This window comes from Mycoplasma bradburyae, from assembly GCF_024338845.1.
In the GTDB taxonomy this organism is placed as follows: domain Bacteria; phylum Bacillota_I; class Bacilli_A; order Mycoplasmatales; family Mycoplasmoidaceae; genus Mycoplasmoides; species Mycoplasmoides bradburyae.
In genome coordinates this window covers 749,728-807,398 of sequence record NZ_CP101414.1, presented here as the reverse complement: position 1 = coordinate 807,398, position 57,671 = coordinate 749,728, and the positions used below count along the sequence as shown (strand labels likewise).

The 57,671-nt window shown below is 27.7% G+C and carries 45 protein-coding genes (2 of these 45 only partly in view); 39 read left to right on the top strand and 6 right to left on the bottom strand.

What is annotated here, in order from left to right; translation table 4 throughout:
* Both pta and NMG68_RS03145 read left to right on the top strand, forming a co-directional pair.
* Positions 1–829: the 3' portion of a phosphate acetyltransferase gene (pta, locus tag NMG68_RS03150; protein ID WP_255034518.1), read on the top strand. It extends 155 nt beyond the left edge of the window; only the last 829 of its 984 coding nucleotides appear in the window; its start codon lies beyond the left edge, outside the window; the stop codon is at positions 827–829.
* Positions 830–831: 2 nt separating this feature from the next.
* A complete protein-coding gene (locus NMG68_RS03145) occupies positions 832–1,704 on the top strand; it encodes a Cof-type HAD-IIB family hydrolase (RefSeq protein ID WP_255034517.1) in 873 nt (290 codons plus the stop codon).
* Here NMG68_RS03145 and NMG68_RS03140 read toward each other — a convergent pair.
* Both NMG68_RS03140 and NMG68_RS03135 read right to left on the bottom strand, forming a co-directional pair.
* Entirely contained in the window at positions 1,701–2,069 is a 369-nt protein-coding gene (locus NMG68_RS03140) for an MG296/MPN423 family protein (RefSeq protein ID WP_255034516.1), read from the bottom strand. The genes NMG68_RS03145 and NMG68_RS03140 overlap by 4 nt on opposite strands.
* Positions 2,056–2,898 (bottom strand): alpha/beta fold hydrolase, encoded by an 843-nt coding sequence (locus NMG68_RS03135; protein ID WP_255034515.1) that lies wholly within the window; start codon positions 2,896–2,898, stop codon positions 2,056–2,058. Before NMG68_RS03135 ends, NMG68_RS03140 begins: the two co-directional genes overlap by 14 nt.
* 42 nt (positions 2,899–2,940) lie before the next feature.
* Here NMG68_RS03135 and NMG68_RS03130 point away from each other — a divergent pair, with 42 nt between their 5' ends.
* Complete coding sequence (locus NMG68_RS03130) at positions 2,941–4,329, top strand: nicotinate phosphoribosyltransferase (protein ID WP_255034514.1); 1,389 nt, start codon at positions 2,941–2,943, stop codon at positions 4,327–4,329.
* Here NMG68_RS03130 and asnA read toward each other — a convergent pair.
* Positions 4,326–5,309: an aspartate--ammonia ligase gene (asnA, locus tag NMG68_RS03125; RefSeq protein WP_255034513.1), complete on the bottom strand. Its 984-nt coding sequence runs from the start codon at positions 5,307–5,309 to the stop codon at positions 4,326–4,328. The two genes, NMG68_RS03130 and asnA, sit on opposite strands and share 4 nt — an antisense overlap.
* 202 nt (positions 5,310–5,511) lie before the next feature.
* On the opposite strand from asnA, the gene rpsF reads away from it, so the two are divergent.
* The 21 genes from rpsF to NMG68_RS03020 all read left to right on the top strand — a co-directional run bounded on the left by rpsF (position 5,512) and on the right by NMG68_RS03020 (position 31,373).
* Entirely contained in the window at positions 5,512–6,078 is a 567-nt protein-coding gene (gene rpsF, locus NMG68_RS03120; RefSeq protein ID WP_255034512.1) for a 30S ribosomal protein S6, read from the top strand.
* 18 nt (positions 6,079–6,096) lie between these two features.
* Positions 6,097–6,762, top strand: a complete 666-nt coding sequence (locus NMG68_RS03115) for a single-stranded DNA-binding protein (protein ID WP_255034511.1) — start codon at positions 6,097–6,099, stop codon at positions 6,760–6,762.
* 38 nt (positions 6,763–6,800) lie between these two features.
* Positions 6,801–7,127 (top strand): 30S ribosomal protein S18, encoded by a 327-nt coding sequence (gene rpsR, locus NMG68_RS03110; protein WP_255034510.1) that lies wholly within the window; start codon positions 6,801–6,803, stop codon positions 7,125–7,127.
* 36 nt (positions 7,128–7,163) lie between these two features.
* A complete protein-coding gene (gene rplI, locus NMG68_RS03105; protein ID WP_255034509.1) occupies positions 7,164–7,604 on the top strand; it encodes a 50S ribosomal protein L9 in 441 nt (146 codons plus the stop codon).
* Positions 7,605–7,609: 5 nt separating this feature from the next.
* Positions 7,610–9,256 (top strand): DnaB-like helicase C-terminal domain-containing protein, encoded by a 1,647-nt coding sequence (locus tag NMG68_RS03100; protein WP_255034508.1) that lies wholly within the window; start codon positions 7,610–7,612, stop codon positions 9,254–9,256.
* A 1-nt stretch (position 9,257) separates the two neighbouring features.
* Entirely contained in the window at positions 9,258–10,865 is a 1,608-nt protein-coding gene (locus NMG68_RS03095; protein WP_255034507.1) for a hypothetical protein, read from the top strand.
* 20 nt (positions 10,866–10,885) lie between these two features.
* Entirely contained in the window at positions 10,886–11,569 is a 684-nt protein-coding gene (locus NMG68_RS03090; RefSeq protein ID WP_255034506.1) for a uracil-DNA glycosylase, read from the top strand.
* 43 nt (positions 11,570–11,612) lie between these two features.
* Positions 11,613–12,989 (top strand): Asp-tRNA(Asn)/Glu-tRNA(Gln) amidotransferase subunit GatC, encoded by a 1,377-nt coding sequence (gene gatC, locus NMG68_RS03085; RefSeq protein WP_255034505.1) that lies wholly within the window; start codon positions 11,613–11,615, stop codon positions 12,987–12,989.
* 3 nt (positions 12,990–12,992) lie between these two features.
* Positions 12,993–14,441, top strand: a complete 1,449-nt coding sequence (locus NMG68_RS03080; RefSeq protein WP_255034504.1) for an amidase family protein — start codon at positions 12,993–12,995, stop codon at positions 14,439–14,441.
* A complete protein-coding gene (gene gatB / locus NMG68_RS03075; RefSeq protein WP_255034503.1) occupies positions 14,434–15,858 on the top strand; it encodes an Asp-tRNA(Asn)/Glu-tRNA(Gln) amidotransferase subunit GatB in 1,425 nt (474 codons plus the stop codon). The genes NMG68_RS03080 and gatB overlap by 8 nt, the downstream gene beginning before the upstream one ends.
* A 5-nt stretch (positions 15,859–15,863) precedes the next feature.
* Complete coding sequence (locus tag NMG68_RS03070; RefSeq protein WP_255034502.1) at positions 15,864–17,594, top strand: hypothetical protein; 1,731 nt, start codon at positions 15,864–15,866, stop codon at positions 17,592–17,594.
* Positions 17,595–17,636: 42 nt separating this feature from the next.
* Positions 17,637–18,317, top strand: coding sequence for a Holliday junction branch migration protein RuvA (gene ruvA, locus NMG68_RS03065; protein ID WP_255034501.1), 681 nt, complete (start codon positions 17,637–17,639; stop codon positions 18,315–18,317).
* Positions 18,304–19,224 carry a Holliday junction branch migration DNA helicase RuvB gene (gene ruvB / locus NMG68_RS03060; RefSeq protein WP_255034500.1) on the top strand — a complete coding sequence of 307 codons (921 nt, stop codon included), beginning with the start codon at positions 18,304–18,306 and terminating at the stop codon, positions 19,222–19,224. The genes ruvA and ruvB overlap by 14 nt, the downstream gene beginning before the upstream one ends.
* Before the next feature lie 64 nt (positions 19,225–19,288).
* Positions 19,289–20,731, top strand: a complete 1,443-nt coding sequence (locus NMG68_RS03055) for a hypothetical protein (protein ID WP_255034499.1) — start codon at positions 19,289–19,291, stop codon at positions 20,729–20,731.
* Positions 20,732–21,317: 586 nt separating this feature from the next.
* Positions 21,318–23,750, top strand: coding sequence for a hypothetical protein (locus NMG68_RS03050; RefSeq protein WP_255034498.1), 2,433 nt, complete (start codon positions 21,318–21,320; stop codon positions 23,748–23,750).
* Between the two features lie 27 nt (positions 23,751–23,777).
* Positions 23,778–24,077: an HU family DNA-binding protein gene (locus NMG68_RS03045; RefSeq protein ID WP_255034497.1), complete on the top strand. Its 300-nt coding sequence runs from the start codon at positions 23,778–23,780 to the stop codon at positions 24,075–24,077.
* Positions 24,078–24,147: 70 nt separating this feature from the next.
* Positions 24,148–26,052, top strand: coding sequence for a DNA topoisomerase IV subunit B (gene parE, locus NMG68_RS03040; RefSeq protein ID WP_255034496.1), 1,905 nt, complete (start codon positions 24,148–24,150; stop codon positions 26,050–26,052).
* Positions 26,052–28,442, top strand: coding sequence for a DNA topoisomerase IV subunit A (gene parC / locus NMG68_RS03035; protein WP_255034495.1), 2,391 nt, complete (start codon positions 26,052–26,054; stop codon positions 28,440–28,442). The genes parE and parC overlap by 1 nt, the downstream gene beginning before the upstream one ends.
* On the top strand, positions 28,435–29,532 hold the full coding sequence (locus NMG68_RS03030; RefSeq protein ID WP_255034494.1) for a GTPase: 1,098 nt from the start codon (positions 28,435–28,437) through the stop codon (positions 29,530–29,532). Before parC ends, NMG68_RS03030 begins: the two co-directional genes overlap by 8 nt.
* Before the next feature lie 13 nt (positions 29,533–29,545).
* Positions 29,546–30,640: a nicotinate-nucleotide adenylyltransferase gene (locus NMG68_RS03025; protein WP_255034493.1), complete on the top strand. Its 1,095-nt coding sequence runs from the start codon at positions 29,546–29,548 to the stop codon at positions 30,638–30,640.
* Entirely contained in the window at positions 30,612–31,373 is a 762-nt protein-coding gene (locus NMG68_RS03020) for a 5'-methylthioadenosine/S-adenosylhomocysteine nucleosidase family protein (RefSeq protein ID WP_255034492.1), read from the top strand. The genes NMG68_RS03025 and NMG68_RS03020 overlap by 29 nt, the downstream gene beginning before the upstream one ends.
* 79 nt (positions 31,374–31,452) lie before the next feature.
* Here NMG68_RS03020 and NMG68_RS03900 read toward each other — a convergent pair whose 3' ends face one another.
* Complete coding sequence (locus NMG68_RS03900; RefSeq protein ID WP_316242947.1) at positions 31,453–32,403, bottom strand: dihydrofolate reductase; 951 nt, start codon at positions 32,401–32,403, stop codon at positions 31,453–31,455.
* On the bottom strand, positions 32,403–33,272 hold the full coding sequence (locus tag NMG68_RS03005) for a thymidylate synthase (protein ID WP_255034491.1): 870 nt from the start codon (positions 33,270–33,272) through the stop codon (positions 32,403–32,405). The genes NMG68_RS03900 and NMG68_RS03005 overlap by 1 nt, the downstream gene beginning before the upstream one ends.
* Before the next feature lie 415 nt (positions 33,273–33,687).
* Here NMG68_RS03005 and NMG68_RS03000 point away from each other — a divergent pair, with 415 nt between their 5' ends.
* The 4 genes from NMG68_RS03000 (at position 33,688) to rnmV (ending at position 38,394) form a co-directional block, all read left to right on the top strand.
* Positions 33,688–35,448 (top strand): BMP family lipoprotein, encoded by a 1,761-nt coding sequence (locus NMG68_RS03000; protein ID WP_255034490.1) that lies wholly within the window; start codon positions 33,688–33,690, stop codon positions 35,446–35,448.
* A gap of 220 nt (positions 35,449–35,668) precedes the next feature.
* Positions 35,669–35,884 carry a TM2 domain-containing protein gene (locus tag NMG68_RS02995; RefSeq protein ID WP_255034489.1) on the top strand — a complete coding sequence of 72 codons (216 nt, stop codon included), beginning with the start codon at positions 35,669–35,671 and terminating at the stop codon, positions 35,882–35,884.
* A 975-nt stretch (positions 35,885–36,859) separates the two neighbouring features.
* Positions 36,860–37,882 (top strand): ribose-phosphate diphosphokinase, encoded by a 1,023-nt coding sequence (locus NMG68_RS02990; protein WP_255034488.1) that lies wholly within the window; start codon positions 36,860–36,862, stop codon positions 37,880–37,882.
* Complete coding sequence (rnmV, locus tag NMG68_RS02985) at positions 37,834–38,394, top strand: ribonuclease M5 (RefSeq protein ID WP_255034486.1); 561 nt, start codon at positions 37,834–37,836, stop codon at positions 38,392–38,394. The genes NMG68_RS02990 and rnmV overlap by 49 nt, the downstream gene beginning before the upstream one ends.
* On the opposite strand, the gene NMG68_RS02980 is transcribed toward rnmV, so the two are convergent.
* Positions 38,378–39,574 carry a Y-family DNA polymerase gene (locus tag NMG68_RS02980; protein WP_255034485.1) on the bottom strand — a complete coding sequence of 399 codons (1,197 nt, stop codon included), beginning with the start codon at positions 39,572–39,574 and terminating at the stop codon, positions 38,378–38,380. The two genes, rnmV and NMG68_RS02980, sit on opposite strands and share 17 nt — an antisense overlap.
* 115 nt (positions 39,575–39,689) lie before the next feature.
* On the opposite strand from NMG68_RS02980, the gene NMG68_RS02975 reads away from it, so the two are divergent.
* From NMG68_RS02975 to NMG68_RS02925, 11 genes are all read left to right on the top strand, one after another.
* Entirely contained in the window at positions 39,690–40,688 is a 999-nt protein-coding gene (locus NMG68_RS02975) for a glycosyltransferase family 2 protein (RefSeq protein WP_255034484.1), read from the top strand.
* Between the two features lie 9 nt (positions 40,689–40,697).
* The gene (locus NMG68_RS02970; protein WP_255034483.1) at positions 40,698–42,737 is read left to right on the top strand and encodes a thiamine pyrophosphate-dependent enzyme; all 2,040 of its coding nucleotides are present in this window, start codon (positions 40,698–40,700) and stop codon (positions 42,735–42,737) included.
* A 9-nt stretch (positions 42,738–42,746) separates the two neighbouring features.
* Positions 42,747–42,968, top strand: coding sequence for a YneF family protein (locus tag NMG68_RS02965; protein WP_255034481.1), 222 nt, complete (start codon positions 42,747–42,749; stop codon positions 42,966–42,968).
* Positions 42,969–42,973: 5 nt separating this feature from the next.
* Positions 42,974–43,534 (top strand): ribosome biogenesis GTP-binding protein YihA/YsxC, encoded by a 561-nt coding sequence (yihA, locus tag NMG68_RS02960; protein WP_255034480.1) that lies wholly within the window; start codon positions 42,974–42,976, stop codon positions 43,532–43,534.
* 3 nt (positions 43,535–43,537) lie between these two features.
* A complete protein-coding gene (valS, locus tag NMG68_RS02955) occupies positions 43,538–46,120 on the top strand; it encodes a valine--tRNA ligase (RefSeq protein WP_255034478.1) in 2,583 nt (860 codons plus the stop codon).
* Positions 46,121–46,142: 22 nt separating this feature from the next.
* On the top strand, positions 46,143–47,264 hold the full coding sequence (locus NMG68_RS02950; protein WP_255034477.1) for a ComEC/Rec2 family competence protein: 1,122 nt from the start codon (positions 46,143–46,145) through the stop codon (positions 47,262–47,264).
* Position 47,265: 1 nt separating this feature from the next.
* Positions 47,266–48,183: a DNA polymerase III subunit delta gene (holA, locus tag NMG68_RS02945; RefSeq protein ID WP_255034476.1), complete on the top strand. Its 918-nt coding sequence runs from the start codon at positions 47,266–47,268 to the stop codon at positions 48,181–48,183.
* A 2-nt stretch (positions 48,184–48,185) separates the two neighbouring features.
* Positions 48,186–49,559 carry a hypothetical protein gene (locus NMG68_RS02940; RefSeq protein WP_255034475.1) on the top strand — a complete coding sequence of 458 codons (1,374 nt, stop codon included), beginning with the start codon at positions 48,186–48,188 and terminating at the stop codon, positions 49,557–49,559.
* A gap of 2 nt (positions 49,560–49,561) precedes the next feature.
* Entirely contained in the window at positions 49,562–50,464 is a 903-nt protein-coding gene (locus NMG68_RS02935; RefSeq protein ID WP_255034474.1) for an ECF transporter S component, read from the top strand.
* A gap of 150 nt (positions 50,465–50,614) precedes the next feature.
* Complete coding sequence (locus tag NMG68_RS02930) at positions 50,615–54,004, top strand: DUF3713 domain-containing protein (protein ID WP_255034473.1); 3,390 nt, start codon at positions 50,615–50,617, stop codon at positions 54,002–54,004.
* A 37-nt stretch (positions 54,005–54,041) separates the two neighbouring features.
* Positions 54,042–57,671: the 5' portion of a DUF3713 domain-containing protein gene (locus tag NMG68_RS02925; protein WP_255034472.1), read on the top strand. Its footprint extends 15 nt past the window's final position; 3,630 of the gene's 3,645 nt are visible here — the first part of the coding sequence; the start codon lies at positions 54,042–54,044; its stop codon lies off the right edge, out of view.

Sequence of the window (57,671 nt, the reverse complement as noted above, 5' to 3'; positions counted from 1 at the left end):
AATCGATGAAATACCTGCTGATTTCGATCCTAGAATCAGACGCTACGTAATAGAAAAAATGGATTTATCTAAGTATGCTACATACTTATTTAAATTACGTGAAAAGAAAGGTATGACTCTAGAAGTAGCTCAAGAAGAAGTTAAGAAACCTAATGTTCTAGCTGCTTTATTAGTTAAACTTGAAGAAGTTGATGGTGAAGTTTGTGGTAAAGAATATACTACAAAAGATACATTAAAACCTGCTTTACAAATCATTAAAACTGCTGAAGGTGAAAAGATCGTTGGTTCGGTAATGGTTTTAGAAAAAGGTGAAGAAAGATTAGTGTTCACTGATTGTGCTATTAATCTTTATCCAACATCTGAAGAATTAGCTGAAATTGCTAAATCAACTATTAAGTTTAGTAAGCAAGTATTACAAACTGAAAAAATTAACTTAGCAATGTTAAGTTATTCAACACTTAATTCAGGTGCTGGTGAATCAGTTGATAAAGTTAAAGAAGCTACAAAATTACTAGAAGAATCTGAAATCGGAAAATTAGCTTCAATCTGTGGTCCTATGCAATTTGATGCTGCTTATGTTGAAGAAGTAAGAAAACAAAAAGCTCCTAAATTAGATTGAGAAAAGGGCGCTAACACTTTTGTTTTCCCTAACATTGATGCTGGTAACATTGGTTACAAAATCGCACAACGCCTAGGTGGATATGAAGCGATCGGTCCAATTCTTACAGGATTAGCTAAACCAGTTAATGATTTAAGTCGTGGCGCTAGCGCTAACGAAATTTATTCAGTTGCTATTATAACTGCTAGTCAAGCTGTAGCTAATAAATAATAATGAAAAACAATATTGAGTGAGTAATTAGTGACCTAGATGGTACACTTATCCGTTACGAAAACAACGAACATATTGTTGATCCTGAAGCTATTAGAGCTATAGAAAAATTACCAGGTAAAAATATATCATTCACGATTGCTACTGGTCGTAAACAATCCGATGTAGTTAATCTATTAAAAAAATATGATCTTTCTTCACAAACGCGTTATATTATAGCTTGTAATGGCGCTATCATTTACGACTTAGTTGAAGATAAGATTATTAAGAATAATTATTTAACTAAAAAAGTAAAAACAACTGTAATGGAATTCATGGATGAATTTAAAAACATTACAGATGATTGTCTTGTATTATCATACGATTTAAATAATAATATTTATGTCTATGATAAGAATAAAAAACATAATAAGAAACTTATAGAAGAATTAACAGCTTATGAAGGATCATTTACAGATAATAATTACATCGAAACCGATGATTTAAATGCTCACGATGATTTAATTAAGTTAATCTTCTTTTACGGTAAAAAAGCGATTAAAGAAGATATTACAGAATATTTAGCGAAGTTTCTTAACCTAACAAAACTTGAAGCTAGTGATTGCGTAATTGTTTCGCCAATGGCTTTTGAATTAAACTCTGAAAACACTTCAAAGGGAAACGCAATTCTAGAGTTAAATAAAATATTAAAAAAAGATCTTAAAAACACTTTAAGTATTGGTGATTCATTTAATGATATTTCGATGTTCAAAGTTACAGGGCTTAGTGTAACGCTTGAATCATCCCACAAAGAAGTGCAAAATAACGCAACAAATATTCTTGATGTTAAAGCATCTCAAGTCGTTGCGGATGCAATCGAATTGTTTGTACTTTAATATTCTTCGTTTAATAATTTATTTAAGCGTTTAAAACTAATGTTTTTAGTTAGCGCTATTGCTTGAGTCAGATTATAAAAATGATCATGTAATAGCGCTAATTTTTTTTCGTCACTAAACTTAGTTTTAAGAATATCCTGAATATATTCGTCAACCTCTTGAATTAACTTAGTTTTTATAAATTCAATCTCACCCTCGATTTGCTTTTCAAAAAAATCGATTTCTGCATATTCATCATCGTCATACATGATTCTAGTATGCATTGATTTATCCATAATTTTGTTATAGTTATTAATTAATTTTTCAAGATCAATATTAGATAATAAATCCTTTAATTTTTCAATATAGGTTTTAAGATTTTGCATTTTGAATAATTTCCTTTAATATTTCAATATAAGTGTCTTTGTGTTCTAGAATGAATGCATGCCCACCATTTTTTATTTCAATATGTTTAGCATCTTTAAAAAAATTCTTTATATAATGTCTGATCATTGTGAATGGTACTAAACGATCTTTATCAGCAGTTATAAAAGTAAAGTTTTCATATTTCTTTTCTGAATGATAAGCGCTGATTATCCTTCTTATCATATCAGGATTAAGTAAAGTTAATGCTAATTTTTTTTGCTCTGTTTGATGTTTTTTGTAAAAATCTAAATCAAACCATTGATTAAATTCTTTTAGATATTTCTTAGGATCATAAAATAAATCTTTAAAAAATTTTTCGATACCAACATCGTTTATTTTATTGGCATCACTAGTAAAGTATTTTGTGAAATGTAGCGCAGTAAGTAAAGTGTTGATTGTTAATGGAGCGTTTAAAACAATCTTCTTGATACGTTCTTTTTCGTTTTTAGTTAGATGTTTAAGAGCGAAAACAATAACGGCACAACCCAATGAATGACCGACTAAAATAATGTTTTTTAAATCAGGATTTTGTTTAATAAAAATAGCTAAAAGTTTTGAAAAATAATCAACGTTTAACTCCTTCATTGTAAATTTAAAATCTGTATCAATATGACCAGGAAAACCCAAGTCATAATGATTAACATTACTTAGTTCTTTAACGATTTTATAATGCATGCCAGGTTCTGTAGCTAAACCATGACAGAATATCAAATCGACCTTCGCTCCTTTGTTGATGTTTTTAATAACCTTTAAATGGTTAATGTCAACGTTCTTAAATGCTCTATTCATAATTTAAAGTTATTATAATAATAATAGAAGATAAAAATCAATATGTTAAAACACGAAAAAAACGTGTTAGTTTCAGACGAAATAAACGAGCATTTAGTTAATTTAATACCTGTCGATGCTTATAAGTTATGTCATAGATTAATGTATCCTAAAAATACAACTAATCTATTTTCAACACTAACAGCAAGAAAAACATCATTAAAAAATATTACAACTCACGCATGAAATGCTGAATTAACAACTAAAGTTGTGTGTGATATCATCGATCGTTTCGTATATTCATTAATTGAAATGTATAACGAAAAAGATGACGAAATTAAAAACTTAATAAGAAATAAATTATATAGCGTTTTTAGTAACAAAGAATTCAGCGATGATTTTACAAAAGCGTTAATAGATGTATCGAAATACGCAAACGAACACAAAAGACTACCAATAATTATTTCGGTAAGAAAATCTGATCAATATATTAACTTTAACGAACCATTATTGACGATATGCGGCGAAGAAGGTATTAATAAAAAATATGTTTGATTAATTAATTATTTTGAAACTATTATTTTGCAAAATATATGACAATACCAAACATCGTTAACAATTGCAAGAGAATTTTATGATTTATGTTCAAAATATGCGGTAAAAACAGCAGATTTTGATGATTTTGTTAAATATCAATGTCACGATTTTTCAATGCGTGGAATGAGTTCTTTTAAATCATCTATTTATTCAGCTAATGCTCACTTACAATACTTTAATGGAAGTGATTCAATTCTTGGTGGTAACAATGCTGAATCTGTTATAGCTTCTGAACATAGCGTTATGTGTGCTGATGGTGAAGAACAAGAAGCTCAAACATACGAACGATTATTAGATATATTTAAGGACGGTATTTTATCTTTAGTTGTCGATTCTTGAGATATCTGAAATGTTTTAGATAACATATTGCCAAATTATAAAGAAAAAATCTTATCAAGAAAAGGAAAATTAGTTGTAAGACCAGATAGCGGAGATCCTATCGAAGTTATTTGTGGTAAAAATTACGATCCTAACGACAAATCTACTTGAGGGACAATTCATTATTTAGATCACCACTTTGGAAGCAAGATTAATTCAAAAGGATACAGAGAACTTAATGAAAAAGTTGGTATTATTTATGGCGACGCTATTACATTAGCTAGAAGCGAAATGATTTTACAAGAACTTGAAAAACAAAAATACTCATCTAACAATATAGTTTTCGGTGTAGGCGCTACAACTTATCAATCATCTACTAGAGATACCCTTGGTTTTGTGATTAAACTTACAGCAATAGAAAAAGAAATTAACGGTAAAACCGAATGATTTAATATAAAAAAAGCTCCTAAGACCGATCAGTCTAAGGAGTCTTTAACTGGTAGATTTTTTAACGAAAATTTAGTAAGAATTTACTAAAGTAATTCAATCCCTTTTCTCTTAGCTTCTTCTAATACATCATCAGATCATTGTGAAGCTTGCACTTCTCCAATGTGATCTTTTTGCAAGAAGAAATAACATAATCTAGATTGACCAATCCCTCCGCCTACAGTTTGGTGTAATTCGCCGTTGATAAGCTTTTTATGAAACATTAGTTCTAATCTTTCTGTTTGTTTAGATTCTTCTAGCTGTTTAATTAATACTTCTTTATTTACACGAATACCCATTGAAGAAAGTTCTAGTGATTTTTTAGATTTAGGGTTGTAAACTAAAATATCACCGTTTAATGATCAATCATCATAATCAGGTGAACGACCATCATGAATATCGTTATTTGAAAGTTTTTTACCAACTTGCATAATAAAAACTGCTTTTTCTTTTTCGCAAATTAGCTGCTCTCTTTCAGATGGAGTTTTATCGGGATATAAATCTAATAATTCTTGTGTGGTTATAAAATAAATAGATTCTGGTAATAAGTCTTTTTCGCTAAAAATACCGTATTTTTCATTAATTTTTAATTGACATTCCTTAATTACACTATAAATTTTATTAACGGTCGATTTTAAAAATTCAATGTTACGATCATTTTCATCTATTCTTAATTCTCAATCTCATTGATCGACATACATTGAATGAGTTTCATCTAAAACTTCATCCATTCTAATCGCATTCATATCAGTGTACAAACCTTGATGTAAAGGAATGTTGTATTTAGCTATTGAATATCTCTTTCATTTTGCTAAAGATTGCACAATCTGACAATTAACGCCATTAGTTTTAGATTTAAACGATACTGGTGATTCCCATCCATTTAAATTGTCATTTAATCCTGAATCAGAAGATACAATTAATGGAGCGCTTACTCTTACTAAATTCAATTTATTTGCTAAAGCATTTTGAAATAAATCTTTAATATATTTAATCGCTAGTTCTGTTTCTAGCAGCGTTAACTTTTTCATTTTTATACTTTTTTCTATATTTTTATTATTTGTGTTGCAGGTAAATTATATAAAACAAGAATTTTAAGCTTCAAAAAACAGAACAAAATGGTAAAATATACAAGACATATTTGCTTTATCTAATCTAATTAAAATTCAAAATTAATTAATCAGAAAATAAATAAGTCAATTTTCATACCCAAGGATTAAAAAAAATATACAAATGGCAAAATATGAAATTATGTTATTGGTAAGCGGAAAGCTTAACCAAACTCAAGCGCAAGCTGTTAATAACGAATTAAAATCAGTATTCGGTGACATAGAAATAAAAGAAGAATACTTAGGGCAAAAAACTCTAGAATATCCTATTAATAAGGAAGTAACTGCTCATTACTACAACTTATTCTTAAACAGTGATGCTCAAAAAGTTCACGAGTACAAACGTGTATCTAGCATTAGAACTGATGTGTTAAGAACTTTAATTATTAACACTGAAAAAGACTTTGGTTACAGAGCTACACAAAATGAAAAGAAAGTAGCTATTGCTAAACAAAAACAAGCTAGATATGAAGAAATCATGAAGCAAGTTCAAGAAAACGGATTTTTCCAAATCAAAGGAAGTAAGAGAAATTCTAAAGTTGAAAAAGCTTCAGCAAAAGAAACTTGAATTTTAAGAGAAAAATTCGGTGAAGATTTACCAGAACAAAAAATTCCAGTACTTAGAAAAGTTAATTTAACAAAGAAAACAACTGCTAAAACTACTGAAAACAAATCTAAAGCAGAAAAATAAGTTTTAAAGTAAGGTAATATGAACAAAGTAATACTTATTGGAATGTTATCTGAAGATCCCAAAGCTTTTGAATATAAAGGTCTAAAAGGCTGTGAATTGAAAATTGTTGTTCAACAAAACGATTTGCAACAAAATAATTACCCAAGAGATCCTTATATTTTTCAAGTGAATCTTTGAAACAAAAACTTAGATTATGCAATGGATTTTCTAAGAAAAAATGATTTAGTTTCGATAGAAGGTTATTTAAAATCAGAAATTCAGCAATCTACGAATGGTAAAGAATATTTAAGATTATCTATTTCAACTGAAAAAATTAGAAAAATTCCTTTATCGTTTAACAAGAGCGGAAACAGATCATTGCCTAATGAATATAAATTCAATCGCATGGATCAAACTTTATACAACAGTTTTAATAAGTCGAATTATGATTCATATTCTAATGATAACAATCGTTTTTCTAATGAAGACTACTTTGAACCGCCTGCAACAACTGAAATTAAAGACTATCGCGAATCGCACGATATAGAAGATATCAAAAAAATAGAGCCTCAAGAGTTTGCTAAATTCAAAACCCCATCTAATTTCAACCCTAAAAGAAATTTAATAGATGATGAGGATGATAACGATTCAGATAGTGATGATGGTTTTATGAGTATAGATGATTGAATGAACGATAAAAAATAAATACTAATAATAATTAATAAATATTAAGGATAAATACAATGAGCGACATTACAAAACAACCAGCTAACAACATTAGCGAAGACAAAAAAACGCCTACACAAAAAAGCAATCAAAAATCTAATTTTGAAAACAACAAAAAGAAATTTTTCTATAAAAATAAATCAAGAAAACTTTGTCACTTCTGTGCTAAAGGTATCTTAAAAGTTGATTATAAAGATGTAGCTACTTTAAGAAAAAACATCAACTCATACGCTAAGATTGTTTCTAGAAGACAATCAGGTAACTGTAACCTTCACCAAAGACATGTATCTAACGCAATTAAGAGAGCTAGAATTGTAGCCCTACTTCCATTCGTTAAAGAATAATTTATTTAATTAAAATAAAACTACGAGGTTTCGTTTATGAAAGTTATCTTAATTAAAAACGTTCCAAACTTAGGTAAAGCTGACACCGTAGTTAATGTATCAAATGGTTATGCCAAAAATTATTTGTTTAAAAATAATTTAGCTGTTCCTCTAACAAACGAAAGTCAAAAACAATTAGATTTAAGAAATACAAAACGTTCAGAAGATCATGACTTACTTTTGTTAGAAGCTAAAAATTTAAAAAAACAATTAGAAGGTGTTAACCTAGAATATTCCGTTAAAACAAACCAAGAAAATAAAGCTTTCGGGACGATTGGTTTTAAAAACATCATTGATGATTTAAATAAAAAACATATCCCTGTTACTAAAGACATGCTTGATACTAAGATGAAACTTGATATCGGCGAACATAAAGTTAATATCAAAATCTTCGAACAAGTACATGCAACTATTTTAGTTAAAGTATCAAAAGCATAATATACATGTTAATTAATCAATTTAATAACCCAACAGACGATTTTTACGACGAGAACAATTCTGATGAATTAGATAATAATTCTGTTTCAGATCAGTTTGAAAGTGAAGAAATGGTTATTGCTGAGATAGAAGCGTATAATGATATTTACAATAAAAATATCGTTTCCTTTGATCCGGCTCAAAACGAACTTTTTAAAAAAAACCCACTTTTTTTATATAAATGCTATCGTTTAGAATTAATTGTTTTAAGCTGTCTTGTTCATAAAATTCCCGGTTATGAAATTGCTAGAAGAATATTAAACAAAGAAGATTTTACTGGAATTAATAGATATATCTTCCAATGTTTAACTAACGATTTATATGTTAATCAAACCGATGGTTCAATTGATAATATTCAAACTTGAATCAATGAAAATTTTTCATTAGATAATAGCCAACAAGATTCGTTAACAGAAGTATGTTCATATATTAGAGCTCATACGAATATTAGTGCTGATAATTTTGCGAAATTTTTGAACAACCTGATCGAACATAGTAAGTTTAGATCTGTTTATTACCTTACATACAACTTTTTTAATGACGCAAATTTTGATAACAAAAATATTAATGGCCCTTTAATTCCACTTGATCGTTTTGAAAAACAAATAAATGAAATCGTTAACCGTTCAATTCAAACAGATCTTGATTCAATTGATAAAATAGCTGATGATTTTTTAACTAAAATCAATAATTTAATTAATGCTAAAAAAAACAATATTTACTCAACTGGTTATGCTGGTTTAGATAAATATTTAAGTGGTTTAGTGCCAGGTAATTTAGTCGTAATAGCTGCTCGTCCTGGACGAGGTAAAACTGCTTTTGCTTTAAATATTTTATATAACATAGCAAACGAATTAAATGAATATAAAAAAGCAGTAAAAGATGATCTAGATAACTATAATTTAGATGATGAATTAAATGAAGATAATGACATTTGTCTTTTTTATTCAATCGAAATGAACTCGGATGAAATTTTAGCTAGATTAGGAAGTTTACATTCTAATGTAAGTTTTAAACTTTCAACTGCTACACAAATTTATTCAAGTAAAACCAGTTCATACCAAAAGTTTGCTAATGGTATTAAAGTTTTAAAAGATTTGCCGATCTATATTAATTCATCGCCGCAAACGTCGATTAAAACGATTTATAATGACTTGCACTATTTAGCAAGTATTAATAAAATACCTAAAATCATCATTGTTGACTACTTGCAACTAATTAATACACATGATTTAGATGCTGTTAAAAATAGATCAAGACACGAAGCAATAGGTTTTATTTCAGGTAGTTTAAAAAGAATTGCTAAGCAATATAATGTTCCAGTAATCGCTTTAGCTCAATTATCTAGACGTATCGAAGAAAGAAAAGGAGCTGACGCTGTTCCTATCTTGTCTGATTTAAGAGAAAGTGGAAGTATTGAGCAAGATGCTGATATCGTAATGTTTATTCATTCTTCAACTCCTAATAAAAAAGGGCAAGATGTGGATACTTACGAAATGGAAAAGAAATTAGATGTAGTAATGCATATTGCTAAAAATCGTTCAGGACCAACAGGACAAGTTAAATTTATCTTTGATAAAGAACATTCAAAATTCGAAGAGGATAAAGATTAGAATGAAGAAAAAATATCTATCAATACCAACATTAGTATTAGCTAGTTCGATGGCATTAAGCTCTTGTTCTACCGCTATTTTTAAGCGTAACAATCAAACATATTCTAAATTTACTGAAATTCTAAAAGATCCGCAAAATCCAGATACTTCAGCTAAACAGGTTGTCTATATGTCATGAAAACAAAATGATATTAGACAAGCAGCAGCTGCTTTAGATGCTAAAAAAAATAATACTCAACAACCATACCAAAATTTCTTTAGCTATGCATATGGGGATTATGGAACAAACAATACTCCAATGTTAAATAACGATGCTGATCTATTGTTTAGATTATTCTATGAACAAACTTTTATTTCTGTATTAGGTTCAATCGTAATGCCTTCAATTCAATATTCAAGTAATTTATCAAATTATCTTGAACATAATAAAAAAGAAGATTGAACAAGTAAATTATTTGGTGTTGAAACTGATAAAATAGCTTCACAAAAAGCTTTTTACCAAGCTTTTTCTAATACTTTATTAACCGGTAACCAAGAAAACAATTATATTTTTACGCCGATTGATTTCAAATTTCATTTTGAAAAATTAACTCCTCAATTAGTTAGTGATAATAAGATCTATGATGTTCGAGCTTATAATAATAAATATAAGTTAAATGCTGCTGAAATCCAAGATGCAAATATTTTTAAAACATCTAATTATTTAACTAAGTTATATGCTATTAAAGATATCAACATTACCTTTGGTTTTTACTCTGTGGGACTAGATAATACAGTAGCTCCTGATCGTAGTGCTTATATTACTTCTAAAGAAGATGCTAGATTTACTGCGCTTGCTAATAAGTTTAATGAAGTTTATAAAAATAAATTAGAAGCTCCAGTATTCAATTTAAAGCTTAAAGATCTTGGATTAATTGTTAGATACAATATAGTTAAAAAAACAACTAGCAGCAATAACGAATCTAATAATGCAACCGCAAGCAGTAATACTACAACAGTTAATCCAACAGATTATTTAATTCAACCTTCTTCAATTGATAGCATTATCCCGTTAAGTTTATTATCTAGTAATGATCTTGTATATAAATCTGGTGATTTAAAAGATCAAAAAGTTGGTTTCAAAAAAGAATGAACTGACAAACTAGTTGATTTAACCAAAATTTTATCGCCTGAAGAATACAACGATAATACTAAGAATACTAATAACTTTGTAAATCAATCTAATAATATTAAAGCGGCTACTGGTTCGTTCTTTAATTTAATTAGCAAAACCCATTTTAATGTTATTGATCAAGATTACGTAATTGATAACAACTATTTAGGTGCTAATTTATTTAATTACTATTCTTGATATTTTGATAAGTTATCTTTATTAGATAAATACACAAAGATCGATTTAACGATTCCAAAAAATGACAAAGAGATTTTAGATCTTTCTAAATCTAAAGAAAACAGTTCTAGTGATATGGATAATAATTCTTCAACAAATAATATGATGAATTCTGATATGATGACTGATGCTTCAAATGATTCTGGTGTTATGACTGATTCAATGAATTCAAATCAACCCGCAAATGATTCATCGTCAAGCACGCCTGCAGCGATGTAAGTTTAACTTAATCCTTAAATATGCTTAATCAATTAATTAGCGAAATTAAAACTGATTGAAAAAACTTAATTACCGAATTTTTTGATGAAAATAAAAAGATTTTTAACAGATTAGATGAGTTAATTAACACAAGACTTGAAAGTAATAAATTAATTCCTAAAAAGGAATTAATTTTTAATGCATTTAACTATTTTGATTATCAAAAAACTAAGGTCGTAATCATTGGTCAAGATCCTTATCCTAGTGTTGATAAAGCTAATGGCTTATGTTTTGGCGTTAATACTAATAAAATACCACCTTCATTAAGAAATATTGTTAAAGAAATGAAGAATAATCTTAATTTATCTGATCAAGATCTAAATAAATTTGATTACTCTTTAAGTCATTGAGCTAAACAAGGTGTGTTATTAATTAATACGATTCTTACAGTAAAACAAAAATCAGCTTTAAGTGATATAAATTTAGGATGAGAAGAATTAATTAAATTCTTGATCATTAAATTGCTATATTTAAAGCCACAACCAGTATTTGTTTTATGAGGGAATAAAGCAAGCAGTTTTTTAAAAGAATTAGATATTAAGTTTGCATTAAATTCAGCCCATCCCAGTTTTTTTAGCCAAGAAAAGTTTTTTAATAATAATCACTTTAATTTGGTTAATGAAATTTTAAAAAAGAATGGTATTAAGCCTATAGATTGGCTTTAATAATATTTATGTAATTTATAATTACAACTAGAAATAAAGCTTTATGAAAGAATCATTTATCCAGCCAACGAGTTCGTTTGCTATAACTGTTTTTGCGATTATCATAGGGTTAGTAATTCTTTTAGCTCTAGCTAAAAAAACCTACTATTTCTTGTTTCAAAAAAAACGGTATTACACAATTCCTAGATTCTCAGTGATAGGTATGACGAATGTGGCGATGGTGATAGCGATAGCTGTTGCAATCATCCTATTAATTAGCGCTATAACAGGTGGATTAGCATCCATATTATTTAGGGTCTATCCGGGTACTAGAGTTTCAATTGAAACAATTCTAGTGAAAATTTCAGGATTATTATTTGGTCCTATTATCGGGATGATATCAGGGATTATTATTGATCTCTTAGCAGTCACATTATCAGCTGGATTTTTTCATTACGGATATTTTGTTGTTGCGATATTAACAGGAATGTTATCTGGAATGATTCGATCGTTATTGACAACATCTAAATATTCTAAATATCGAAATTTTTCGTTATCAATATATTTAAGTTTATTAGTTATTTTATCGTTTTTAGTAACCACTTTCCTAATCTCAAGTATGCCTGAGATTAGTGTTAATAAAGGATTTGATTTATCGATTCCAGGAATTTCTCAAACGAAGCTTTCGTCAGTTGCTTTTACTTGAATTATTCTAGGTTTTGGAATTGGAATTATTGCTTTTGTTTGAATTACTTTTTTAATATATAAGCTAACTTCACTTAATAATGTTAATGCTTTAAGTGGTTTTACTCATAAAAGAGAAATTCATTGTAATCACAAACATATTATTACAATAGATGCCAGAAAGAATTGGTATTCATCATTAATTTCATTAGTCTGTTTAGCGGGTGTTAATGCTGTTCTAGTTAATCTTTTCTTTTTACCTATCTTTGATAAAGAAATTACTGGTCAGCCTTATCCATTCTGAATTTCGATCAGATTAATCGCTAATCCAGCGCTGTTTTTAATTGATATTATAGTAATCTATCCTGTTATTATGATCATTCAACCAATAATGAAATATAACTATGAGGATGAATTAACAGAAGATTTAAATACACCATTGTTTATTAAAAATTGAACAAGTAGAAAAAAAGGTTCTAATATGAAAATAAATAAAGAAGATTTAAAAAAACTTTCAAAGCTAGTTAAGTTTGAATTAGATGAAGAACAAATTGAAAAGTTGCAAATGGAGTTTGATGATATTTTAAGTAACTTCAAGGAAGTTGAAAAACTAGATACAAGTAAGATAAAATCAATGAACTATCCTATTAGTAATAGTTCTAATCAATTAAGAGATGATGATGTTGTGTATCTAACTGATAAAGAAATCATTCAAAAAACTGCTAAGGAAACTTTAGGAGATTTTGTTAAGGTATAGCTTATGAAATCAGAAATTTTAAAACTTAATAATCAATTAAGAAAAAAAGAAGTTACGCCTGAACAATTAATTAAAAATTCATTAAAATTAATTCATAAGTACTCATGAACTAATGCTTATTTATATGTAAATGAAGATTTATTAAGTTCTAGTTCAAATAGCTTCAATCCAGATAATCTTAATAGCTCTTTATTAGCTTATATTCCTTACAGTTTAAAAGATAATATTTCGACAAAGAACATTAGGACGACTGGAGGATCAAGATTTTTGGGGTCTTATAAACCACCATACGATGCAACAGTTTATAAGATTCTAGAAAATATGAATGCTTCTATGATGGCTAAAACCAATATGGACGAATTTGGATTAGGTGGTACCGGTCTAGATTCTGGTTTTGGTTATACGCATCACCCGATATCTAAAAAATATGCTCCAGGAGGATCTTCTTCTGGTAGTGCTATTAGTGTTGCGAATAACTCTGTTGTTTTTAGTATCGGAACTGATACTGGTGACTCTGTTAGAAGACCAGCTAGTTTGGTAGGTGTTGTAGGTTTTAAACCTACATATGGTTTGATTTCGCGTTATGGTGTATTTCCTTACGCACCATCACTTGACCATGTAGGGATTTTTGCTAGATCAGTTATTGATGTGGCTATTGTAGCTGATGCTTTAACTCAATACGATTCAAAAGATTTTACATCACAAAAAACAACTAATAAATTACTTAATAATTTATTAGAATCTGATTCATTTAATAAAAAGATTCGCTTAGGTTACTATAAGAATTTAGAGCCTTATATGTATGAAGATGTACTAACGGCTTGAAAACAAGTAATTGATTTCTTAAGAAAAACCAACAAGTTTGAGATTGTTGAACTTGAGTTTGACATCAATTTATTAAAAGCGACAATTCCAACTTACCAAATGTTAAGTTTCCCAGAGGCTAATAGTTGTTATGCTAATCTGACTGGTATTCCATTTGGTGAAAAAGTGGAAGGTGATAATTATGATGAGAAGGTAATTAATGCTAGAACTAAATTATTAGGAAATCAGATCAAAAGAAGATTCACAATCGGAGCTTATATTACTTTAGCTAATAATTACGAACCGCTATTCAAAAAAGCGCAAAAAGCGCGAAGATTAATTGTTGAAGAGTTTGAACGTTCAAAAAAATCTGTCGATGTTGTTTTCTCATTAGGTGCAAGTAGTTTTGCGCAAACAATTGATGATATTAAAGAAGGAATAGCAAGTTCTAACTTAATCGATGATTTCTTAAGTATTGCTAATTTTGGTGGACATCCATCCATTACTATTCCAATGATTAAAAATCGCGAAAATCTTACAATCGGTTTAAATTTAGTATCAGATCAATTTAAAGATGAATTAGTTGTAAAAACAGCTCATATAATCGAAACAGAATTAGATAACTATGGAGGGAATATAAATGCATAATTTCCAACCGACAATAGGTATAGAAGTGCACGTAGCTGTAAATTCGAAGACAAAGATGTTTTCTCCATCAGCTAATTCGCACACAGATAATCCAAACAGCAATGTTCACCCGATCGATTTAGGATTACCAGGAACAATGCCTGAGCCTAATGCTTTGGTAGTTAAAAAAGCTTTAGTATTAGCTAAAGCTTTAAACATGAAAAATGTTGATCACCACGTAAGATTTGATCGTAAAAATTATTTTTATCAAGACCTACCTAAGGGATATCAAATTACCCAACAACATCACCCAATAGCTACGAATGGTTATGTTGAAATCTCTAATAAAAAAATACCAATTCAGCGTTTTCATATTGAAGAAGATACTGCCAAACAATTAAATCAAGATAACAAAATTTTATTAGATTATAACCGAGCAGGTTCTCCATTAATTGAGATTGTTACTGATCCAGTGTTTGAAAGCGGACAAGAAGTTAAAGAATATTTAACAAATCTAAGAAGAATCCTAATTTTTAATGATATCAGCGACGCTAAGTTAGAAGAAGGTTCTATGCGTGTCGATGTTAATGTTTCGATTCGTCCATATGGCGTGAAAAAATACGGAACAAGAGTTGAAATCAAAAATATTAATTCGATTAATAATGTTGAAAAAGCGATTAATTACGAAATTAATCGACAACAAGAAATGCTTTTATCAAACCAAGGTTTGATTCAAGCCACTATGCGTTATGATGATCAATTAAATCAAACTGTATTTATGCGTGAAAAGACTGATGCAGTTGATTATCGTTATATGTTTGAACCGAATATTATAGGTATCCAACTTGATCAAGAATTTTTAGAACAAACTAATCAGATGCCAGTTTTTGATATTAAGAAACTTGAATCAGAATTATTAGTTCAAGGGCTTGATAAACAATTTGTAGATCTGTTATTAGATAATATCTTTTTATACAGAAAATTAAATGAAATTAACAGTAAAATTGATGATTTAAGCTTGGTGTCAAAATGATTATTAATCGAATTAATTGGTCGTGTTAATAAATTAAAATTAAAACTAGAATTAATTAACCCAAAATGATTTGATGGTTTAAGTGATTTGCTTGTAATGATTAAAAATGAAGATTTAAACCAAAAGCAAGCAAAAGTAGTTTTAGATGAAATAATTAAATCAGATGAAACAGTTGCTCAGATAGTTGAAAGACTAAATATGAAGCAAATCAAAGAACCTGGTGAAATCAAAGCATTGCTTGAACCGATTTTATTAGAAAACATTAATGTTTTAAATGATTACGATACACGCAAAGAACGTGTAGAGAAATTATTAATAGGTTTATTGATGAAAAAAACTAATGGTCAAGCAAACCCTAATGTTAGTATCAAAGTATTAGATGAATTAATTCAAAAACACAGATAGATAAAATGAACGCTAATAATACATCATATATGAGTATCCAATCAATTCTAATTATTCTTTTAGCAGTAATTGCTTTTGTTGTAGTTGTATTATATAGCGTTTATTTTGTTATATTTATCCGCGTTCGTAGATCAATTAATAAGAATTATAAGTTTAGAGAAAAGTATAATCTTTTATCTGCTAAAAATTACAAACAAACAATTTTGCAAATAACAAAATTATCTAATAAACGATCACAACTTGCGCATGTTGTTGAGTTTATTAATAAGTTTAATGATTTTTATCGAGAGCAAATTGATGCTGTTTATGAACCAATTAAAGAATTGAGTAATTTTGACTATCATTTTGATTTTCAATACACAAAGAAAGCTTCAAAACAAATTTCTTTATATCTAGATAAGGCTCAGAGTTTGGATGAATCATTTAACAATATTAAAGGTGATATCTCAGCATACAAAAATAATTCATCTGCCTTAGTAGTTAATTTTAAGGAATTGTTTGATGATTTAGTTAAGTTTTTAGAAAGATATATATTACCTTCATTTGATAATAGTGAGCTATTAAAAATGACTAATTCTTTTTCATCTTGTTTAGCTAAGTTAGAAGATGCTTCAACGATGTTAATGAATAAGAATTTAGCAGCTTTTATCGAACATTTTCTAAAAACTTGTCCAACTCTTATTAATACTTGCAAAACATATTTCGTTCTTAATAAGTGAAGAATAAGACTAAAATATTTATTGGAAGAAATGCAATGTTCTTACAATCAATTATCTAAAGAACAAAACTTTCCTTACGAATCTAAACAACGCGTTCAGACGATTATTAAATATACAAACAAAGAATTAAATGATGTGTATGATGCTTTAATTAATCGTAATTTTCATTACGCTGAAAAAGTAATGAAGGATAAGTTTGAATTGATTTATCGAACTAAAAACGAATTAGATTTAGAAATCAAATCAATGAGCACGATTTCTGTAATTTATGAATCGTTTCAAAGATGAATTGAACATTACATAAGTAATTTTGAGAAATTAAAAAACAAACTTGATACCTTTATTCTTAACTTCAAAAAAGATCATATGTTAATTGAGCAGATTAAAGAAATTAATTACAAATCAGCTCAATTAAAAACATTGGTTAATGAAATTAATGATGATAATAAGAAATCTTATAGCCATAAAGAATATCTAGTTTTAATTAGCAGTATTGCAGATAACGCTATTAAATTAAATGATATGATCGAACATTTAATTAAAACAATAGCTGATAATATTGCTGTTTATGAAAACTTTTTATTTAATACAAATAACTTAAGATTGCAATTTGGAATGATTAGAAATTATTTCATAAAAAATGATATCAAGAATGATAAATTGTATAAGTTGATTGCTGACAATACCAATGAATTAAATATAATGGAAAGTAATTTAAATAAAAATTACAAAGAAAACATTGTTAAATTCGATGGTTTGCATAGAAAGATGGAGCGTCACTTTCTTGAAGCGTTAGCTATATCAATTAAAGAAGTTGAATTAAAAGAACTATGTCAATATGCATTTATGTTCTTGAATAAATATATCTACGAATCGCAAGATATTAATAACTATGTTACTGATTTCAGAAGAAGATTATTTGCGAACGGATCTTATGAAGAGTGTTTAATAAACCTAATAACCTTATTAGAAAAAATGAAACGTGCAGCAAAAGATAATCAAATTAATCTTTTTTAATTCTTTTTAAAAAAATTGACATATCTTGAACAGGAGTAGAATATGATAACTTCTGTATATGCAAAAATAGAATATGTTACAAGCACGAAAATGTTGTTTGTTGCCAATAACTGAGGTTATTGGGTTAATGTAAAACCAAATAGCGGTTTTAGTAGATCTGATACAAATGTATTAATCTTTTTACATGAATTAGCTTTTGTTACGCAAAATAACTCTTTAAGTAAAGAATTTTATGCTTTCAAGAGTTTAAAAGAAAAAGAATGATTTAAATCGTTGTTGACAGTTAATGGAATTGGACCTAAAACAGCAATTAATATTATGGCTAACAATCAAGATGATGTTTTGTCGTTAATTAAAAATAATGACCTAGAAGGATTATTAAAACTAGAGAATATGAATAAGAAAATTGCTACGATCCTTCTAGCGTCTGATATTGCTAATAAAGGTTTCTTAAGAAGTCAAATTCTGAATGATAAAGAAAATGAAGAAGAGTCTAAAAGCAAAAAGCAAGAAACCAACCAATTCCAAGCTGATATAGATGAAGTGCTATCAGATTTAGTTATTGAGGCGATAGATTGTTTAATAAATTTAGGATATAAACAAGAACAAATTCAGAGTGCGTTGTGTGAAATTGATTTCAAAAAAGAAACAATTAATGACTCAGCTGATTTAGTTGCAGTTGTTATTAAACAAATAGGTTTAAGAACAAGTGAAATTAACTAGACCAACAAATTTCAATGAATTTATAGGTAAGAATGAATTAAAAGAAAAACTTTTAACATTCATAAATGCATCAATTAGTCAAAACAAATCTTTAGACCATGTCTTATTTTATGGACCACCAGGTGTTGGCAAAACATCACTGGCCCAAATAATAGCAAATGAATTAAAATCAAAAATTAAAATTCTGCAAGCATCACAAATTCAAAAACCATCTGATTTACTAAATGCTTTTTCGTTATTATCAAAAAATGACGTGTTGTTTATCGATGAAATCCATTCATTAAATCCTGCCATTATGGAACTATTATTTCCTGTAATGGAAGATTATGTTATTGATATTTTAATAGGCAAAGATTTTAATTCTAAATTTACAAGAATGAAATTACCACCCTTTACTTTAATAGGTGCGACAACAATGTATGGAAGAATAATTGATCCATTAGAAGAACGATTTGGTATTTTATTAAAACTCGATTATTATCAAGACGAAGAAATTTTTGAAATCATTAAGACGGCTAATGCTAAGGATAAAATTAAATTATCGGATGACGAAATACAAAGCATAGCATTGAATTCCAAAGGAACGCCAAGAAATGCGTTAAGAATTTATAAACGGGTTATGGATTTTAAGTTATTCAATAAAAAAGAGAATATTCATCAGATACTAGAAAAACTTAATATCCACAAATTTGGCTTATCCAATCTAGATCTAGAATATTTAAAAGTTTTTGAAAATAACCCAAAACAATATCTTGGTTTGAAATCGCTTTCATTAATTAGTGGAATTGACGGATTTACAATTGAATCAAAGATTGAACCATATTTAATTAAACTATGTTTAATTAAAAAGACTTCTAAAGGTCGTCAAATAACCCAAAAAGCAATCGAATATTTTAAAGATAATTAGGTTCCTAATTGTCTTATTTTTTAAATTTATTAAAATTACCAAGATATTATTGTTCAAAAAACATATGAATCAAAAACCTAATCCAGCAATAGACAAGAATAACAATTTGCAGCAAGTCATAAGACCTTCTGTTAATATCGCTAGCAAACAACAACCAAGACCTAATGCTAATATTTATCAAGCGCAAGCTCAAATTGTTAATGCTCAGACAAAGAAAGATGGATTAGATAGTCCTAATAAAATACAACAAAGACCAAATCCTAATCTAAACCAAAATAATCAACCTAACAATATTGCTCTCGGATTAAATCCTAGACCTAATTTAAATGCACAACAAAGACCTAATCCACAACTTAATTTAAGTCAAAATCCTAATAATTTAAATGGTAATTTAAATCGACCAAATCCTAATTTAAATAACCAACAATTAAATAATAGAACAATTAATTCTAATCAACCTGGCACTCTTAATATATTAAATAAGTTACAACAAAACCCTAACAAACCAAACGAAAATATTAAATCAGATGCTCAAGGATTAAATAAAAGACCGGCTAGTTCGCTTAGAGATTTTGTTGCTCAAGATGAAACAAATTCAGTTGATGATGAAGGTGAGATAGAGGCGCCAATTACTTCATTAAAAAGTAATGAACCACAACAAGCAATCTTAAAAGATTTCAATCAAAACCAAAAAGTTGAACAATCAAAACCAGTTGAAAAACCTCAACCGATTAATAAAGCACAATCAATTCAACCAACACAACAGCCTCAACCAGTTCAACAAATCCAAGAATCACCAAACCCTGCCCCTGAAGAAACAGCAGAAGAATTAAAGACTACAACTCCTCAAGCGCCTACTCCAACTCCTGCCCCTGCGCCATCAGCTAAACAACCATCAACACATCCATCTGGAATGACGCTTGAAGATTTCATGCGCAAAAAACTAGAAACTAATCTAGTTGTTGTTGATGAAGAAACTTTAAGAAAACAGCAAGAAGAGAAAGATTCTAAAGCAGTTGCAGTTGTTAATGAAAATCAAGCTGCTCCAGAAGAAGAATATCAACAACCCGAAACTTCTAGCTTTGATCTTCAATATGATGTTTGAACATTAGATCGACTTAAAAAATTCAGTTTAGCATCAATATTTATGGGGATTTTTTCATCTCTTTTAGGGATTGGTGTTTTAGCTCTTTCGATTTTATATATCCTAAATTCTTTAGAGACATTAAATGTTTCAAAAGCATTAAATCTAAAATCTGAAACACTAAATGCGATTTTAGTGGCTATCTCAATTGTGTATGTAGTGATTAGTTCAATATATCGTGCTCTCGCATTAGTTTGTGTTTTATCAAGCAATCAAATAAGTAGTCAGAAGAACTTCTACAGTTATGACTTTGATTCGTTAAAAGCACCATTGTCATTCAGTGTATTCTTCGAAATAACAAGTTTAATATCTTACCCAATGTTGCTTTCTAAGATATCTAAAACAGTTAATCTTCTAAAATAATTAGATAAATGAACATTAAATCGGTTGGTTTAATGTTCATTTTATATTTATCTTTTATGAAACTGATTTCAGACATTTTATTCTTGAGAAATAAATAAAAAAACAAAAATGTTAATAAATAAGCCTCTAAGATTGAAAATAATAAAAGTAGTATAAATTACTAGGTTACTTAATAAAAACGCTACAAGGGCTATTTATTAGCGTTTAAGGGCTATGTTTAGAAAGATTAAAAACAATTTATCTTAATAGCTAACTCATATTTTATTGTCAATAATAATTTTTATTAAGGAAGAAATAGGTATATCTTAGATAATTGATTCAAGAAAAACTTATTTTTTTAAATTTTTCAAATTTGCTTGTTTAACCCTTATTTAAAGGTAAATTTACTTCCTTATTATATATGAAGGGTTTTGCTATATAAAAACTAACCAAAATCATTACATTTTTAAAGCTTAAAATCAACATAAACAGATTGCAAAAACTTAATAATATAAATAATATTATTAACAAAAATTGATGTAACAAACCTCTTGAAAACAACTTTTTAGATCATTAAAATATTCACACAAAGCCAAGTGCATTCAGTATGAAAAATCAACGCATTAATAAAATCTTTTTTTTAAGCTGCTTGTCATTATTACCAACAGTAGGTGTTACTGCTGGTTTAATCGGCAATTCTTACAGCACTAATTCATTCAAATCATCTCAAATTAATCAATCTGCTACATTAGTAGAAGAAGAAAATCAAAAACAACTTCAAAGATGAGATAACGACTTATCTAAATACAAATACATTGACAATGACAAAACATTATTCTTAGGAAAAAATTTCCTTAGACTTAATAACGCTGTTGTATTTGATAAAGAACAAAGAAAATTAATTCAACAAACAACAATTGGTGTTTATGATGAATTAAACAACCAATTACAATCTATTGTTTTATCTAACGATTACAAACAACTTTATTTTGTAGATGATAACGATCCAACAAAAGGCTTTGTTGTATCAGATGATTTAAATAATGCGATTTATTATCCTATTGATTTAGATACTGGTTTAATTGATCAAACAAATGCTTGAGCTATAGCAACTCAAGAAAAAGCTAGCAACGTTGCCGCTTACTTATCAACTCAAGTTGATGAACGAAATGATTTAATAAAGAATGCTAGAATTGTTAGCTTCAGCGTTAATGACAATCAATTAAAAGTTGTTGTTTATAACCAAAATGGTAGTTTTGAAGTAGAAAACATTCCAGCAATTAACAAAGCATTTACATCAATTAAAATTGTTAAATCATTTTCAATCAACAACGCTTTATTTACTGGTATCAACTTTTTTGATGATGAAAATAATTTAGTCGGTTCACAAATTATCAATATTAAAAATGGAGCATATGTTCCAGGTGGTGCTAGCTTTGATATTAACCGACAAATCAATGCAATGGTTTATGATGCTGATCACAATGCGATTTATGCTCAATACCATTTCACTAACGACAACACTACAAGAATGTGATATTACTCGATTTCTCCAATCGATCAATTTGGACAAATCGGAACAATGCCAAATGAGAATTACTTTTCAGATTTAATTTTTATTAAAGGTGAAGGTATCGTTGGGGTTAATAAACAAAAAAATAACTTAATACTATATCCTTTTGAAAGAGAAAGAATTTTAGCTGCACCTACTTTTAAAGATGTTGCTTCAAGTTATACAAACGACTTTTTCAAACTTAATTCTGATAAAATAACAAACATTATTTACGATCAAAAGAATCAAAAGTTTAATGTTTTTTATAACAGTAATATCTATGTTGACGGATTAGTAAGTTTTAATTTAGCAGACTTTAAAAAGAAATCTGATATATATTCAAATATTGTTCCAATCTACATCGATGAAGCTAAATTAATCGATGAAATGAACAAACAAGAATATCAAGAAAGCTTTGCTTCAGTTTATGCTAAGAATGAAATGAGAAATGATTTTAATAAGTTTTTAGTAATACCTGAGTTTTATAAAAATTTAGAAAATCAATCAAAAATCGCACAAGATAAGAGTTGAAGTTTAATTTATAATTCAGATGAAAATCTTGGATTAATTAACATCAAAATAAAGTTAAAATACGGCGAAAAACAATTAAATCTACTTGATCGTGATATTTTTGGTTTTGAAGCAGTTAATGTAAATGATATTAAAACTCATTACAATAAAAATTCACCATTACTTGATAAAACGCCAACAGAAATTAGACGCTTACTTGATGACGAAAAAACTGTAACTGAAACAAAACGAGCAATTTTTGATCTTTACGGTTTTGATGCTAAATATAAACAATTACCATTTGATGTAAAAATCAAAGATAGTTCAGTATTAGGTGATATTAGCTTTATCTTTAGCTTTTTAACAATAAAAGATAATAAAATTCAAGCTAACTTTAAAAAAGAACAACCTAAAGATAGCTTAGTAAAACAGGATGCAACAATCGATTCAAATACGGGATTATTAACATTTGATAATAACTTCAAATTATCGATTGAACGCTGATTTATTCCGGTTGTAGTTATTGCAGCGATCCTTCTAATGATGGGTATAACAACATTAACTTATTTCTTATTAATTCAAAGAAAATACCCTAAATTATTAGCGAGTATTAAACAAAGAATTAATTCAACTCCGAATAATGAAGACGAAGCAGAAAATATTGAAATTAACGGTAAAATTAATATAAATCAAATTAAGAAAAATCAAGATGAATATGTTGATTTATATCAACAAAGTGAGGTTAAAAAGAAAGAAAGAATAACAGAAAATCTTAAGCTAGTTACAATTGAAAAAAGAGTAGATGAAAATACAACTAGAGAATTAACAAGCGAACAAACTAGTTCAACTAAAAAAAGTCAATACAATGACTTCTACAGAAATAAAAAAGCAGCTACTATTGACATCTTTCATCAAAAGATGGCACAAGATCAATTAAGTTGAAACCCAGAAATAAAATTAACAAAACAAATCGGATAATCTAAAATTTAATAAAATATATATACTATGGCAAAGATCAAAACATTAAGTGCAGCTGAATATCTTAAAGAAATTGCTGACGATACTAATCTAAGAGTTCAAGACATTCGTTTAGTAATTACTTCTTTACAAAAAGTTTTAGCTAAAGAATTAGCTACTACTGGTGAAGTAAGACTATTTGATATTGGTAAATTCAAAGTTCAAATAACTAAACCTAGAATGGGAATTAATCCTAAAACTAAAGAAAAGATTCAAATTCCTGAAGGTAAAAAAATCAAAGTAACAATATCTAAAATCTTAAATGATGAAGTTATAGGTTCTAAATAATCAAAATGAATCTTTTGTAATACTTTTAATGACTAGATCATTAAAAGTATTTGTTTTATATAGTACATTTATGGCATCGAATTATAATGAGACGAATATTAAGGTTCTAAAAGGATTAGAACCAGTTAGAAAAAGACCAGGGATGTATATCGGATCAACTGATATTAGAGGGTTGCATCACTTGGTGTGAGAATTATTTGATAATGCTGTAGATGAAGCATTAAATGGTTCAGCTAACAAAATCGAAGTTGTTCATAAAAAGGATGGTTCGATTATTGTTACTGATAATGGTAGAGGAATACCTGTTGGTAAAAACCCAAGCACAAACTTATCAACTGTTGATACAGTTTATACAGTATTACATGCAGGTGGTAAGTTTGACGATCAAGCTTATAAAGTGTCAGGCGGTCTGCATGGGGTTGGGGCTTCAGTTGTCAATGCATTATCATCAAAATTAATAGTTACAGTTCATCGTGATGGTGGAATGTATGAATCAATTTATGAAAACGGAGGAAAGATTGTTCAACCGTTAAAGAAAATTGCATCATCAACAAAACACGGAACTATCGTGCAATTTTGACCTGATAAAACAATCTTTAAAAACACTCAGTTCAATTCTTCAATCATCAAAGAAAGATTACATGAATCAGCGTTTTTATTTAAAGGCTTAAAAATTGTTTTTGTAGATGAAAACAAGCCTGAATTATCTGAAACATTTATTGCTAAAGATGGTATTTTAGAATATATAAAATACATTAATGAAAATAAGAAAGCGATTTCCAAACTAATTGCTTTTAAAGGTGATTACGAAAAAATCGAAGTCGATGGTTGTTTTCAATACACAGATAATGAATCTGAAATAATCGTTTCATTTGCTAACTCAGTAAAAACGATCGAGGGAGGAAGTCATGAAAATGGTTTCAAGCAAGCAATGCTAGAAACAATAAATGACTACTCTAAAAAATACAAACTAATTAATCAAAAAGATAAAGGTTTTGATTGAACAGATATAAAAGAAGGTTTAAGTGTAGTTTTAAGTGTTAAAGTTCCTGAGAAAATTATTGCATACGAAGGGCAGACAAAGAATAAACTATTTACTCAAGAAGCAAAAAATGCTGTTCAAAAAATCTTAAGTCAACAGTTGTTTTATTTTTTAGAAGAAAACAAAACTGATGCTAAACAATTAATTGATCGTTTTAAATTAATTAAAGAAGCAAGAGATGCCGCTAAAAAAGCTAAAGAAAATACCAAGAAGCTTAAAAGTGCTAAAACTGAAAGAGTTTTATACGGTAAACTAACTCCAGCTCAACTAAAAAAACCAGAACTAAACGAAATTTTTTTAGTTGAGGGTGATTCAGCTGGAGGAACAGCCAAATCAGGACGCGACAAGCGTTTTCAAGCTATTTTACCGCTTAGAGGTAAAGTTGTTAATGTCGAAAAGTCACGCTTACAAGATCTTTTAAAAAACGAAGAAATCTTATCGATTATTACTTGTTTAGGTTGCGGTATCGGAAATAATTTCAACATTAAAAATCTTAAATACCATAAGATCGTGATTATGACAGATGCTGATACCGACGGAGCTCATATTCAAGTTTTATTGCTTACTTTCTTTTATCGTTATATGCGTCAATTGATTGAACAAGGAAAGATCTATATCGCCTTAGCTCCACTATATAAAATTAGCGCTAAAAATTCGTCTAAATCAGCCTTTGCTTGAGATGAATATCAACTTGAAGAACTTAAAGAAAAATATGGTTCATCATATGAAGTTCAACGATATAAAGGTTTAGGTGAAATGAATTCTGAACAATTATGAGAAACTACAATGGATCCGGCAAAGCGACAATTGATTCAAGTATCAATTGCTAACGCAGTTCAAGCAGAAAGAAAAGTTGCTATCCTTATGGGTGATGATGCTGCTATCAGAAAAAATTGAATAAACGAAAATGTTGATTTTAGTGTTGAAGAATAATGGATAAAAAAAAGATATTTAAAAAAGACTTGGATGATATCATGTCACTTAGCTTTGGCAGATATGCTAAGTACATTATCCAAGAAAGAGCCTTACCCGATATTCGGGATGGTTTAAAACCAGTTCAAAGAAGAGTATTATACGGGATGTATAATCTTGGTTTGTTTTATAACAAACCATACCGAAAATCAGCAGCTACTGTAGGTGAAGTTATTGGGAAATTTCATCCTCATGGTGATTCATCAATTTACGAAGCGTTAGTAAGAATGACGCAAAGTTGAAAAAATAATATACCATCAATCGATATGCAAGGAAACAACGGATCGATTGATGGGGATAATGCTGCTGCTATGAGATATACTGAAGCTAGATTATCTCAATATGGCAATCTAATGCTTGATAACATTCATAAAGATACCGTTAGCTTTATGAATAATTTCGATGATAGCGAAGTTGAACCAACTATTTTACCTACTTTGTTACCTAATTTGTTGGTTAATGGCTCTACTGGTATTGCGGCTGGTTATGCAACTAACATTCCGCCATTCAACTTAAAAGAATTAATTGATGTAATCATTTTAAGAATTGATTCACCTAACTGTAAGTTAGATTCAATTCTTAAAATTATGCCTGGACCAGATTTTCCTACAGGGGGAATTATTTTAGATGACGATGGTATTAGAAACGCTTATCTAACTGGTAAAGGAAAGATTGCGATTAGAGCTAATATCATTAATGAAAATAAAAACTTGGTAATTACTGATATCCCTTTTGAAACAAACAAATCAAGCATTATTCGTTCAATCGAAGAAATTATTGAGGCTAATAAATTACCTCAACTAGTTGAGGTGAGAGATGAATCTGATCGCTTTGGAATCAGAATCTTATTACAAACTAACACAAAAGATGATAAAGTTTTAGACATCATTAAAAATTACTTATATAAATATACGCAATTACAAATTAATTACAATTTTAATAATATCGTAATTGATAATAAAAAACCAATTCAAATGTCGATATTTAACTATTTAGATAGTTATTTAAGTCATGCTTATACAGTTTTAAGAAATGGGATTGGTTTTGATCTTAAAAAAGATCTTAAGCGCGTTGAAGTAATTGATGGTTTGATTAAGGCTACTAGTATTATTGATGAGATTGTAGCTATTATTAAAAAATCAAAAGACAAACAGGATGCTATTAATAATTTAGTGGCTAAATATAAATTTAGCATTATTCAAGCAGAAGCGATCGTTTCATTGCGTTTATACCGCTTAACTAATACTGATGTTGTTCTATTAAAAGAAGAAAAACAAACTTTAGATGAAAGAATTAAACAACACCAAATATTGTTAAATAATCAAGATGCATTAAATCAACATCTAAAAGATATTTTAAGAGGTTATAAGAAATTATTTAACACTAAAAGACGATCTGTTATTGGCGGAAATATTGAAAAGATTGTGATCGATGAATCAGAGATTATCGAGAAAAAAGAATTATATCTATTAAGTTCTGCTGATGGCTTAATTAAAGCTTTAAATGTTGATAACTACAAAAATTTAAACTTATCAACATTTAAGATAAAACAAGATGATGATCTAAGCGATCTAATTAAAGTTAGTTCATTAAGCAAAGTAGCTTTTATTACCAACTATGGTAATGTTGTTGTGCTTAATGCTCATAAGATTAAGGAAGCTAAACCACGCGAAATCGGGATGGATATTAACGAATTAACTACGATTAAAGATAATGAAAAAATCATTAAATTAATCGAGATAAAAGATAATAACGATCATGTTGTTTTATTATCTAAATTCGGAATGATTAAGCAAATTGCATTATCTGATCTTGATCAGATAAAATCAACCAAGCCGACAACTTGCATGAGCTTGAAGGATAATGATGAATTGGTGTGTGCTAATTTATTAAGTGATCAAAAAGCTGAAATTGTTTTGGTTACTAAAAATGCTTACGCGTTAAGATTCTTTGCAAATGAAGTTAATCCGACAGGGTTAAAATCAATGGGTGTAAGAGCTATCAAACTAAAAAATGATGACTATATTGTAGGTTTTGATGTAATCAATTCATCAATTGATCAATTAGTTTTAGTTAAAAACAACCAATTAAAAAAACTAAAAGTTTCTTTAATTGATAATCAAGCAAGAGCGACTCAAGGAAAAAATCTAGGATTATCTAAAAATAAAACTCCACTAGTAAAAGCGTTCTTGCTAAACACAGAAAAATCAAGCTTATACGGCTTAAATAATGATTATGAATTAGTTAATCTAGAATTAAATAAGATAATTCTAGGAAATTTATCTTCAGAATATCTTGATTTAAAACAAGAATTTAAAAACTATTTCTTAAATAAAATAATTTATGAATAAGAAGTGTCAGGGGTGTGGTAATTATCTTTCGGATAACGTTAATGATTTAGGTTATTGTGTTGATATCAATCGTTTTGAATTATGTAAACGTTGTTTTCAGTTCAAACATTATAAAAAAGTTGATGAAAAAAAGATTGTTGTTAAACAAGATATTGATGACTACCTAAAAACATTAGAACTAAAAAATTATTGTGTTTTTTATCTAGTTGATCCAACTAATTTTATCTTTGATCTAGAAACAATAAAACGCTTAATTAATTCTTATCGTTTTTATCTTATATTTAATAAGATTGATTATTTAGCTAAAAAAAATAATCTTGAACAAATTAAAGAAAAGATTATAAATAATCTCAAACACAATGGAATTGAATTACAGTATAGTCAAATTTTATTTAATTCTATCTATCTTTCTTATGATTTAAGAAAGATAGATGAACTAGTAAAAAAAGCGCATATTAACCGTAAAAAAGCGGTATTTTTAGGTCAATCAAATGTTGGTAAATCATCGTTAATAAATAAATTATTAAAGCTAAATGATATTGATAAAAAGGAATTCTTAACAACTTCACCTTATTTAAATACAACACTAAAAATAAACCAGATTAAAAAGCGTGGTTTGTGTTTGTTGGATACCCCTGGTTATTTAGATGAATCTAATGGACTTTATGAATTAGATTCTAAGCGCATTAAAAGATTGATATCTCATCAATGAAAAAATCCTATAACATTCCAAATCAGTTCTAATCAAATTTTTTATTGCGAAGACTTTATTAAATTAAAAGTTTATTTAGATGAAAATATTGATAAAACATCGATTACTTTTTATTGTCCAACTGCACTTAGAATTCATCGAACATCAGTTAATAACGAACAAACAATTGATAAAAAAATCAATAATATATTCAGTGATTTAACAGAATTTAATTATCTGACTAACGATAACTTTAGTTCTTATGATTTAAATAATTCCCAAAATAATTTACTAATTAATGGAGTTTGTTTAATTAAATTAAATAAGGGAATCAAGAAGATTGAAGTTTATAAGAAAGATAAAATAAGAGATTGTTTATTAATTAGTAATTTGATTTAATAGGTATAGAAAAATGAAAAAAATAATAATTTTTGGTGGTAGTTTTAATCCGATTCATAATGGACATGTTCACATAGCAACAAAAGCATTAGAACAATTAAATGCTGATCGAATTTATTTTGTTCCAACCTATAAATCAACTTTTAAAGAGGCTTTTAAAATTAGTGACATTCATCGTAAAAGAATGATTCAAAATATCGTTAAAAAGAACGATAAATTTCACTTTAATTGATATGAATTGAACATTCAAAATGAGAAATCATATTTAACAGTTAAATATTTCAAAGAAAAATTTCAAGATGCTCAAATTTATTTTTTAATCGGTAGTGATAATCTAGAAAAATTTCACTTATGAGATGAAGCTGAAACAATGGCAAAAGATTGTCAAATGCTTTATTATTTAAGAAATAATGAATTCAAAGATCATGAAAATATTAAAAAATTTAATTTTTTAAAAATCGATGGCGAAAATTTAGATATTTCATCAACTAATATTAGAAACGGAACACAAGTAATTAATTGTATAGATGAAACAAATCTTGATTATATAAATGATAATGGTCTATATATTACTGATCGATTAGAACATTTTTTAAAATCTTCAACAAGATACGAACACTGCCTTAGGGTCGGTAATTTAGCCAGAAGATTTGCTCATTTTAATTATCCAAATTTAAGTCAAAAAGCATATATTGCTGGCTGTTATCATGATTTAGCTAAAGAATTAGATGAAAAAACTATGCTATATTATCGTGATAAATTCGATAAAAATATTAATCCTGAACCTTATGAAAACGATTCTGACCACAGAGTCCTACATGGATATGTAGCAGCTTGAATTTTAAAAAATCAATTTGGATATCAAGATGAAGAATTACTTAATTCGATTTATTATCACACAATAATAAATACAGAAGAACCCACTCCATTGGAAAAAATTGTTTATTTAGCTGATAAATTAGAATCTCATAGAGTGAAACAAGATATTAATCGTTACTTTAAAATTAATAAAGCTAAAGCTTTAGCTTATAAAAATATTCATCAAGCATTTCAATTAACTCATGATCAAATTAGGAAATATGTTCAAATGAAAAACGAACAAAAATAACCCAAACAAAAAATATATAATTATAGCCGCAATGTTCGATGAAGTTGATTTAATATTCAAACAATACGACTATAAAAAGAATAGTAATTCTAATTTCATTTACAGTTCTGAAAAAATTGGTGATGTAGATATTGCTATTTCTGGTATCGGTAAAACAAACGCAGCAAGTTGCACTCAGCATATAATTGATCTGGATTGTTATAAAAATATTATTAATATTGGAATTTCTGGATCAATAAATCATCAATTAAAACCAGCTGAATTAATTGAAATAAATAAATTGGTTTATGGCGATGTAGATGTTACTTATTTTAATTACGAGTTTGGACAAATACCAAAACTACCAGCATCATACGAATTAAAAAACGGAAGTTATACTTGTTTAACAACCGATAGTTTTATAAATCGTTTTAACTACGAAGCAATAATTTCGAAACTTAATATACCTATTGATGTATTAGAAATGGAAGCTTGTGCAATAGCTCAAGTGTGTCATATCAACAACTTTAAAAATTTAAAAATTTACAAAGTCATATCAGACTATGTAAAGTTAAATGAATTGAATAAAAAGTTAGATGATCAATTATCAGATCATGTTTTAGATAAAGTGGATTATCGTTTTAAAGTATTTGATAAGAAAAATAATAAAGAATTAATTCTTAATAAAGAAGAATTAATAAATCATTCATATCAAGTAATACTAGAATGATTTGAAAATGAATTTTCTAAATAAATCTATTATTGTTTTAATATATTAATTTTTGAAAAAATAGCTATTTTACCGCGTATTTTTAAAAAAATATTAAACAAAACTAACTATTTTCTTTAATTATTTTATGACTGGTCTTATGTTGCCTTAATTTAATTCCAGCGCTTTCCAAAATGAATGTTGATATCTTATTATCAGGCAAGTGTTCGTATTTATTATCTTCATAAACAACTTCAATAATTCCACTCTGAACAATAGTTTTTGCGCAATTAGAACAAGGAAACAAGTTTGTATAAAGAGTGCAATCTTTAATAATAGTACTAGTATTTAAAATAGCGTTTATTTCAGCATGAATTACATAAGGGTATTTAGTCTTTGAAGGGTCTTCATCTTCCCTTTTTCAAGGAAAGATGTTATCTAAACCTTTAGGCATTCCGTTATACCCTAAGCCTATTACGTATTTTTTATCATTAACCACACATGCACCAACTTGAGTTGATGGATCTTTTGAACGCATTGCTGATGTTTTAGCTAACATCATAAAATATTCATCTCAAGAAATAGCATTAGGATTTAAGTTATTATTGGAAGAATTTTTATTTCAATATTCGACGGTGAATTCGTTAAAATCTATCGTTTTTATTAATCGGTAATTACTTAGATCTAAATTAAGATAAACATCTCCTTTATATGAATTTTTAATTCTAGATATTATGATCTCGTCAGCGTACATATAATATTTTTCATAAACTGATTTACCGCCTGCTATAAAGAGAATTTTTTCGCTATCTTTATATTCGTTAAATAAATCTAACAATTCCTTATCATTATGGATTGTATGATCAGCCATAGGTTGATCAACGTTACTTAAAACATAAATTTTGCGATTTTTAAGTTTTGACTTTAAACCCAATAAAGTTCTCTTACCGAATAATAATGCATGATGAATAGTTGTATTTCTAAAATGAACAAATTCTTCTTTAATATGCCATGGCATTTTATCTTTATCGCCAATAAGGTTATTTTGATCAACAGCTACAATTAATTTAATCATTAGACGGCCACCTTAGCTTTAATTGCTTCATCGTATTCATAGTCTTCTAAAGTGATATCTTCAAACGTAAATTTGAAGATATCTTTTATTTCAGGATTCAAAATAACTTTAGGTGATTTTTTTGGTTGTCTTTTTAATTGAATATTTACCTGATCAATATGATTTAAATAAATATGAGTATCGCCAATTGTATGAATAAATTCACCGACTTTTAAATCGCTTACTTGAGCTACCATTAAGAGTAACAAACTATACGAAGCTATATTAAAAGGGACGCCTAGAAACATATCACCACTTCTTTGGTATAGTTGAAGTGATAATTCCCTTTTTTCATTCACGAAAAATTGAAAAAAACTATGACAAGGGGGTAATGCCATATCTTTAATTTCTGCTGGATTTCAAGCGCTTACAATTAATCTTCTTGAAAACGGATTTTTCTTAATTTCATCAACAACTCATTTTATTTGATCAATACCAAAAAAATCGCGTCATTGTTTTCCATAAACCGGACCCAATTTTCCGTATTTTTCAGCAAATTTACCGTCGTTTTTTATTTTTTCTACAAATTCTTTTAAGCTTTCTTGATTATAATCATTAGATTTTTTAAAAATCTCGTAAGGTCATTCATTTCAGATATTAACATTGCGATCAACTAAGTATTTAATATTCGTATCACCTTTAAGAAATCACAACAATTCATGGCAAATAGCTTTTCAAGCCATCTTTTTTGTTGTTAGCAATGGAAACCCTTCTCTTAAATCATACCTAGCTTGTGTACCAAAGTAAGAGATAGTGCCAGTATCAGTTCGATCTTTTTTAATTTCACCTTCGTTTTTTACTTTTTCTAATAAATTTAAATAAGTTTTCATAGCTCAATGATCTAGTTGTGTTTATTAACTATGTAATAGTTATAATTGAAAAATATCTAAATTTAGAAATGATCTTATTTTTTTAATTCTGATCTTACTATTAGATCTATATATCTCGCATTTAAAAAGAAAGAAAAACACATTTATTGAAATTAAAAACTATTTTATTTAATTAAATTGATATTCAAATTTCTTTATTAATAAAGCATATTAGATATTATTTTGTCTCAATCTAAATTAACAATAAAACTAGATATATAATTTGTGATTATGCCAAAGTATTCAAAGAAAATTATTGGATTATATTAGTAATAAATAACCAATATTTAATGTTTTTAAAAAAGTTTTGGTTAATTTATCGCATTAATATATATAATAAGATTAAGTAAATATTTGAAGGTACATACGATAATTTATGAAAAATAAAACTAAAGTTAAAAAAATAACAACTGCTTTAGGGATCGCAGGTGCTGCTTCAATCGCAGGAGCTACTCTAGCATCTTGTGGAGCTTCACTTTCTTATAAATCTTCAGTTCAGTTGGTAGTATCTAATGATTCATCAACTTTAGCTGACCAATCATTCTCTGAAAGTTCTTTTAATGGAATTAGAGATTTCTATAAAAAAGAATTAATGATTGACATTCCACAAGCTAATAGTAGTAGTATTTCAGTAAACGATGGTTTATGAAAGAGACCTGGTGATACTGATGATAAGAGAATCAACACTTACAGACAAATTAAAAATGAAGGTTCTTTAGTTGCTGTAGCTACTGGGTTTAATCAAGAATCTGCTTTAAATAAGATTCTAGATAACACTGCTTATTACAATGAATTTAAAGACTTTGGATTTATTTTCGTTGATGGTGTTATTTCTAAAACAAACGGTACTAATATTTCAGCTATAACTTTCCAAACTGAAAGCGCTGCTTTCTTAACTGGTATTGCTGCTGGAGTTTTAGTAAATAAAAATTCTGGTTTCTTCAAAACTGTAATGGTAGATGGAAAAGAAACATATGGAATTGGTTCATTTGTTGGATTAGCTCTTCCTTCTACAGTTAGTTTCTTAAATGGATTTAGATTAGGTGCTATATTCTTTAATGAATACGTTCAACCAAAAGTTAAAGGATTTAAAAAATTATCTTGAATAAGTTCTAATAAAACACAAAATGATGGAGCTCGTGATAGTTTAGCTGCTGATGTATCAGGATCATTCAGTAACACTGAACAAAAAGCTACAACAATTACTGATGGTTTATTAGATAACGGTGCTTCATTAGTTTATCCAGTTGCTGGTCCTCAAACAGCTTTAAGTCAATCAGCTATTTTATCTAAAAAAGAACAACACAAAGCTCAATTAATCGGTGTTGATACTGCTCAAGAAAATTTAGCAACTACTCAAGCTTTACAAGGCGCTCCTGGAGGAAAAACCATCGCTTTCTCAACTGTTAAAGCGTTAGATGTTGCTGTATATTCAACTTTAAAAGCTATTAAAGATGGTAAGGTGTATAATGGATTCTATGGATACGGTTGAAATAACCTAGCTTCATTAGCTAACAACGGTGTTTCATTATCAAACGCAGGATTAGCATATTTACCAGATTTAGCTGATTTATTTAAAAAAACTAAGTCAACAGCTGAAGCAGATGCTAGTGCTTCTGTATCAACTGGCGCAGATGTAAACAATGTCAATATGATGGGTATGGAATCAATGACTCCTGCTTCTAGAGCTTCAACATTAAGAGCGGATCCTGCAGCTGCAGGTGAAGCTGGTGCAGGTGGTGCTGGAGTAACAACAATGTCAGGTGATTCAGGAACTAGCGCAGAAGCAACTGCTACTGCAACTGCATCAAATGAACCTAAGCAAATTGAATCATCTGCATTAGTTACAGTGACTGATACCAATAAACAATCTATCTTAGATCAATACGTTAAAATTTTAGCTGGTACTTCTACTTTATTAGATTCTAAAGATAGATGAGTAATTAAAGGTAACGAATTAACAACTTTTAAAACTAAAATCGATGCTGATGCTAAATTATTACCTGTATTAACTATTGAAGGAAATAATAACGCTTTAAGTCACGCTAGCGCATTATTAGCTTCTTCTAAAAAACAAGCAACAGGCGAATTATTAAATCAATCTAAGAAAACATTTGTATTCTCTAAACTAAGATAATTAAGAGAATCAAAAATCTAAATAAAAGGTACACTAAGGTGTACCTTTTTTATTAAAATAATCGAGCATTTTTGCTTAAAATCGATCTTATGACTTGCAATTATATATATATATATATATATAATTTGTGTGTGTTAAAGAAATTAACATATTTATTTAATTTAGATTTATCTGAATCCAAATTAATAAGAATTTAATTATTTATTGGAGAAAATAATTTATGAGTCAAAAAAGTAGACTTGTTTTATCTTTATTATCGTTTTTTCTAGGAGGGCTAGGCGTTGATAGATTCTATGCTGGACGTATCGGTTTAGGTATAGCTAAATTATTAACCGCAGGTGGATTAGGAATTTGAGCAATGATTGATTTTGTCTTAGCTATATGCGGAAAAATGAAAGATGAAAATGGTCAATTAATATCTGATTGAAAAGCATAATTTAACTTTTATTAAATTTGCAATCAATTAAAAAGATTTAAATAAAACTTTTTAAAAAGTCAGACTAAAAATTTAGCGTCAAGTTGCATATCAATTCTGATATGTATGATCATTTCAACGTTGATAGAATTAATATATATTGTATTAATACTTGTTAAAGTAGTTGTATTTAATGGTGATTCTCTGAAATCTACAGATTCTACTAAAGATACTTATCTTATATCCATGATTATAATAGCTGTAACAATATTTACTATTTTCATAGTTTCATAAATTTATGTAATGCCTATAGCTATAAAAAATGGTTCATTAAATACAAATTAGATATGAATAGTCATTTCTTAATATTAGAAAATATCGGCATGCTAAGAGGGATTGCGATTTTAGCTGCAGTTTTAGTAGTTTCTTATTCCTTTGGTTCGCGGCATTTTATCATTGATAATAATGGTAATGAGTATAGCAATAGGGAATTCTATCTTTAAGAAAATAGATATGAATATCCTTTCATAAATTCGTTTAATTAGCGACAATAAGACAATTATTCATATAGAAATTAATAATAGTTTCTGTTCGATTTAAAGTTGAAGATAACTAATTGAAGAAAAGTAATTAAGAAGAAAACTTAAATCATAGAAAATAAGATTAAATAAATGTTTAAAACAAAACCCATTAATTCAAATTAATGGGTTTTTAAATGATATTTAATTAGATTTAAAATATATCTTTGTCAAAGATATATATTTTTATATTTAATTTATTTTACAAGGTCTTATATTTAGTTGTTAAATAACTAATAATTTTTATAAAAACTAATGTTAAAAAATTAAAAATCTTCTAAAATATTTAATCAAAAAATAAACACCGCTTTTTTTTTTAAATTTCAGTAAATGACTAAATAAAAATCTTTATTTTTACTTGCAATTTGGTTAACTAGATATATTAATTAATATAAAATTGTTATATTAATAATTAACAATGCATATAAAATCAAATCATATAATCTTTGGCTTATCTGCCTCTAAAAAATTAACAGAATCTGTTTGTTCTAGATTAGGTATTGAGCCTGGTGACATTACGATTCAAAGATTTGCTGATGGAGAAATTTTTGTTAGACCAGATTGCACCTTAAGAAATAAAGATGTGATTTTTATACAATCAACTAACTCTCCAGTGAATGATAACTTAATGGAACTATTAGTTGCTATTGATTCTGCTAAACGCGCTTCAGCTAAATCAATAACAGCATTAATGCCTTATTATGGTTACGCTAGACAAGATCGTAAATCAGCGGGTAGAGAACCGATAACTTCTAAATTGGTAGCTGATTTAATAACTAAGGCTGGAGCTGATAGAGTTACATTGACTGATATTCATAGCGATCAAACGCAAGGTTTCTTTGATATTCCGGTTGATACCTTAAAAGCTTCATTTGTTTTGTTGTGCCACGTTTTGGTTAATAATAAAATTGATGATTTAGTTGTGGTTTCACCTGATTATGGTGGTGTTAAAAGAGCTAGAAAAATAGCTGAATCAATTAACGTTCCTTTAGCTATTATTGATAAAAGAAGACCTAAACCAAATGTTGCTGAATCAATTAATATTTTAGGTGAAGTTTCTAACAAATGTTGTATTTTAGTTGACGATATGATCGACACAGGTGGAACGATTATGTCTGCAGCTAAATTACTTCATAAAAACGGAGCTAAAAAAGTTTTAGTAATGGCAACTCATGGATTGTTAAATAAAAATGCAATTGAATTATTTGATGAATGTTATAAAAACAAAGAAATCGATGAGATTTATATAACTGATACAATTGATCAATCGGCAAAAAATCTTAAAGATAAAAAACAATTTAAAGTTGTTAAATTAGACCACTTTTATAGCTTAGTATTGGAAGCTTATATGAATGGTGGTTCAATTAGTGATGTTTATACACTTTATCAAGAATGAGCGAAATCACCAGATTTAAAGAAAATTCTAGAAAACCTAGAATAAATGAAATAATCATTGTAGAAGGTAAAACTGATACCGTTAAACTTAAAGGTATTTTTGATTGCGAAACGATAGAGACAAATGGATCCGAAATATCTAATGAAAAAATTAATTTGATTAAGGAATTAAGTTTAACTAAAGGTGTTATTTTATTTTTAGACCCAGATTATCAAGGTAAAAAAATCCGATCTAGACTTATTAAAGAGTTAAAAAAATATAAAGAAGCTTTTATCGATATAAATGAACTAAAAGATTCAAAAAAGAAAGGAATTGCTGAAGCTAGTAATGAATCTATCTTAAAAGCGTTTAATAATTTAATAAGTTCTGATTTAGATAATACGAAAACTATATCTTGGATAGAATATTTATCTTTAAATCTAGATACAAAAATAAAAAGAATTAAGTTGTGTAAAAAACTTGGAATTCCTTATGGAAACAACAAAAGTTTATTTAGATATTTATCTCTTTTAAAAAAAGATTTATCTGAAATAAAAGAACTTATTTCTGATATTTAAAATAGTCAAAATCTTCGGCAATATTAAGCAATTCTTTATTAGTTTCATTGTTAATATCGCTGACGATTTTTTTTAATATGGTTAAGTCTTTTTGTTCTTTGGAAAGTTCTTGATAAATATTTATATTAGGGATGTATTTATACTTCTTTTTAATGTTGTTAAAACTTATACCGATATTAGAAACTATTTCGTCATTATGAAGTCTATCAAGCAACTCAACAGCTTTATTATAAAGAGACGATCTCTTATCTATGAATTGCTTAAATGAATAAGATAATGAGATTGTTTTATTATTCTTTAATGAAACAGATACATTTTTAGTCAAAAGATTTTGATTTTTTAATCGTTGATAAATTTCATCAAACAAGTCATCAAAAATATCTAAAATAGAGTCATAGTTTCTAACCATATATCTTATATTTCTTGAAACTGAAACGGATTTCCTTGAACTATTTTCATAATTTACAAAATCATCCCCCTTACCATTAGCATGATTGTAGTGAGTTCAGTACATATTCTTAAAGATGCTTATTAATTTTTCTCTATCTTTAAATTGCGCGAAATTACCGATGTTTTTAATATTTAGTTCATTTAAAACAGGTATTTTTTTTGAACCAATTAAATACATTTTACTAATGTTAATAGGTCATAATTTTTCTTTAATTTCTTCAGGCCAGATTTCATAAACACCATTAGGTTTGTTTTGATCTGTTGCCATTTTAGCTAAAAATAAATTTGAACTAATTCCGATAGATACAGTTAAATTAGTTAATTCCAAAATTTGTCTTTGAATCATTTTTGCTAATTCAACAGCGCTTAAGTTTCTATTTTTTTCTAATATATCTGTAACATCTAAATAACATTCATCAATTGAAGCTACTTCTATTTTCTTAGTTATAAAATCTCTTAAGTAAGTAAATACATAAGCAGATACTTTTTCATATTTCGAAAAATCTACTTCAGCAATAATTAATGAAGGACAAAGTTTTTTGGCTTGAAAAATTGGCATTGCCGAACGAACCCCGAAATTCCTAGCAACATAATTAGCGCTAGAAACAATAGAACCATGCGATTTAGATCCAACCACTAATGGTTTATTAATATATTCTGGATTGGATTTTTCTTCAACTGAAGCAAAAAATGCATCAAAATCAATATGAAAAATAGTTTTTCTAGCCATTAAAAACAATAATTTAAATAATATTAAATTATTAGAAAAAATATTTAAATCAAGCTATTTAAAGTAATAAAAATGCTTTTATAATTAAACAATAATACAGCAACCAATTTGTGTTATGAATGAAACTAATTCACGCTCTTCCGAATTTTATCATGTAAAAAACCCCTTAGTTTCTATTCTTATACCTGTATATAATAATGCCAAAACGATAGAAACCACAGTAAGTTCTGCGTTATTTCAAAGTTATAAGAATATAGAAATTATTTGTATTGACGATAGTTCATCGGATAATTCATATCAAGTTTTAAAGAGATTTGAAACATTCGAACAAAATGTAAGAATATATAAAAATCAAACCCAAAAAGGGAGAGGTTTTGTTTATGATCAATTAGTTAAATATGCTTCAGGTCATTTCTTTTTATTTTTAGAACCACCAAACACTCTTAATCAAGATGCTATTAAGCATATGATTTCAGTTAATGAACAATTTACTGAGATTATTGTAGGGAGAAATATGGTTGCTACAACATCTAACCCTATGAAAGGGGTTTATGATATTCCTACGAATGATAAAAAACTATCTGACCGTAATTCAATTGATTACATCTTTGCTAACTCATTTAATACTCAAGGAATATTAATTAAAAAGAATTTCTTTGAAGCTCTTGATATGAAGTTTGGTAAAAATCCGTACATTCCCGATTTTTATTTGAAATACGATTTATTAGCTAACTGTGATTTTTTCAGAGTAGTTTGAAAACCGACCATTAACTTTATTGAAAGCGAAGGTTTTTATGATGAGAATCGTTTAAAGTTTTTAGTTGCTAAATATCGTTATGTTTTTCATGAATATCCTAAGATGATTGATTGGTTTAATAATTATGTTCCAATCAAAGACCGAATAAACGATTTTAAATCTAGTATAATTACCAGTATAATAGATCAGGTAAGAATTGAATATCGTAGTACTGTGGATGCGATTAAAAAGACATTCGAAGAGCAAATCCTAACACTATTAAAGAATCAATATTTATCTTCTAATTACATCTTTAAGGTACCTAATAACCTTCGAGAAAAACTAAAAACTAACGAAAATAAAAGATTATTTAAATAATTAGAAAACATGGTTATTAAGTCGATTTATCAAAATAAGCCTTTCCCTAAAAACTCACATACAATCGTTAATAACTTTAGATTCTTAATGTTTGATAGTGTCAATAATAGTTTTATAGGGAAAGCTGCATATGGATTTGGTTCAGCGAGTTATCTTTATGTCTTGTTCCGCAACTATTTTGTTATGGATGTTAATGATATAGATGCAAGCTATAATGATAAACTTGTTGTTTCAAAACAATTAGGTGGATCTAATATTAGGGCTTGTTTTTACTTATTAAAACATCCTGATATAAAAGTTGATGATCTAATTGATTTTTCTTATGAAAAAAAGATTAGAAATCTTTACGATTTTTCGAATAAGCAACCAGGTTATAATCTTGCTTATGCTGTAGGTTTAGCAATAGATTCTAAGTTAATACAAAAAGCTTCTCATTACACAAAAACTAATAAAATCTATTGTATTGTTAGTAGTGCTGATTTGAATTCTAATTATGGTTTATCAGCTCTTAAAACTGCTATTAATCAAAAATTAGATAACTTAGTTATTATTTATGATAATAATTCTTTTGAAGAACGCGGAGCTAATGATGATTATTTAATAACTGACTTTTCAACAATTGTTAAGAAGATGGGTTATAAATACATCAGTGTATTGAATGCTAACAATGTTGATAAAGTTGATGTAGCGTTCCAATATGCAGTCAATGCTAATCGTCCTGCTTTTGTTGATATCAACACTGTTGTTGGGCATGGTTCAGAAATTGCTGGTACTAGTCAAGTATTAAGAACTCAACTAGATCAAGAAGAATTAAACAAATTAATCAAGCGTTTTGAATACTATGGTGAAGAATTTAAGGTTTTATATGAAACTGCAAATGATATTTACCCGACCCAACAAACACGTGTTAATAAATTAAAAGATTTAATAAATAATCAACTAGATGAATTAAAAAGACGAAATATTGTTTTAGATGACTATTTAACAAATTATAAGGATTGGGAATTCAACTCAGATAAGATTGATAGTAATCAATCATTAGCTAAATTAAAAGCAGTTATTTTTAAAGAACAACCTAACTCTGTTTTATTAGAAGTTAACGATAATGATTATGAGTTGGAAAATGAACTAAATCAAATCAATTCTGATCGTTTAATATTATTAGGGCAATGAATTGAACTGGCTAAAGTTATTGCTTGCGCTATAGCGCACAACAAAGTTCATTTACCAGTAATTAATACTGATATCAACCTAATATCATCGATTATAACTGATCCAAACTTACAACAATGCAACAATAAATTCTTATATTTAGTAAATACTCCTAAGGGTTTATCTTTTAATTATTTAAATTCAATTTGTAATTCAATCGCATACCAAAACAACACATTGTTATTACAACCAGGAACATACGAAGAATTAAAATATTCAATATGTGAATTTAATAAACAAAACAAAAAAGATACCTTTATTGTTTTGCCACATGTTTCGGATTTAGTTAATATTATGGTGGATGGCATTAATTTAGCTGGCTATGAATTAAACACGCATAATTATGCTACTGTTAACATTATTGCTTGTGGTGCAGATTTAATAAAAGCATTAAGTTTTCGCGAAGAATTATTAAAAAATGGGATAATGCCTAGAATCATTTCGGTATTATCATTAGAACATTTTGATAACATGGATTCTGTAGCAAAATCTGTTTTGCTAAACAACTTCCCAAGTTATTATATGGACAGAATGGAAGAAGTTGCATGAGGTAATGTTTTATCTAAAAACCCACTTGAACTAAACTCAATTGATCAAATGAAAGAACATACTGTTCATTTCAAAAAATCTAAGCGTTCACAAAAAACTAATAATAATAAAATAAAATCATTAGATTCAAGAACTAATACAACTGAATTTGATAATGATCAAGATCAATATGGTCATTATCTATTGAGTGGTAAAATCGATATTAATAAAAATAATGGCGCTGATATCTTAAAGCGCAATAGCGATATCAATAACGACCAAGATAAGAAAAATAAGGATAGTAATTAGGAGACAAAAATGGAATTAGCATTATCACTAGGTTTGAGTATACCTTTATGCTTAATAGCTGGAGCTATTTTAGGTTACATCATTGCAATTAAAGTCTTTAAGCGTCAGATGCGTAAAAACCCACCGATAACAGAAGCACAAATTCGCAGTTTATATGCTCAAATGGGACGTAAACCATCTGAAGCTCAAATAAAACAAATGATGCGTGCATATTCTAAGGAAATGAAATAACCATAATGAATCGTTTTATTAAAAGCGCTACTAGCTTAAAAGAGTGCATTAACGATTCAAAAAAAGAAGTGTGCTTAATAGGTCGTTCAAATGTTGGAAAATCAACAATTATTAACGGTCTAGCAAACGCTAAGATAGCTCATACATCAAAAACCCCAGGTCGAACGGTTACTATGAATTTTTATGAGATTAGTAATCAGAGAATCGTCGATTTACCTGGATATGGTTATGCAAGAATCAAGAAATCTCAAAAAGAAGAAATATCAGCTTTTTTAACTGATTATTTGAATCATAGAGAAAATTTAGCTGGCATTTTTTTAGTTCTTGATCTTGGTGTAATAACTCAACAAGATATGGAAATAACCAAGCTGTTATCAACTCTTGGAATTGATTATTATATTGTCTTTAACAAGATTGATAAATACCCTAAATCAGCTTATCCTAACAATAAACATAAGATCTTAAATGCTCTTAAGGTTAATGAAGAAAAAATCATTCTAATAAGCGCTAAAAACAAGCAAAATTTAAATAACTTAATGTTAAGAATTATAGATGTTAATTCGTAAATTATGAAACAATTAAAAAAACTGGATTTAAACCAAAAATACGATCATAAATACATAAGTGAAGGTGTTGTAGATTTTTGATTAGATACTGATTATGCTAATCAAAAATCTGATTTTTGTTTATCTGACACAAAACCGTTTAGTGTGATTATGCCTCCACCTAATTTAACGGGTAAATTACATATTGGTCACGCTTGAAATTTATCGATTCAAGACTTAATTGTTCGTTATAAAAAGTTAGTAACTGGAAATATTAATTGAATTCCTGGTACTGATCATGCAGGGATTGCTACGCAAACAAAATTCGAATCAATTCAAAGAAGCAATAATATTGATTACAAAAAAGACGATCGCCAAACCCACTTTAATAACATCTATAAATGAGCACAAGAATCATCTAAAACAATTAAGAATCAAGCTAAATCGTTAGGTTTAGCGCTTAATTGAAAAAAAGAAAAATTTACTTTATCAGAACAGTCAAATAAATATGTTTTAGATGTTTTTGTAAAACTTTATGAACAAGGATATATAACTAAGAAATATACACTTGTAAACTGAGACACTAAACTAAATACTGCTATATCAAATATTGAAGTAATCAATAAGGAAAAAACGCAAAAATTACATTATATTAAGTATTATCTAGAAGATAGCGAAGATTATCTTGAAATAGCTACAACTAGACCTGAAACAATCTATGCTGATGTGGCTGTTTTTGTTAATCCTAATGACGAAAGATATTTAAAATATCACGATAAAAAATTGATTAATCCATTGAACAATCAATTAATTCCGATTTTAGTCGATGAATACATTGACATCGACTTTGGTAGTGCGGTTATGAAATGTACCCCAGGGCATGATCATAATGACTATGCATTATCTAAAAAACATAATTTACCAGAATTAAGCTGTATTAACTTTGACGGAACACTTAATGAACTAGCTTTAGAATTTGAAGGTGTTGATGTTTATCAAGCTAGAGAACTAATTGTTGATAAATTAATTAAAGAAAATAAATACGTTAAGTTTGAAGAAATAGTAAGCAATATCGGTTATTCTGATCGTTCTAATACAATTATTCAACCGTTATTATCGAAGCAATGATTCTTGATTACAACTAAATTTGTTGATGAGATTAAAAAATTAGTTAACAATCCTGATAATATCAAAATTTATCCTAAACGTTTCTTAGATACGATTAATAATTGATTGGATTCTAATCAAGACTGATGTATTTCAAGACAACTTGTATGAGGTCATCAAATACCAGCTTGATATAATAAGAATAATTCTGAAGATATTAAAGTGAGTATAACTTCACCAGGTGAAGATTACATAAGAGATCCGGATGTTTTGGATACTTGATTCTCATCAGCATTGTGACCTTTAATATGTTTTAATGAAGGAATTGATGATAAAGAGTTTGCTGATAATTTTCCTAATTCATTGTTAGTTACTGCTTATGATATTGTATTCTTTTGAGTGTTAAGAATGGTGATCATGTCTTGATTGCTTAAAAAATCAATTCCATTCAAAGACTTATTATTGCATGGTTTGATATTAGATGATCAAAACCGCAAGATGTCGAAGTCACTTAATAATGGAATTGATCCAATTCAGGTAATTGATGAATATGGTTCAGATGCTTTAAGATTATTCTTAACATCAAATACTTCACCAGGTGAAGATGTTTCGTATAATACCGAAAAAATGAATGCAGCAGCTTCATTTTTAAATAAACTATGAAATTTAGCTAGATATATTAGCTTAATTGATGTAACTAAATTAACTGATGAAGGGTTAGATAGTTTAGATTATTGAATTATTAACCGTTTTAACGATGTTAATGAAGGTGTTCAAGATAAATTAAAGGAATACCGTTTCGCTCTGTCAAACAAACAATTAAGTGATTTCATTTGAGATGATTTTGCTAATGTTTATATTGAATTCAATAAGAAAAACGGATGATCTAAAGCTAAATATGATCTAGCTAATAAAATGTTTAGGAATTTATTAGTTATGCTTCATCCCTCTGTTCCATTTATTACTGAACAACTATACAATGTGTTTGAATTTAGTAATAAAAAACCTTCGATCATTCTTGAAAAATGACCAAGCTTAATTGATATTAAACAAAAAACGTCTAACTTTGATAATATTTTAGGAATAGTTATTAAGATTAGAAATTTCAAACAAAGTTTCGAATTGAAATCTAAAACAGAGTTAAACGTTCTTTACAAGAATGATGTAAGTTATATTGAAGACTTAACTAAATATTTAAAAACAGAAAACATAAATCTTATTAAGATAAGTGACCAAAAACTTGACGATTTATTCTTGATAGCATCAGATGATAATGAATTCTATGTTGTTTATGAGAATGATAAGTCAAAAATTATTGATAAATTAAAAGCTGAAATAGTAAAACTTCAAAAAGAAGTTGAAAGAAGTTTAAATATAGTTAATAATGAAAACTTCAAGAATAAAGCTCCAAAAGAAAAATACGAGGCTGAAGTTAAAAAATTAAATAACTATCAAGAAGAGTTAAAACTAAAAGAAGATAAATTAAATTCTTTAAAATAAGATTTTTTTCCATATCTTGTATATGGAATTAAAAAGAAGAATAAACATAAAAGAAAACTACGGACTAGCATTGATGTTCTGTTTAGTTTCCATTTGATTGTTGGGTTATACATTTAATAAACAACAATGGATACTGATAGGAATCCTAGGCGTAGTTTTTTTTATTGTTTCATTCTTTTTGTTTAATTGCAAAATAGCAATTTTTATTTGCGTATTATTTGTTTTATTTTTAGGGTATTATCTTATTTATTATTTTCTTGATATTAAAGGGGTTAGTTTTAAAGAGTTGTTAGATAGGATACCAGAAGAATATGATCTTAGAAAAATAATTTTGAAATATCTTAATACAAACGAAAGAAAACAATCAAGAGGATTTTTATTATTAATGATATTTAATATTAGAAACAATGATAATAGAGTTATATATAACCAGATATTAAACTTATCAATAGCGCATTTATTAGTTGTTAGTGGGTTGCATTTATCTTTAATAAATATAACTATTCAAAAAATATTTAAAAAATCAAAAATCATCGGTAATTTTGTGTCATTTCCGGTATTAATTTTTTATTGTTACTTATTGAGTTTTAGTTATGGAGTAACACGAATATTACTATGTTTATTTATTAATCTTATTCTTAAGAAAATTATAAAAGAAAAGGATATAAGTTTTTTAGTTTTAGCGATTTCTGGACTAGTATTATTGTTATTTAATCCATATGCTTTTCTGAGCTATTCCTATATGCTAAGCTATTTAAGTGTATCTGTAATAACTGCAATTTATCAAATTGAAAAAATAAATAATTTTGCTAAATCAATAATTTCGAGTGTGCTTATCAATATAGTGTTAGGCGGTTTGATTATTAATGGTTATGGGAAGATAAATTTATTGACAATATTTTGATCAATAATTTTGAGTCCTATTATTATGAGTATCTATTTTTTAAATCTTTTTCTATTCCCATTTAATGTTATTTGACCGTATTTAGAAATCTTGCATAATGTCTTTTTTATCATTATAGAAACTTTTCAAATAAATTATTTCGTTATAAATTTATCTGAATTAGCTAATTGAACACCTTATTACTATTTATTAATTTATTATTTATTTATCAGTAATATGTGGGTGATGAGGTTAATCTAAAGTGTCTTATTTAGTGATTTGTGACGATTTATATTTAGCTCAAATAAATTTAAGAGAGAAAAATAAGAATAAAAATATTGTTTGAGTTAACTATGATGAAAATACTAATTTATCTCAATACTTAAGTACTGGGTTATTCAACAATAATTCGAATGAAATTATAGCAATTATTAATCCTGCATTTTTATATAAAGAATTTGATTTAAATAGTAGTAAAGCGTTAATAAATACTATTAATAATTCATCTAAACAAGTTTTTTTAATAGTTGATAGTAAATATGATTATAAAAAAACAGATTTATTAAAAATTGACGGTAAAAATGAGATAAAAAGCTTAGATAGTAAAAATAATTCTAAGTTTAATTTCATAACAAAAGAGTTAGATAAGTTAAATAAAAATTATCCAAATTGACTTCCTTATTTTATTGATAAAAATACTAATAACGATGCAAGACTAATATGCAGTGAAATTAAAAAATTGGAATTTGTTGATGAAGAAAGCTTAAACAACCGTGAAGAGATAGATAAAATAATAATTGATCATTCGGATACATTAATCTACAACTTAGCTAAAGAGATTATCAATAATAATGTTCAAGAAATATTAAATATATATCAGGATCTAATTGATAATAAGAGGCAACCAAGCGAAATTATTTCTACTCTGATTACGATGCTTAGTAAAATATATTTCTTATTGCTTGGTAAAAAAATGAAATTATCTGATGAAGATATAGCTAAAAAAATGGGCGTTAATATTTATTGGTTAAAATATACATATAGAGATATTTATGTAAAATCTGATAAAGTAATAAAGGATTTTATTGTTGATTTGTTAAAATTAGATATTAATAATAAAAGAAGTTTGGCTGATCCTTACCAATCTCTTAAATATTTCATCATAAGAGGTATTGATTAAATATGTCGATAGAACTTAATTCAACTATAGATAAAATTAAATACAAACTTAACACAATTTTAAATAGTGAAAAGTTTGAAACTGAATTAAAGAACAATGAGGCGTTTAGAGCTGTTTTATTTAAACAGATTGCTATTTATAAATTTTTGGCTAGTAAAACTGAAAATGCTTCTGATAACTTGGAATATGTTGAATTTGCTTTAAATAAACTTAACAAGTTTACAACTAGCAAATATACTAGCGATAAATTGGTTTCTTACGACTCATTTGATGATGCTAATGATGATATCAATTATCTTGATATTTTCATTCTTAATACTTTTAATAAATCATTTGATGAAATAATTGACAAACCTAAAGTCAATGAAAAAGAAAAAAATGTAGTTGAAAGTAATGATGAAGAAATAAATAATAATAAGAATGATATTAATTCATCACCAACAGTATCTGATATCGAGGATGAAGAAGAATTAAATAAAAAAACTTCTTTTAGTGTTCCATTAGGTTCCTCTATTGATTTGAAAGAAAATTTAGAAAAAATCATTTCTTCAATCAGTCAACCTGATTACAAACAATTTGCTTCGATCGTTGTTAAATCTGAATCTGATATTGGTAAATTTTTCTTATTTAAAGAAAAATCTAAATTAATGATTATATTGAACTACTTAGCTTCTGTAATATGTTTAATATTCGCTGTTTTTGGGTTAGGGTTATTAGCTTGATACTTCGTTTTATATCAAAATCAAGAAATACCAACATTTGTATCTGCTATAGATAATAAAAATTATCCAATACTATCTCCGATAAATACTACCTCTACGTTATTATTAGTTGCTGTAAATATTATTTGCGCTTATACATACATAACTTCAGCAATAGGTAAAACATCGCTTAAAAAATCTCAAAACGCTATCGCTTTAATTTCTACATACACTAATAAAGAAGTAAAACCTCCTCATATTAATGACAACTTAAGATATAGTTTTAGAATTAAACCATTAATTTATCTATTATTATTCATAGTGTTTTATTCTTTTTCGCCATTCTTTAGTCCTTATTCTGGAGGTTCATTACTTGATGGAATTAAACACTTGTATTCAGTTCCTTCGAAAATTTTCTTTTCAAAAGAGGCTGTAGTGATTCCTGCTGATACAGTCTATGAAGTTACTAAAATTATTTGAATAGGATTAATTTCAATACCTTTGGCAATTATATTTTTAATTGTGATTTCAATGTTCTTCAAACCAAAAATTGATAAAGAAAAAATTGATGAAGCTGTTGATAAATATGCAGAAGAAATCAAAAAAGCAGCTAACGAAATAACTTCTATTTTCGAAAGAAATAATTCTAGCGATTCATCTAATAAGGTATTCTAATATTGCAAAAAATAGCTATTAAAAATCAGTTTGATGTTGCTAAAAAACCGATAAATAAATTAGCAATCATTAGGTTTTTTTTACCGTTCTGACCACTTAAATTAAGGTATAACATTTACCTTATTTCTTTTTTATCTATGTTTATAGCTTTAAAAGTTGTTTTAGGTTTTTTTGTTATAAAGATAGGTCCCACGATAAGTTTAGGAATCTCTTGAGTAGGATTAGCTTTAATTGGTTGAATTTTCGGTCCAGTTACTGCTATACCAATAGGTTTTTTAACTGATACACTTTCATTTATTTTAGGTAAAGGTGGTGTATGGTATTGACTTTATGCTATTCAAGAACCGATGATTGTATTTACTGCTTCTCTGTTTGGTTCGATTTATCGAATTAGAAAACAATACAGTTCTAATTCCTTAGATTTTTTATTTCAACAAGTTTTAATTATTGGATTCTGTGTTTCGGGGTTCATCTTTTTATCTTTATACAACAATACAGACACAGAAAAAATATTGATAAGAAACAATTCGTTTGGATCAACACTAAGTTTCGTATTTATTGGTTTATTTTTTATTTTTTCAGAAATCATAAGTTGATTGCTATACTTAAGAAATAAAAAAACTAAAGAATCGATTAAACTATTTTTATATGTTTCGACTATGATGATTACTTTATCGGTTCTTTATTCATTAGTGTTAGGAACAATATCAATTAATGAATTCTTAATTAATGTAGTTCATCAAAAACCAAAATCCAAAGATTTTATTTTAAGCGCTTACTTAATTCCAAGAGTGATTAAAGAAACTTTAAGGTTACCCATTTTAATAATTTGTGTAATTAGTTTAATCAAATTATCAGAACCTCATTTAGAAAACTTTTTCAATCTTTCACGTTTGCGTTGATAAATACATAAAATAGTGATATAGTATAATAAAAAACGATATAGTTGAAGAATCCCTCGTGTTTCTTCATTTATTTATATATCTAAATTCATGTTTAAAAACAAAAGAAATAAAATTCTTGCAACTTCCTTTTTATTAAGTGGCATATCTGTGATGAGCTTAGTTGCCAGCAGCTGTTCTAGTGCTGTGGAAAAACAAGTCTTAGACGGACTTTTTAAGACTGAGTCTAATCCAAGAAATTTTAGTAACTCTAGTGTCGGTTCTTTCAATGAAGTTCTTCAAAACTCACTTGAAAACGATCAAGGTTTTAACAATTTTGCTAGATATTTGTTAGCAGATTCATTAGAGAATTGATATGAAAATAATGCATCTTCTGAAATAGTTGAAAAATATCGAAATTGAGAGAAAGAAGCTGATACTAAGTTAGAAAGTGAAACAACTTCTTTAAGAAATCAATTTAGAAGAAATTTTGAAGTTAGAAGACAAACAGATGTATTAGATATTAACGGCGGAACTGTTGATGCTTATAAACGCAAACAAGTTCTTACTAATGTCTTTACTGATTTCTCATCATTAGTTTTCCAAAATGATTATTTAGGTTATTTTAATGATGATAATAAACCTGTTGCTAATCCTTTAATCGACGAAGTAAGTAAGCCTGAAAATTGAAAACACATCAAGTTTTATGCTGAAGGTTACACAGATAATAAATCAGAGCAAAACAATAAACAGATGTTTGCTGATTTTCAATCGTATGTTTTTGATCAATGAGTTAGAAAAGAAAATCCGAATTTAGTATCTAGATTAGTATTTACTAATGAAGATATTAGAGGTGGATTGGATCAGATATTTAATAAAAAAATTTTAGGTGATGATCTTAGAGCTACTTATAATTTCCAAGCTTTTACTGATCCAAATAAAGTTGTTGATAAAACTTCACCTAAACTATCGACTGGATTCAAACAATTAGTAGCTAACGATGGGTTGAATAATTATTACAATCCAGAAAACTACACAGTAGATTTTTTAAATCAATTTTCATCAGATTCTGGTGGTAAGTTGTTAATGACTGCTAGCGGAATGTTTAATTCTTTTGATGTTGCTTTTAGTACTGCTTATGTACAACAATATCAAGATTTAGTTAATAATGTTGATAAGGATAATGCAGTAGCATCGGTTACACTTGATCCGGACAACATTATGAAGAATTTTATCTTTGCTGATCAGGCAGATGCGAATTCTAAATATTCAACTAAATTAGATTTAACTTCAAACGATAATCAATTAAAAGAAATATCTGAAAAAATTAAATCAAGTATTTTAGTTGATAAGATTGATCAAAATAGCTACTACAGTGTATATAAAGATTACGCTGAAGGTAAATCTAGTATTCATGAATATATCAGACCTAAATCAACAAATGAAGATGCAAACAAAATAGCTAAGCAATTCATCTTATCTAGAGGTAAGGATGGTATTCATATCATTGCTATTGATGGCGCTAACTATTACTTAACTGGTAACACTAGAGATATTGAGAAACAAAAACAATTCTTATTATTCAGAAATGAATTATTAAAGAATAGTGAGTTTCCTAAATACTTTAGCGAAAAAACTTATCAATTTAACTTATTAGAATCTGTTAAGAAATATTTTGATGACAACAACATTACCTTAATAATGCAGTTCTTACTAAATGCAGTGAATAATGATAAGTCATTCTTATATAAAAAAGGTAATGAGAAATTTTTAGACTCTTTAAAAAAAGTTTCAACTATTCTTTCAGATCTAGCTAAAAATAAAGCTCAATATAACTATGCTAAAAAAGTTAGAAACGATGCTTTAAATGTTAGAGATAAGATTTTAGAAAGAGCTAAGATGTTTGATGATTTAGTTAAATCAAACAAATCACCTAGCATTGGATTAGCTGCTAAATTACCTCATCCAGCAGCTAGTGATGGGACTTATTTAGGTATTGAAAGTTACTACAAAGAATTATTAGTTGAAAACAACTTGCTAGATAAAGCAAGTTTAGCTACAAAAGATACAGGTTTAACTCAATTATTTAATAAAGTAGTAAACGATGCTAAAGATAATTATGATAAGAGTATTAAAGCTGCAATCGATACATTACTTCTTACTGGTGTAAGTTCTCAATTATACTCACAAAATGTTTTTGTAACTTCTAGATATGATAGTGGTTATGATGTTGGGATTAATGCTGCTATCAACGCAACAATCGCGTTACCAACTTCAGCTAATAATTTTAGAAAACAATTCTATCTAAATGATGAAGACTTCAAGAAATTCTATGATGCTTCTAAACATGAATTTAAAGATTATGAAAACATTGAAGCGAAGCAAATCAAAGATGTAGTTGATTTTTATTTCATTCAAAGTACTTGAGAAACAAAAACAGATAAACTTAAATATGGTTCTTGAACAACTCAAGATGAATATAAAAAAGTTTTAGAAAATTACTTTAATAGTCTAACTACTATAACCGATCCAAATGACAATGCTTCAATTAATTATTTAAGATATATAAACACATTTAGATATTTAATTAAAGATAACTTAGCAGAATTCAAGAAGATCTTATCTAACCAAATTACAAGAGGTATTAGTGCTAATGTTTCTTGAACATTAACTAGTGGAACTAAGTTAGAAGAAAACGGTAATATTGCTGCTACTCAAGATAAAGTAGATTTCAATAAATTTATCGCTAACCCTGATTACTTACAAGGAAGTAAGTTTGACTTTATCAATATCAATAAAACTGTTGATAGCGATCCAAATGTAAAAGCTAAGAATACTAATTATTCAACTGTTGGTAATGAAACAACTGATAAACGTATTTATGGATTCAATGGATTAAGTGTAGCCAACTCAACAGCTAACTTAAATGATGAAGTTAAATCAGTTTTATTTGATAATTTTGAACAATCTGGATTAGATGGTATCTTATACTCATTCGGTGGTTCTTTAGACGAAGTTATTAAATACGTTAATTCTTTAACTAGCAATCGTGAGTTAGATACTTTTGTAGAATTACTAAAAAGAGCTAAGGTTAATATTAATTTATTTGAAACTGATGCTAATGGTAAACCGATCGAATTTAGTCAAAGAAAAACTACCTTAATAAACACATTAAGTGATAAGAATATTTTAGGTAATAACGTTTATACAAAATTTGTTGGTTACATCGGAGAGAATAAGAAAACTTCAACTGATTTAACTACTCAACCTGAAGGATTCAAACCATACAGAGCAGCTAAGTCGTTAACAAATTGAACCACTTATGTTAAACAAATTAATTTTAATGATGTAAGTAAATTGGGTGGAAAATCTTGATTAACAAGCGCAGACAATCGTCTAGGTTTATCGGTTAATGAATTACTATCTGTGATAGCTAAGTACGCATTTGATAGTTCTTACCAAAACAACGCTGAACTAGCAATAATTAACAGTCAACAACTTATTAGTGTTAATGATAAACGTTTATATGATGCTTTAGGTTTAAGATGGACCCTAAAGAATTAAATAAAAAGTAGTAAAATTTTAAATTGGAGTAAAACTGATGTTTCAAAACAATAATAAAAAACGAAGAATTACAAGACAAATATCCTTATTGTCTTTAATTTCTTTCGCTGGAATCATTGCTAGTTCTTGTGGCAATGTTGCTAACAATCAATTTAATAGATTCAATACAGGTTACAGTAACAATGGTGAAAATAATATCAACCAAGGTTTTGTAAATGGTGATGAAAGTATTTTAGGCGGTTATAAACTACAAGCGCAATCTGTATTAACAACTGCTTTAAAAAATAACCAAGGTTTTCAAACTTTATTATCAACATTGTTAGCAGAATCTTTATCTAATTATTACAAAGATTCAAAATCTCAAGTTTTAAAAAACAAATACGAAAACTTTAGTGATGATATCAAAGATCAATTAGATACATCAATTAAAGATAATAAGAAACTTCATGGTAATGAATATGAAGATCTTTTACAAACACAATTATATGACTCTAATGGTGGTACTAAAGAAAGCTATCTAAAAAATCAATTAAACCAAAAGATCATTAGGGATTTCCTTGACTCTGTTTTTGAAACTCAATATTTAAACTACGCACCAACTACATCTACAAACACAGATGGTTTAACAGTTTATTCAAACCTAACTAAAATTCCATCAAGAGAAACATTAAGCAATCCAGAAAATTGAAAAAATATCAAGTTTACTAATGGAGGATTTAGTAAAACTGATAACGAACAAAACAATAAAGAGTTCTTAGCGCAAATCCAAGCTAATATTTTTGATAGTTGAGTAACTAATGAAAATCCTAATTTAGTATCTAGAATTGTATTTACTAATGATACTCCAAAAGACGGATTAAATTCTATTTTTAATGACCGCGTTGTTAATGCTAGTTCATTAGTTGCTGGATATAATTTCCAAGCGTTTAAAAACCCTAAAGATCAACCATTCGATGAAAATAAAGGAATGAGAGCTTATAACCAATTCATTCGCAATGGTTTAGATAGTTATGTAAACGACAAGACTAAAGGAATTGATATTCCGAACAACTTCTCATCTGATGCTGGTGGTAAGTTGTTAATGACTGCATCTGATATGTTTAATAGTTATGATGTGTCGTTTAGTGCTGCCTTTGTTCAACAATATCTAAGACAAACTAATAATCCTAACAAAGATAATGTAGGTAATGTTCAATCTTCAATAGATGAAACCAACTTAATGAACAACTTCATTAGAACTCCGGATGCAACAAACGGAACTCCAATGAAGACTGCTGAAGTTGACACTTCTTATCAAACAGTTGAAAATGAGTCTTTATTAAAAGCTGATAGCACTAATAGAACTAAAGATCCGTATTATGAGGCTTATGCTAAATTAGCTGATAAGAGCAAAAAGATTTTTGAAATATTTCAGTGAGATGGGAAACAAATGAAGGTTTCATCTCAACCAATGTCTAGAGCTGCTGATATGGTCGTTTCGTCAGAAGGTTCATCAACTCCAGCTTCAGCTCCTGCTACTCCTGCTCCAGCTACTCCTGCAGCAGCTACTACTGCTACTTCTAAAAATACAAAAGCTGACAAATTCATCTTTGCTAGAGGTAAAGATGGAATTCATGTTATTGCTATAGATGGTGGCGAATACTATTTAAATAATAATATGGATAAGCGCAGAGATATTTCTAAACAAAAAGAATTCTTAGCTTACCGTTCATTATTAAAATCATCTGTAAGTTTAGCTGATAATGAAAAATATGATTTCAGCTTAGAAAACCAAGTTAAGTCATACTATGATAAAGATCAAACACTAAACTTATACTTAACGTTAAGTAAGATGTATGAAGAAGCTACATCAAAACCTGAAGACAAAAACAATATCTTTAATATTGAAGATGGTGGGAACTTCAGTTTTAAAACTAGCTTTAAAAAAGTTTATGACTTAGTTAATGATTTAGTTAAGTCGCAAGTTGAATACCAAAGAGCTCTTGATTTAGATACTCAAGTGCAAAACATTAGAGCTAAAATCTATGAACGCGCTAAAGCGTTTGATGATAATCAAAAAAACAACCAACCAGGTAACAATGGTATAGCAGCTAAATTACCTTATGTAAGATCAGCTGATGGTTCATATAACGGTTTAGAACAATACTACTTAGCTACTTTTGGGTTAACTGGTACAAATGCTACAACAGGTACAACTAAGAGTATTGAAAAAAACATCAAAGATAAACGTGAAGCTAGAGATGCTAAAATTCAAGAATTGTTAACTAAATTAAAAGTTGAAACAGTTTTAATTAATAGTAAAAGTCAAAATACCTTTATAGATATTAAAGCTGAAGATGAACAATTTAGTAAATGAGAAAATCTAAAATTAGCTTTAAATTTAGTTTTAGGTTCTATTATCTCTTCATCTTTATTAACTAATGAAATCAAAACTGAATTCATTAAATCAAGTAAAGAGTTTAAAGAGTTTTATAAGGTTGAAGACGGTAGCGTTTGATCTTCATTTGGGATAGATCAAACTACATTGAAAAATGTTATAAGAAATGTTTATCAGTTTTCGGTATTTTCATCGTTAAGCGACAAAACATCTAAAGGTGTTTATAATAGTTTTAGTACATTAAATGGTATTGTTAATAATCTGTGAAATGATCAAAGATTAGATAAGAATCCTAGTTCAGAATTAACATTCAATTATTACAAATACTTATACACTCTTCAATGATTATTAAGAAATAATTTACAAAACTTCAAACAAATAGCTAAAACTAGCATTAAACCTGGTGAAGTCGCTTTTGCCACTTGATCATTACCAGTTAATTTAAATATGACTAGTAGCACTGATACTAATAACAATCCGTTAACTAAATTTGATGCTAACCCTGATGGTATATTAGGATCAAAAGGATCTAACTGAAAAAATATCGTAAGTTCAGAAGCTAGTAAGATTGCAGAACCTAACTATTGAAACAACAGTTCATTAACTTACAAAGTTTCTGCAAGCGAAGATTCTCCTAAATCTCCTCAATACGGATTTGCTGGATTAGTATTTAAAGATAGTTCAGCTCCTATCGCGGAAGAAGTTAAATCAGCTTTATTCACAACATACAGTTCATCAGGTGAAAAAGGTACTTTCTTTGGATACGGAAACAAAGATAACTTAATTGCTTATGTTGATTCAATTAAGTCTGAACGTGAATTAGATAGTCTAGCTAACAGAATTACTGATGAAACTAGAGTTCCAAGTAACGACTACTTCAAAAAAGATGATAAGAACAATCCTTTAAGTTACGATAAGAAACTAGAAGAAATCAAGAAAATGATCAACTTGATTCCTGCTTCTGCTTTTGAAAGATTTGTTGGATACATCGGTAACAAAAAAGAAGAAAACTACGATCTAAACAACACATTATTCGTTAAAGGTAGTTTAAGAAGAATTGCAACATATGTTAAACAAATTAGTTACAGTGATGTTGATAAATTAGGTGCTGGATGATTAACTGATTCTAATAAAGCATTAGGCTTATCTCAATCAGAATTATTAACTATTATTGCTATGACTGCTAATAATTCAGCTATTCAAACTCAAGCGCTAACTAGCTTAGTAAACAACAAAAAACTAACTGTTCGTGACGTAAGATTATTCGGAGCTTTAGGTTCATTCTTTGCA